Origin of the sequence: Veillonella parvula, assembly GCF_032577575.1 — a bacterium.
Lineage (GTDB): Bacteria > Bacillota > Negativicutes > Veillonellales > Veillonellaceae > Veillonella.
On sequence record NZ_JAWFVO010000001.1, the window covers coordinates 288,358 to 346,028 of the forward strand.

Below are 57,671 nucleotides of genomic sequence, written 5' to 3' on the forward strand. Positions count from 1 at the left end.
AAGGAACAGCTAATTTCTGAATTGCCTGATGGCGTGACAACTGTTATTCATAGAGGTGTTAATTCCTTAATTGCCTGTGTAGGTAAAGGCCATTGTAAAAATGGACAAATGGAAACTAAAGAATTGGCTGATTATGTAGAGAGAAAACACTACGGCCGAAAAACATCTCATAAGTGCAAGATTGGCATCAGTGGATGTGGACGTAACTGCCCTGATGCGATGGTGAAAGATATTGCTTTTATTGGTACATCTCAAGGTTTTATGTTGGCTGTTGGCGGTAATACAGGCATGAGACCAGAAGCAGGAAAAATTTTAGCAAGAAAACTAACTATTGAGCAATCTAAAAAAGCTGTAGACATTTTGATTGATTGGTATGCGGAACATGGGGAACCTCGTGAACGTATGGGACAATTGTTAGAACGACTTGGTAATCCATTAGAAGGTGTAGAACTATAAATTATTATATTTCTAGTACTTATTGATTTATGGTTTTAGTCTGTAAATAGTCAGGGCCCAAAAAGTATTCTAACTAAGAGTCCATTAACAATAGAATTATAATAAAATTATTACAAATATAAACACTTATACTATTTCAGGTTTTAATAATAGAAATTTTATTAGACCAACATATTCTAATCTTTAAATTTTGGGATATGTCATAAATGTAGATAGTATAAGTGTTTTCTTATTTTTGTACTTTGATTTTTTGACCAATTAATTAAAAATATTGAATTGTCTTTTTGACTAAATAGATATTATTTGACTTTTTAAGGATTTTTCTGCTTGACATTTTTTTTGAATATGATAATATTATACATGCGATTAGCACTCAAAGTTTATGAGTGCTAACAAGAGGTGTCATTATGGATGAAAGAAAACAGCGCATCTTGCGAGCCATAATTGAAGACTATGTTAAGTCCGCAGAACCTGTAGGATCTCGAACGATTGCTAAAAATTATGATCTTGGCATCAGTCCTGCTACGGTGCGGAACGAAATGTCCGATTTAGAGGAATTAGGCTATTTAGAGCAACCTCATACATCGGCTGGACGTATTCCTTCAGCTAAGGGCTATCGCTTATATGTTGATTCTATGCTGAGTCGACAACCTGTTCCATTACAGGATGCTGAAAAAATTGAAATGTTATGGAAACGTTCCAATGGATCAACGAGTGAACTCTTTCTCAATATGGCTAAACTACTTTCACAGGTAAGTCATAGCATGAGTTTATTCTTAGCACCAGCCCATGATAGAGCATTAATCAAATACATTCATGTATTACCGCTAGATAGTCATCAAGCCATTATGGTAGTTATTACTGAAACAGGAGCACTCGATAATGAATTGATGTACTTTGGTGAAAGCGTTTCACCAGAGCTTTTACAGAGTTTAGCCATACAATTTAGCAATGCACTACAGAATGTAAGTATTGGTCATGTAACGGCTGAGGCTTTAGGATCTATATTGGTCCATATGGAAGGACCACAGGGAATTTTATTAATCCTTTCGGAGACATTATTACGAGCTATTAATAAACGTAAGTTGTTCTATTCGGTAGGTACCACAGAGTTGTTAAATCAACCAGAGTTTAAGTCTGTTGAGAAGGTACAACCCTTGCTTTCCTTAGTGGAAGAACAAAATCAATTAGGACAGCTATTAAAAGATGATTCTCCAACACCTGTTAAGGTCAAGATTGGTATTGAGAATGAAACTGAAGCGCTACATTCAGTGAGTGTGGTACAAGCTGATTTTACGAATCAAGATCAGCCTATTGGAACTCTTGCTATTCTTGGTCCAACGCGGATGGAATACGGACGTATCATCGGCATGTTGTCCCATATGAAACATATAATGGAAACTATGGTAAAAGAACAAAACAGAAAGGGCATATAATGGCTGAAGAACAAGACATTAAACAAGAAACAGTGGAGGAAACAGAGGATACTACGAATGTAGAGGAACCAACTGTTGAAAAAACTGAAGAAGCTGTGGCTGATGCTGCTCAAGTGTTAGAAGAACTTAAAGCCGACTTTGATAATCGCTATAAACGGTTACAAGCGGACTTTGAAAACTTCAAACGACGTACTAATCAGGAAAAAGAGCAACTTGCAGGATATGTAAAAGGGGATGTATTAACAGACCTTCTTCCTGTCTTGGATAACTTTGAACGGGCTGTTCAAAGTCCTGCAGAGGGGGAAGCAAAAGTATTCCTCGATGGATTCATTATGATTCATCAAAATTTGATGGCTATGTTATCTAAACATGGTTTAGCGGTTATTGAGGCTGTGGGGCAACCATTTGATCCAAATTTCCATCAAGCGATTATGCGTGTACCGTCAGATGAATATGAATCCGATACGGTGTGTGAAGTATTGCAAACTGGCTATACTGTTGATGGTCGTTGTATACGTCCAGCAATGGTAAAAGTTGTTGAATAGATTATAAAGTTTTAGGAGGTATATATTATGGCAAAGGTAATTGGTATTGATTTAGGGACAACAAACTCTTGTGTTGCTGTTATGGAAGGCGGCGAACCTACGGTTATTACAAATCAAGAAGGTGCACGTACAACTCCTTCCGTTGTTGGATTCGCAAAAAATGGAGAACGTTTAGTTGGTCAATTGGCTAAACGTCAAGCTGTATCCAACCCAGAAAATACAATCATTTCTATTAAACGTCACATGGGTACAGACTACAAAGTAACTGTAGAAGGTAAATCTTATACTCCTCAAGAAATTTCTGCAATGATTCTTCAAAAAATCAAAGCTGACGCAGAAGCTTACTTGGGCGAACCTGTAAAACAAGCTGTTATTACAGTTCCTGCATACTTTACAGATGCTCAACGTCAAGCTACAAAAGACGCTGGCGCTATTGCAGGTCTTGAAGTACTTCGTATCATCAACGAACCTACAGCAGCTGCTCTTGCATATGGTGTAGATAAAGATGAAGACGGTAAAGTTCTTGTATTTGACCTTGGTGGTGGTACATTCGACGTATCTATCCTTGAACTTGGCGATGGCGTATTTGAAGTATTGGCTACATCTGGTAATAACCACCTTGGTGGGGATGACTTCGACCAACGTATTATGAACTACCTTATCGAAGAATTCAAAAAAGAAACTGGTATCGATTTGTCCAATGATAAATTAGCTGATCAACGTTTAAAAGAAGCTGCTGAAAAAGCAAAAATTGAGTTGTCTGGTGTAGCTAGCACAAATATCAACTTGCCATTTATCACAGCTGATGCTACTGGTCCTAAACATTTGGATGTAACATTAACTCGTGCTAAATTTGAAGAATTAACTGCTGACTTAGTACAAGCAACTATTGAACCTACTCGTAAAGCTATGAGCGATGCTGGTTTATCTGCATCCGATATTGATAAAGTATTGTTAGTTGGTGGTTCTAGCCGTATTCCAGCTGTACAAGAAGCAATCAAAAAAGTATTGGGTAAAGAACCAACTAAAAATGTTAACCCTGATGAATGTGTAGCTATTGGTGCTGCTATTCAAGGTGGCGTATTAGTAGGTGAAGTTAAAGACGTATTGTTACTTGACGTAACGCCATTGTCCCTTGGTATCGAAACAATGGGTGGCGTATTCACACGTATTATCGATCGTAACACTACAATCCCTACATCTAAATCTCAAGTATTCTCTACTGCCGCAGATAACCAACCATCTGTAGATATCCATGTATTACAAGGTGAACGTGAATTCGCAGCAGATAATAAAACATTGGGTCGTTTCAACTTGGATGGTATCCCAGCTGCTCCTCGTGGGGTTCCTCAAATCGAAGTAACATTCGACATCGATGCTAATGGTATCGTACATGTAAAAGCTAAAGATTTGGGTACTCAAAAAGAACAAAAAATTACCATTACTTCTTCTAGCGGCTTGAAAGAAGAAGAAATCGACCGCATGGTTAAAGAAGCTGAAGCTCATGCAGCGGAAGATAAAGCTAGAAAAGAAGAATTAGACATTAAAAATAATGCGGACTCCTTAGTATATCAAGCTGAGAAAGCATTGAAAGACCTTGAAGGCAAAGGCGATGCTGCTTTGATGAAAGAAGTAGAAGAAGCGAAAGATAAATTGAAAAAATCTATCGAAGCTAGCAATATCGAAGACATCAAAAAAGATAGTGAAGCTTTGGAACAACCATTACATAAATTAGCAGAACAAATGTATGCAGCAGCTCAACAAGCTCAACAAGCAGCTGGTGCTACAGATCAAGGTCAACAACAAACAAAATCTGATGACAATGTAGTTGATGCTGATTACACAGTAGTGGATGACGACAAGAAATAAGAAGGGTTGGTAACGAATGGCACGAGATTATTATGACATCCTAGGGGTTAGTAAAAATGCCTCTCAAGATGAAATCAAAAAAGCCTTCCGTAAAAAGGCACGCCAATACCACCCAGATGTAAATAAAGACAATCCAAAGGAAGCTGAAGCAAAGTTTAAAGAAGCTAACGAAGCTTACGAAGTCTTGTCTGATGAAACTAAAAAAGCTCAATATGACCAATTCGGCCACGACGCCTTCAAACAAGGAGGCGGCGCTGGTGCCGGTGGTTTCCAAGGTGGCTTCGGCGGTTTCGGTGGTCAAGCTGGAGGCTTTAGTGATATCTTTGGCGACATTTTTGGTGGCATGTTTGGTGGTGGACGCCAACAAGGCCCTCAAAAAGGTAATGACTTGCGTGAAGATATCGATATTTCCTTTGAAGATGCAGCCTTTGGTAAATCTATGGAAATTGAAGTGCATCGTCATGAAGAATGTGATCACTGTCATGGTACTGGTGGTGAACCAGGCTCTCGTGTCGATACTTGTCCAAACTGTCATGGTTCTGGTCAAGAAGCGGTTATTCAAAATACTCCATTTGGACGTATGCAGTCCGTTCGCACTTGTTCTCGCTGTCATGGTACGGGTAAAAGCATTGAAAAACCTTGCTCAAAGTGTCGTGGTACTGGCGAAATGTTGGCGAAACGGAAGATTTCCATTAAGATTCCAGCTGGTGTAGATAGCGGATCTCGCTTACGTGTAGCTAATGAAGGGGAACCTGGTATTTTAGGCGGCCCTAAAGGGGACCTTTATGTATATATCTTTGTTCGTCCGCATAAGGAATTTGAACGAAATGGTAATGACGTTATTAGCCGTGTAAATATTAGCTTTGCTCAAGCTGCTCTTGGTGCGACTATACAAGTTAACACCTTAGATGGTAAAGTAGAGTTAAAGATTCCGGAAGGTACTCAAACGGGAACGGCATTCCGCGTAAAGGGCAAAGGTATTCCATATTTGCGTAACCCTAATCAACGAGGGGACCAACATATTGTGGTAACTGTCCAAACGCCTAAGAAGTTGACAGATACTCAACGTGAGCTATTGCTACGCTTTGCAAATGAAAGTAATGAAGACGTTAATAACTTACAAGTGAGTAAAAGTCTCTTTGAAAAAATCAAGGACTGTTTAACAAAATGAACAGCTCATGTGAAGGAATGGTTTGTTCCATCACATTCCCTATAAAGGAGCATATATGCAATGGATAGAAATATCCGTTGTCTGTGAAAGAGTAGCCACCGATGAGGTGACTACTCTTTTTGACGATTATACAGACAATGGAATTATAGAAGAAGATGTTGAAAATCAGCCTAATTTAATAAAATTAACTATGTACGCTGATTCATCATTCGATATGGATATGATTAAGGCGGATTTAGAAAAACGCCTTACAGAGGATAATATTAAGATTATATCAATAGATACAGATATTCTTGATGGGTCAACTTGGTTAAACTCTTGGCAACAGTATATTGAACCTACAGAAATTTTACCTAACTTAGTCATTAAACCAGCATGGCAGGAATACAATAATGTAGATAATAAAACTATTATTGAAATCGATTCAGATATTTCCTTTGGTACCGGGTCTCATGAGACAACACGGACTTGTGCAGAGTTATTAAAATCCTATAGTAAATCTATGGATCTTGATACAGTTACTTGTTTGGATATTGGTACTGGCACAGGTATTCTTTTATTAGTAGCAGCCCATTTAGGTATTAAAAATTTAGTTGGTATAGATATAGAAGAGTATGCTGCAAATCAAGCTAGAATTAACTGTGATAATAATCATGTATCTGCTGAAATCATTTGTGGTAATTTGGATAGTGATTTCAATGGTACTGCCCAATTAATTTTAGCTAATTTAACAGTGGATCCCCTTAAAATACTATTACCTCAAATTGGTAAGAAACTGGATGATAAGGGCATTTTGATTATTAGTGGCATTATTGATGATCGTTATGATGAAATCATGCCATATATTGAGGCTCATTGGCATATTATTGAGGAGCGCGTCGCAGGGCCTTGGCATACGTTTGCGCTAGAAAAACGATGAAAAAGATTTTTATTCCTACACCATTAGATGAAATAATAGAATTACCAAAAGATGTGACCCATCATGTACTACATGTATTTCGCCATAATATGGAGAAGCCCATAACTGTAACCGGCAGCGATAACCGTTGTGGTATATATCAAATTACAGCAGAAGTAGATGGTAAAGCGCAAGCAAAACTGATTGAATATGTAGAAGAAAATGTAGCATCTTATCGTACTATCCTGGTTCAATCCTTATTAAAAGGTGAAAAACTAGAGTGGGTTCTACAAAAGGCGACGGAGTTAAATGTGGATACAATTTATCTTGTGCCCACAGTTAACTGCGTAGCTAAATATGATGAAAAAAAGCTTCAATCAAAAGTAAATCGTTGGGAAAAAATAATGCTAGAAGCAGCTCAACAATGTGGACGAAAACACTTGCCTACACTCGTAGTAGGAGAGACGCTTTTACAAGCATTAGACATTGAATCTGAGGCGTTGAAGTTGGTAGCCTATGAAAATGAAGCAGGGCAGACTATCAAAGATGTACTTAAAACTTTGCATTCCGATAAGTCTGTAACTGATGTTTTAATTTGTATAGGTCCTGAAGGGGGCTATCAAGAGAAGGAAATCAATGCTATTATAAAATATGGTGGAAAATCAGTATCGCTAGGAAATACAATTTTGCGGGCTGAAACTGCTGCTATTGGATCGTTAGCGATGATTCAATATGAATTAGAATTATAAATTAAATAAGAATAGAGAGGTGCAATGAAAACCGTTGCTTTTACAACCTTAGGGTGTCGCGTAAACCAATATGATACAGATGCCATGAAAGGTTTATTTTTACAAAATAATTACGAAGCGGTAGACTTCGATGAAAAAGCTGATATATATGTAATTAATACGTGTTCTGTAACGAATATGGGGGAAAAGAAATCCCGTCAATTAATCCGCAAGGCGAAACGTCAAAATGAAGATGCCTATGTTATTGTAACTGGTTGTTATGCTCAGCTTGATCCAGATGCGATTGCCGCTATAGATGGTGTTAATCTAGTTATTGGTACCAATAATCGCTCTAAAATTGTTGAATTAGTAGAGCAATTAGAATCTACAGAACGACAAATTAATGCTGTTCGGGATATCATGAAGGAATCTAACTTCGAGGAAATGCCGTTATATGGTAATGAATCTGACAAAGCTCGTGCTTTCATGAAAATTCAGGAAGGTTGTAATAACTATTGTGCCTTTTGTATCATTCCTTATACTCGAGGAAAATTAAAATCTCGTAAAGTTGATGATATTGTACAAGAGGCAAAACGTTTAGTAGATCATGGATTCCATGAAATCGTATTAACTGGCATACATTTGGGTAATTACGGTGTCGAATTACCAGGTCGTCCAACATTAGCTGATGTGGTAAAAGCTTTATTAGAGATTCCTAATTTATACCGCATTCGTTTTGGCTCCATTGAATCCGTAGAGGTTTCTGATGAGTTAGTAGAATTAATGGCTACGAATAAACGTGTTTGTCCACACTTACATTTACCTCTACAAGCTGGTTCTGACCACGTATTAAAGTTAATGAAACGCCATTATACATTACAAGAATATAAAGATTTAATTACAAGTTTACGTTCTCGTATTAAAGATTTATCAATTACAACTGATATTATTGCTGGTTTCCCTCAAGAAACTGATGAAGACTTCGAAGAAACATTGAATACAGTACGTGAAATTGGATTTACGCACATTCATGCCTTCCCATACTCCATTCGTGAGGGTACACCTGCAGCCACTATGGCGGATCAAGTACCAGAAGCTGTTAAGAAGACTCGTGTAGCACTTTTAAATGGTCTTAGCCAATCTGGTTATGAAAGATACGCAAAATCTCGCATTGGTAAGCCTGGTGAGATTATTATCGAAAAGGAAGAGAATGGATACTACATGGGCTTAACAAATGAATATATAAATGGTAAAGTTAAGTCTGATGGGACACGTAAAATTGGTGATCTCGTTGGTGGAACTGTTGTAGGTTTAGAAGATAATTATTTAATTATTGAGTAAGGAGTTAGATTATGAGTGACTGCATTTTTTGCAAAATTATCAATGGTGAAATTCCGTCTAAAAAAGTGTTAGAAAATGATAAATTCTATGCTTTTCATGATATTCAACCTGTAAAAAAAGTTCATGTATTAATCGTACCTAAAAATCACGTGTCTAATATTGCACATCTTAATGAAAAGAATGCAGATTATGTTGAAGGGTTATTGCCATTTGTTCGTGATGTAGCAAAAGAGCTTGGTATTTCTAAAGATGGTTATCGCTTGATCTTTAATACTGGCGGAAAAGCCGGTCAAACTGTATTCCATATGCATGCACACCTTTTAGGTGGAGAAGAAATGGGCTGGCCAGAAGCCTAATTTTGAGTATTATGTATTCTTTTTATAATACTCATTAAAAAACCTATAAAATATACTTGAAAATATTGACAACATCTATACCTATACATATAATATTATATGTGCGTATGTAAATTATCAGCACTTCCCGAGATTATTTTTGGAGGGAGGGATATAGATGTCTGAAATCAAAGTCGGTAAAAACGAAACGCTTGAAAGTGCTCTTCGTCGATTCAAACGCTCCTGCCAAAAAGCGGGTGTTTTGTCTGAAGTAAGAAAACGCGAACACTATGAAAAACCAAGCGTAAAAAGAAAGAAAAAATCTGAAGCAGCAAGAAAACGCAAATTCAGAGCATAAGATGATTACCCTAATTCTGCCTTTTCATGGCTTTATGAAATCCAGAATTAGGGTTTCTTTATTATATACATAAGGAGGAAATATGAGTTTAAAAGATCAATTAAAGGAAGATATGAAAGCAGCTATGAAAGCTCGTGAAGAAGGTAAAACAGCGTTATCTGTAATTCGTATGGTCAATAGTGCCATAAAAAATACAGAAATCAATGACAAAATTGAGCTAGATGATGCTGGCATTCTTGGCATTTTAGCTAAGGAAATGAAAACTCGTCAAGATTCCTTAACAGAATTTGAAAAAGCAGGCCGTGAGGACTTAATTAGTCATGTAAAAGAAGAAATGGCTGTATTGCAAAAATACTTACCAGAGCAATTGAAAGATGATGAAATTCGTATAATTGTACAAGAAGCCATTGCTGCATGTGGTGATAACGTAAATATGGGTAATGTTATGAAACATGTAATGCCAAAAACAAAAGGGCGTGCAGATGGTAAGATTGTTAATAACATTGTTAAAGAATTACTTGGATAATATAAATAGATATCAACGACTATTTTATATATACTAATTGATTTATAGTTTATAGTAATAGGTGTGTTAGATGTAACTTTAAGAGCATAATGAAATTCTATAGAAAGTTATTGACATATATTTTCAACATATGATAATATGAACTCAATAAAATAATTGGTCAACGAAGACTCCACTTTAGATATATAGATTTATATATTTATTTGTTGGAGTCTTTTTCTTTTAGGAGGAACAAATATGTCGACAACTAACGAATTATTATATTACATTCCAGCGGGTCAATATGGGAAAGAAGGGGTTCTTGCATTATTAGAACAACATCCTGAAATCAAGTTCGTATCTCTTGTAGGTATTGACTTAGCAGGTAATGATACTGATGAAAAGATTCCTATGTCAGCATTCTTCGATGACTACGAATCTTTCTTTGAAGGTCGTGCTGTTCAAACAGATGGTTCCTCTGTAGTACTTACAAATATTGCTACATTAAATAATGCTCGTGTAGATATGTGGGGCGATCCAAGTGTAAACTGGTTTGTTGATTACAACTACGAAAATATTGATCCTGTTACAGGCTTACCAACTGGTACACTTCGTATTCCTGCATTCTTGATGCATAACTATCGCTATGTAGATTCTCGTTCTATTTTAAAACGCAGCTGCGACTATGTTCGTGCTGAATTATTGGCTTTGATTAAAGAACATGGCTTACCTGGTATGCCGCATGTGAAAGCTGATGAAGTTGTAGATATCATTTTCACATCTGCAACAGAACTAGAATTCTGGGTAAAAACTCCATCTAGAACAGTTACAAAAAAAGAATTATCCGTATCCCAAAAATTACAAGAACAATACTGGCAACGTACTCATGGTACAGTTCGCACTGCTTTAGAACAAGCTGTTGAACGTCTTGATAGATATGGTATGGTTGCTGAAATGGGTCATAAAGAAGTAGGTGGCGTTAAAGCTAAACTTGATGAAGATGGTCATGAAGCAGTTGTATTAGAACAATTAGAAATCGACTGGAAATTCTCAAATAATCCATTACAAACAGCAGATAATGAATTACAAGCTCGTATTATTGTTCGTGAAGTATTCCGTGAAAATGGTCTTGATGTAACATTTAATGCAAAACCAATAATTGGTGTAGCTGGTTCTGGTGAACATACTCATTTTGGTGTTATGGCTAAATTAAAATCTGGTAAAGTTGTTAACTTATTTAGCCCAGAAGATATGCGAAAAGAATCTGCTAGCTCTTTAGGCATTGGTGCAATTATGGGACTTTTAAAACACTATGAAGCTATTAATCCATTCATCAGCTCTACAACAGATTCTTTAAATCGTTTAAAACCTGGGTTTGAAGCGCCAGTATGTATTGTTACATCTTTAGGTACTGATCCATCTGAACCTAGCCGTAACCGTACAATCCTTTGCGGTTTAATTCGAGATATCGATAATCCTATGGCGACACGTTATGAATTGCGTTCTCCAAATCCTTACACCAATACATATACTGCTTTAGCATTGATCTTTATTTCTGCATTTGATGGTATGAAATATGCCATTACATCTGGTAAAACACAAGCTCAATTGGAAGCAGAGCTTTCCAAAGAAGTAGGTGAAACATCTGATTATCTTGCTACAAATCGTGCATACCGTACTGAAAAAGATGTGTTTGATGATTTCACACAAGAAGAACGTAATCAAATGTTTGGTGTTGCTCCAGCTACTGTATGGGAAAACATAAAGGGTTACCAAAATAATCCTGAATTAGTAGAAACATTGGCTCAAGGCAATGCATTTGCTAAAGATTTAATGGACTCCTTTATTGCCTCCATTCTTAAACGTTGGAAACTAGTATTGGCTAATCGCTTAATTCCAAATAATTTGGATACAGTTCGTAGCATGGTTGCAATTCATACTGATAGCCGAAATAGTGTAGATGATAAACGCTTTGCAGAAGTTAATGACTTACGTTTTTACCTTGCTAAAGATAGTGACGATCGTAAATCCTTATTCACTCGTTTAATCGATGCACTTAATGATGGTGAATATGATTTAGCATCCCAATTACAAATCGAAATGAATGATAAAATGGAAGAATTAGAAACTAAGTACGCTAATTACGCTAAAAATATTTTCTAAGATGCTAGTCGATAGTGTTAAAACGTAAAAGTGTTAAAATAAAAGAGACTCTACTGATGTGTAGAGTCTCTTTTATGCTATTACGATTTGTTATTAAGAAATTTTTCTACCAGTACTAGGCAACAAACTAGGACTAGAATAGAAATAGACCATAATAACATGTCCAAAGCTGATTCATGATCGATAATTAGTAAACGAACAATGGCGGTAATGCCAATATATAAGAAGAAATCGAGAGGAAAATGGAAGTTATTCTTAAAGTACTTAATTATGAGTGCAATAAATTCAAAGTAGAGAAAGAAGGTAATTATCTCTTCAATCAATAATGAATAAGTACTATAGCCTTGAATATTGGCCCATGCAATAAAACCAAAGTTTACTAAACTATTGATTAAAGCAATGCATAAACCAATGCCTACACCAATAAGTGCAATATTTTTAATGGTTAAAATAAGCTGAGAAATACGAATCCACATACATACTCCAAATAAAATAATAATTTACAATAGGACATATAAAAAGACCGTACACCGTACGGTCTTTTTATCTCTATATTAAGCTATTAGCAAAATCTTAAGATTAGATATCAGCCTTAATAGCTTCTAATGCAGCATCGAAGTTAACTGCTTGAGTTACTTCTGGTACATATTCAACATAAGTTACTTTGTTATCTTTGTTGATTACTACAACGCCACGAGTTAAAAGACGAAGCTCTTCAATCAAGAAACCATAGTTTTCACCGAAGGAAGCATCTTTGTGGTCAGACAAAGTAACAACTTTATCTACGCCTGCAGCACCACACCAACGTTTTTGAGCGAATGGTAAGTCCATAGAAATTGTCAATACGACTACATCTTCGGAAAGTGCTGTTGCATCTTGGTTGAACCAACGAGTTTGAGCATCACAAACACCTGTATCAAGGGAAGGAACAACGGAGATAACTTTTACTTTACCTTCGAAGTCTTTTAAAGTTTTAGCTTGCAAGTCATTGCTCAATACAGTGAAGTCTGGAGCTTGTTGACCTACTTTAATTTCTGGGCCAACTAATGTGATAGGGCCACCTGCAAATGTTACTACGCCAGTACGTTTTTCCATGTTTTATTCCTCCTAAGAGTTTTAATTCTAATTATGTAAGATAAAATTTCTTTATATGCATAGTATAACATTTACATTACTATAAGTAAACTAAAAAATTCGATATAGTATTAATTTAGAAAAAACTTTAAGATTGATTACCATTAAAATTTAAAGAGGTCATTTAACTTATATTGTTGAAATACAACTGCTGCTGTGATAAAAATATTTAATCTAACTATTATACATATAGGTGTATTAATGTATTATAAAAAATGTGTATACTATAAAGAGTAAAGTTAACATAATAAAGTTTGTTGATTTAGCTTTTACAGTATTGATTCAAATTCAATTACAATATAATAATACTAATGATTATATAGGTAATGATTTTAATTAGACTTAATAAAATATATTAGAGAGGACCTATGAAACCAATAGATTTATTTATGCAGTTTTTCCGGCGTGAAGGCTGGATCTATGCCATTGGCTTAACTATGTTGATGGCAATTGACGTGGCTTTTTTATTTGTTCCTCAATTTATTGGTAATGCTATAGATACGTTGAGCAATAATAAGGAAGGGTTAGTCACTTATATTTTTTATTTCATTTTATTATTTATTATTATCACTATTTTAAAAGTTATCTCACGCAGAACCCTATTAGGCTCTATTCGTCGCATGGAGTATCTTTTTCGTGAGATTTTGTGTAGTAAAGCATTACAAGTAAAAACAACGTACTATGAGGCTAATGGACCTGGTAAGGTTATGGCGCTCATGACTAACGATGTAACATCGCTACGTGTTGCCCTTGGTCTAGGTGTAATGATTATAGTGGATATTATTTTCTATTCCATTGTGGGCTCCATAATTTTAATTCAAAAGATTAATACTGTATTAGCTTTTAAAATTATGACACCTGTATTCTTAATTATTGTGGCTATATTTGTACTAGGCAGAAAGCTACGTATTAAACAACGTAGTGCACAAGCTACTTATAGCGATTTAACAGAGTTTGGACAAGAGTTATTTCAAGGGATGGATGTTATTCGCGCTTTTAATCGTGAAAGCATTATCTCTAATTCTTTTGAAAAAATAAATAAACTTAATTATAAGAAGAATATGGATGTTGCACTACTAGATGCAATATTAACACCGTTGACAAGAATTGCACCCTTTATTTGTATCAGTATTAGTATTTTTATTTGTGGACATTTAGCTGTAGAAGGCAAAATGACTATAGGCGAATTTGTTACTATTAATTCATTCATAATGTTAATTGTGGGACCTTTAATAGGGTTTGGTGGCCTTATTTCTATTGTACAAAAAGGTCTTGCTTCTTTAGATCGTATTATGGATTTCTTACATTTGCCTACAGAAACAATAGATGATACCGATGAAGTACTGCCGCTTGAGGATATTCATATTCGATACTTAGATTTTACTTATGAAAACTCTAAAGGGCATGCATTATCTCAGTTGACAACGACAATACCAAAAGGTTCTTTTATTGGTTTAGTTGGTAAACCCGGTTCTGGCAAAAGTACATTGTTTAAATTGCTTATTGGATTACAAGAGTGTCCGGAAAAATCTATTTATTTTGGCAGTCAAGATTTAGCTACTGTTTCTTTATCAAAGCTTAGAAACTCAATTGCTTATGTGCCGACACAATCTTACCTATTAAGTACGACCATTGCTGATAATATTAAATTTGGTAAAGATTTATCCATGCATGAAACTGTAGAGTTGGCAGCACAAAAGGCAGACTTATATAGAGATTTAGGCGATTTGTTAAACGATGATTTACATGAGCTTGCTGAAGAAGGTCATGATTTATCAGGTGGACAGAAGCAGCGAATCAATATGGCTCGCGGCTTTTATAAAAATGCGCCATATGTATTACTAGATGATTGTTTTTCCGCTTTAGATGCAGTAACAGTTACAACCATATTAAATTCATTACATAATGTAAAAGATCAGACGATTCTATGTATTTCACAACGATTAGAGGTTGTAGAGAAAGCAGATAAAATACTAGTATTTGATGAGGGGCGTATCGTAGAAGAAGGTACTCATGAAGAATTATTAGGTAACAATGGTTTATACCGTACCTTATATGAAGCGCAGAATGGAGGGGGCCATCATGAAGAAGCGTGATCTAAGAAATGACTGGGCTCTATTCTCCTATATAACTGGCTACATTAAGCCTTATTTAGGTATTCTATTTTTAGCAACGGTTGCGCTCGCAGGAAATTTAGTACTATTACTTTTACGCCCATATTTAACTAAGCAAGTTATCGATCTTGGATTTGCCACTAATGATATCGCTGTTATTGAATACTATGCTTTAATGTATGGCTTTACTATAATTGGTAGTGTATTGTTTATCTTTGTAGAGAATTACTTTTTAAAAAGTTTTGGTCAAAAAATTATCTATAATATTCGTAGTATTATATTCCAAAAGATTCTTAATAAACCACATGATGAGTTCTATAAGTTGCCAATTGGGAATTGGGTAACTCGCATTACTAATGATGTAGAGTCATTACGTACATTATATACAGATGTAATTCTGAATTTGGCAAGTAGCGGTTTAATGATTATTGGTATATTAGGATTTATGTATGCCATTAATGTACCTTTAGCAATAATCATGACAATTTTACTACCTATAATGGGTGGAATTATTTGGGTGTTTCAAAAGTTTTCTCGCAAAGCATTCCGTCAGGTAAGACGTTCTGTAGCTGCTTCTAATGCAAGCATCAAGGAACTGTTAAATTATATTGTAATCGTAAAATCCTATGGTGGCGAAAGAGCAATTGAGGAACGTTATAATACTGTTAATAAAGGTTTCTTAGAAGCAGGTCTTTTTGAGGTTACCACATTTTCTATTTTTAGACCGCTCGTAGATGGTCTATTCTTTGTTGCGTTAATTGTTATTTTTACAACTACGAATTTAATAGACTCCGTAGCTGATGCTGGTACAGTATTTGCCTTTATACAATATATGGACCGATTCTTCCAACCATTAAAGGAAATTGCAGATAAATATAACTCTCTACAAAGCGCATTAGCTGGTGCTGAAAGATTAGTTCCCTTATTAGAGGAAGAAGAGCGTCAGATGGCTAATGAAGTTCCTGATGAATTTAAATATATAGAGACGATTGAATTCGAGCATGTATGGTTTTCCTATGAAAATAACGACGTTTATGCGCTAGAGGACTTTACATTCACTATTAAAGCTGGAGAATTCATAGGTATTGTAGGGCCTTCTGGTAGTGGTAAATCAACACTTTTGTCATTGTTGATGGGAATCTACAAACCAACAAGAGGGGCTATCTATATTAACGGTATAAATATTGCCCAATATGATAGTTCTGTACTTCGTCATTTAATGGGATATGTTTTTCAGCAAGCTTATCTATTTAAGGGTTCCATTAGAGATAATTTAACACTTTTTGATACATCAATTTCTAATGAGGATATGGTCAATGCAGCAAAACAAGTTAACTTGCATTCTATGATTGAACACCTTCCGAAAGGGTATGACACACCGGTTGGTTATTTAGGCTCCTTATTATCTGATGGACAAAAACAATTATTGGCTTTTGGCCGTACCTTGATTAAAAAAACACCTATTCTATTGCTAGATGAAGCAACGGCTAATATCGATAGTCATACGGAGAAACAAATTCAAGCAAGTATTGAAAGTATTCGAGGTAGTAAAACAATCGTAAGTATTGCTCATCGCCTTTCAACAGTTAAAGATGCCAATAAAATAGTGTATATGGAATATGGTAAAATAATAGAAATAGGATCTTTTGATGAACTTATCAACTTAAAAGGGGCCTTTTATAATCTCTGGAATAATCAACACAGTGGGAGTTAGTATGGAATATATCCAATCTAAAGATAATAAGACCATTAAGCGAATTATCTCTTTAGGGCAGCGTAAAAATCGCCAAAAATATGGAGAGTACATTGTTGAAGGTATTCGATCTATTCGAGATATTGCAGCTATGGGGGCAGTAAAAACAATTGTTATACGTGAATCTAAAGCGCAAGATAAACATGTATTAGATTTATTAGACTTAGATACTGTTCAATTTGTACCTAAATTTATTGCACAAGATCCAATATTTGATAAGGTGGATAATACCGTAAATGGACAAGGTGTAGTTGCTATTGTATCAAAACCAAAATACGATATGGAAAGCATTCACATTGATGATGGTTTATATATTACATTAGATGGAGTTCAAGATCCTGGCAATCTAGGTACCATAATTCGTACAGCAGTTGCAGCAGGTGTAAAAGGTATATTTTTGATGAAAGGAACTGTGGACCCTTTTAATGACAAGACAGTCCGCAGTACCATTAGCGCCTTACATAAAATACCTTTATATGAAGACATTACGTTATCTCTGTTACATGATATGGTAACCGAGTCTAATATGACTAGCTATGTAACAGCTTTAGAACATTCCAATCCTTATCATACTGTAAGTTATGCTAAGCGAACTATGCTAGTATTAGGAAACGAAGGAAATGGTGTAACACCAGGGGTTATGAATCTATGTACAAATCGTATTATGATTCCTATGTATGGTGATATGGAATCCTTAAATGTAAGCGTAGCTGCTGCATTATGTATGTATAAAGTACAAGAACAATTAATGCCTTAGTATATATATGATAAAATTTTATGACCTTATAAAAAGTCCTCTACTAGTAAACAAGTAGAGGGCTTTTGTATTGATTTTTTAGTTGTGTATTTGGTAAAATAACATATATCCTTTGTGGGAGAACAAAGTTCTCCCTTTTTTTCATGAAAAGGAAGATAACTATGTCCAAATTAATTGTAAATGCAGACGATTTTGGCCTTCATAGTGCAGTTAATGCTGGTATTATTGATGGTCACCGTAGAGGTATTATTACCAGTACCTCTTTAATGGCAGGAGGAGAAGCTTTTACAGAAGCCGTAAGTATGGCAAAACAAAACCCTAAGTTGGGCATTGGTATTCATATTACCTTGGTGGGTGGGGTCAAACCAGTATGTGATCCATCAGAAGTTTCATCACTTCTCACACCAGAAGGTGTATTTCCAGAGAACTATGTAGAATTTATTAAACGTATTTACTCTGGCAAAATCAATTATAGTGAATTACGTAAAGAGATTCATGCACAAATAGCTCAAATAATGGATACCGGCTTAAGGGTAACTCATATTGATGGACATCAACATTTGCATGTGTTACCAACGGTATTGCCAATTGTGATTGAACAGGCAAAATCCTTTGGTATACATGCTATACGTATACCCGATGAGTCTACTGGTTTTATGAATTATATGTATTCCCCAATTCGATTTCTTGGTAAAGTTGGTTTATCAACGGTTGCGGCTAATGCGCGACCAATCATACGAAATAATTGTATGACTACAACCCAATATTTTTGGGGCATGGTAAATGGAGGTCATATAAATCAGAAATCTCTAATGGGTATCCTAAAAGCGGTAAATAAACATTCTGGTACACATGAATTGATGGTTCACCCAGGTAGTAATAGTAGTATTCTTAGTAAGCTTTATAATTGGGGTTATCATTGGGAAGATGAGTTGCATGCACTCTGTTCCAGTCATACGCGATTATATATAAGTCAACATGATATAGAGCTCATTAATTATGGAGACTTGGTATGAGTAAAATGATGAAGAGAGGCATCTTTATGTTTCTCTTGTTATTGGCTGTATCAATTGGTATTATTTACTATACTATTGATTTAGATGCATTGAAAGCCATATCATCTTTTAATAGTATTTCCTTATTATTAGCTTTAGTTGCTTTAGTAGCAGGTATGTATTTTGATGGATTACGACTTCAAAGGCTCGTAAAAATTGGTGGTTACAAGTTATCGATACGAGCAGTGCTACGAGTTATTTTTAGTAATTATTTTATGGCTATGTTGACACCTGGAGCTAGCGGTGGTGCTGTCGCGCAAGTACTGGTGTTGAGAAGTTATGGCGTACCTATATCTAAAGGTACACCGATTGTATTAATACGTACCGTATTTTCCATTATGTTTTTGGTCATTATGCTGCCATTAGTATTCTTACGAGATGCTATTGAAATTCCATATATCTCTCGTGATATGCTTTTGATTTTTGCCGTGCTTGCTGTTATAGCGACCTTAGTGGGAACTTATATATTACAGACTAAGTATATGCGTCAATTTGTCTATAATCTAGCACAACGATTTAAAGCACATAACACTAAAGATTGGCTTTCTAAATTAGAAACACTAAATCAAGGTCTTGGTTTACTTTATAAACAACCTGTCCAATCTTTAATAGTTTTTATTGAATCTGGTTTGAGTTTATTATGCTTATATTGTATTGCACCCGCCTTAATGTATGCTTTCACACCAGATATTCCTATTATCGATATTTTAGATCGCATGATTTTATTAAATTTTATTTTGTATTTTGCACCAACCCCAGGGGGAACAGGCATTGCAGAAGGTCTATTTGTAGTATTATTTAGTGCCTTTGTACCTAATGGAACAGTGGGAATCATCGCTGTAGGATGGCGTGTTGTGGCTGAGTATATGCCATTCTTCATCGGTATGTATGCAGTATTAACATTATATGGACGACAATTCGTTGCCCAAGAAACTTCAAGAAAACAATAAGGGAGTGTGCTCTATGTCTAAACCAAAAAAAGATAAATTTTATCTGGTTCAAGAAGATATTTTACCAGAGGCTATAAAAAAGACGATAAAAGTAAAAGAAATTCTAAAACTAGGTGAGGTTAAAACAATTAACGAAGCAGTTGAAAAAATGGATTTAAGTCGATCTGCGTATTATAAATACAAGGATTATGTTTTTCCATTTTTTGAAATTGCTCAAGGAAAAATTGTTAGTATTTATGTTTCTATGTCAAATGAATCTGGTATGTTATCAAGCGTTTTGAAAGCCATTGCTGAACGTAACGGTAGTATTTTAACGATTAATCAAGATATTCCATTACAAGGCATTGCGAATAGTAGCATTTCTTTTGAAACCAAGGATTTACAAGGTTCATTAGAAGATTTATTGCTAGATATTCGCTCTATGAAGGGTATTATCAAGGTAGAAATTTTAGGCCAAGCATAGGCTAATTAAGAGAGTAGGACGATTATGACCACTATAAAAATTGCTTTATTAGGTTTTGGTACTGTTGCACAAGGTACTTTTAACTTATTGCAAGACAATGCTGAATTAATTAAAAATCGTACAGGTGTCAATGTTGAAATTTCAAAAATTTATGTACGAAATCCAGAAAAATATAGTCATATTACATTACCAGAAACAGCTAAATATGTAACTGATATTGATGAAGTGTTAAAAGACGATTCCATCCAAATGGTAGTGGAATTGATGGGTGGTACAAACTTTGCTAAGGATTGCGTAGAAGGTGCTTTAAAAGCTAAGAAGAATGTGGTAACTGCAAATAAAGATTTATTAGCAGAAGCTGGTCCATACTTATTAGACTTAGCGAGTAAAAATGGGGTAGACTTACGTTTTGAAGCATCTGTTTTAGGTGGTATTCCTATAATCCGTACATTATATGAATCGTTAGCCGGTAATCATATTACTGAAATCATTGGCATTATGAACGGTACTACAAACTTTATTTTGACTAAAATGTCTGAAGAAGGTTTAAGCTATCAAGATGTATTGAAAGAAGCACAAGAGTTAGGATATGCAGAGGCGGATCCTACAGCTGATGTTGAAGGCCTTGATGCAGCTCGTAAATTGGCAATACTTGCATCCATTAGTTTTAACCGTCGTATTTTCTTTGAAGATGTAACTGTAGAAGGTATTACTTGTATTGATACTGAAGATATAAAATTTGGAAAAGAGTTTGGTTACAATATTAAATTATTAGGTATTGCTAAAGAAACTGCTCAAGGATTATCTCTAAATGTATATCCTGCATTTATTCCTACGACACACCCATTAGCATCTGTTCGCGGATCCTACAATGCAATTTATGTTAAGGGCAATGGTATCGACGATGTCATGTTATATGGTCGTGGTGCAGGTAGCTTACCGACAGGTAGTTCTGTAGTATCTGACATTATGGAAGTGGCAAAGAATGTCTCTTATAATGAAACAGGACGTTTGAAACCGTTCTATTACGATCAAAAAGATATTTATTCTCCAGGTAAAATTCAATCTAGTTACTACTTGCGTTTAGCAGTGGATAATAAAACAGGTGTACTAGCAAAAATCTCTGCAAAATTAGCAGAACAAAAGATTTCTGTTTTATCCATCGTTCAACGAAATATGGATCCAGAAACTGCAGTTCTTGCCATTGTTACATCTAAATGCCCAAGATCTTATATTTTAAATCTTATAGACTCCTTTAATAGCTTGCGTTCCGTTAAGGCTGTTAATAGTGTTATTCGTATTATGGAAGCTTAATTATGAATACTGTTCGTGTACAAGTACCTGCTACTAGTGCAAACTGTGGCCCAGGTTTTGATTGCTTAGGATTAGCACTTAATCTTTATAATATATTCAGCTTTACACCAGATGAAAATGCTACAGAATATACATATACTTTTGAAGGCTTTGGCGCAGATATTTTACGCGCTGAAGATCCTAAAAAGAATCTAATTGGCTTCGCTATGGATCAAGTTTTTGCTACTGCGCAAGAACCAATTCGATATGGTCATATAACATCTGAAACTTTAATTCCTCCATCTCGTGGACTAGGTAGTAGTAGTACGGCTATCGTAGGGGGGCTTTTACTGGCGAATGCATTGGTAAAGCATCCACTTTCAAAAGAAGAGTTACTTGTTATAGCAAATCGTATGGAAGGTCATCCAGATAATGTAGCGCCAGCTATTTACGGAAATTTATGTTGTGCTACAGGTTTAAAAAATAAGGTACTAAACACGGTCATTTCTATTCCTCCGGAGCTACATTTTGCTGTTGTAGTACCAGAAGTCATGGTATCTACTGAATATGCTCGTTCTGTGCTACCAAATCATATTCCATTTAAAGAAGCTGTACAAAATGTAAGTCATGCTACATTATTTGTAACAAGCTTAATTACGCATCAATTAAGTAATTTATCTGTTGCCTTAGATGACAACTTGCATGTACCTTATCGTAAGATATTGATCCCTCATTGTGATGAAGTTTTTGAAGCTGCAAAAGTTGCCGGTGCTTACGGTGCTACTATTAGCGGATCCGGTTCTACCTTGATTGCCTATGTAGATAAAGCTCATGTGCAAGAAGTAGCAAAGGCTATGGGGACCGTATTCACAGCAAATGAGATTGAAAATAAAATATATTGCTTAGAAGCTGATACAACTGGAGCGTTAATTATATAGTTTATGGTATAATTATAGTGTTAGGCATAGTCCATAACAATAATTGGAGGAAACTATGAACAATATAAAAACAACACTTTTATTAGCGACGCTAACAGCCATTTTAGTGGTTATTGGTGATATGATTGGCGGCAGAAGCGGTATGATTATGATGTTTGTCATATCCATGGGTATGAATTTTATGTCCTATTGGTACAGCGATAAAATCGTTTTAGCCCAATACAATGCTCAACCTGTTACTGCACAGTCTAATCCAAAACTATATGCAATGGTAGAACAATTGGCTAAAAATGGTAATTTACCAATGCCAAAGGTTTATATCATTCCCAGTGAAGTACCGAATGCATTTGCAACAGGTAGAAATCCTAGTCATGCAGCAGTTGCTGTTACAGAAGGTATCCAACGTCTATTAACTGATGAAGAATTAGAAGGTGTGCTTGCACACGAATTAACACATGTTAAGAATCGAGATACATTGATTAGTACAATTGCAGCTATGATGGCTGGTGCTATTTCTATGATAGCCAATATACTTCAATTTACTGCCATATTTGGGCGTTCCGATGATCGAGAAGGTACTAACCCTTTGGCGCTTCTTGGTACAATCATTATTGCACCTATCGCAGCTGGTCTTATTCAGATGAGTATTTCCCGTACTCGTGAGTTTTTAGCTGATGAGGGGGGCGGAGATATGTGTCGCAATCCATTAGCACTGGCTTCTGCACTTGCAAAAATTGACTACTACTCTAAACATGGTGCATTGCCTAATGCAAGTAATGCTACAGCCCATATGTTTATTATTAACCCTATGATGGGAATTGGTGAAAGCCTGAGCAATCTTTTTAGTACACATCCTCGCACGGAAGAACGTATTCAAAAGTTAAAGAAACAAGCTATGAATCCAAAGTATAAAGAAAAGGCAATATTATAATTAGTATCTACTGGAGGGTATCATGCAAGAAACATTAGTTTTAATTAAACCAGATGCAGTTAAACGTCAATTAAGTGGTGAAATCCTTAGCCGTTATGAACGTAAAGGCCTTGTTGTTAAAGCATTAAAACTCTTACAAGTACCTCGTGAATTAGCGAAAGAACACTATGCAGAACATAAGGAAAAGCCATTCTTTGGTGAATTAGTTGATTTTATTACATCAGGCCCAGTTCTTGCTTTTGTGTTAGCTGGTGAGAACGCAATTGTATCCGTACGTGCTTTAAACGGAGCAACAAATCCTGTAGATGCTGCCCCTGGTAGTATTCGTGGTGACTATGCCCTAACAATGGATGCTAACGTAGTACATGCTTCTGATTCTCCAGAAGCCGCTGCTCGTGAAATTCATCTTTGGTTCCCTGAATACAAATAATCTCAAGGTTGGGATTCTTTAGCTTTTATTTCTACATCCATGTTATCTATAGGAGGTAATCATATGGCAAGTAGCGTTTATACAAAAACAGGTGATGCTGGTACAACTGGTTTATACACGGGCGAACGTGTACAGAAATCATCTTTACGCGTAGAAGCTTATGGTACAATCGATGAATTACAAGCTTTTTTAGGATTGGCTCGCGCTTATGCTGAAAATCCACGTGTTTCTGCTGAATTATACGATATTGAGCGCAACTTATGGACATTAATGGCTGATATTGCAAGTTTAAATGCCGCTCCGGTAATTACTGAGCAATATGTAAAGCATTTAGAAAAAGTTATAGATCGCTTTGATGCAAAATTAGAACCTTTATCTAGTTTTGTTATTCCCGGTGAAAAACAATCTTCTGCTTACTTACATGTAGCTAGAACGATTACTCGACGTGCGGAACGCGCTTTATGGCGGGTATTAGACGCTGGTGAAAGTGTTCACGAATCTAATTTAAAATACTTAAATCGTCTATCCGACCTTTGCTTTATCTTGTGTCGTGTAGAGGAAGAACTTGGAGCAGAATAAACAAAAAAGCTATGTATTTTACATAGCTTTTTGCTCGTTATAGACCTTATTGTGAAATTGTTTGGTTTAAAACATCTTGAGGACTAGGATAGTAGAAAAAGATATGAGGAATTTCATAACGGAATTTTTCTCTTAATAGATTGGCTAATGTTGTTTCAAAGTTTATAATTTTATCAGCGCCGAAATCAAAGTCTTCAACTAATACTAAGAGTTGTGCTTCAACTTGAGGTGCATTTTCTGGTAAGGCTTCTGGTGGTAGCGGAACATTTACTACTACTCGTGCAGTACCAATATATTTACCTTGCCCGTCATCGATGGCAACACGATATGTGTTATCCCATAAAGTAGCCATCATTTTTAGTTTCATATTCATAATTTCCATAGTATCGCTCCTTTGTTATACTTATAATGATACTGAAATTATAAATTCTTGTATAGGTGCATTATGAAATCACAAATTATATTGTGTTCCGGTGGGGCACGCAGTGGAAAAAGTGAATTTGCTGAACGTTTAGCATTGGCTACAAAGGGTCAAAAAGCTTATGTAGCTACGGGCCAAGCTTTTGATGAGGAAATGGTGGATCGCATCAAAAAACATCAAGAGCGACGAGGAAAAATATGGAATAATTTTGAAGTACCTTTACATTTAGCTGATGAATGGGAAAATATCAGTCAATCAGCAGATGTAATTCTTATAGATTGTTTAACCATGTTCACTACTAATCACATGATGGCTTATGGATCCATTCGTGGTCAAGAAGATGCTAATCGGTTAGAACAGACAATACTTTCAGAATTAGACATTTTATTAGACTCGATACAATCATGTGAAGGTAAAACTGTTATATTTGTGACCAATGAAATTGGGTTAGGTATTGTGCCGGATAATAAACTGGCTAGATATTTTAGAGATATTGCTGGTCGTGTGAATCGAGCAGTAGCTTCTGTTGCAGATAAACTCTATTTAACAATTAGTGGTGTTACCATTGAATTGAAATCACAGGAGGTTCATATAAATGGCTAAGAAAATCATGTTTCAAGGAACGAGCTCTAATGTAGGTAAAAGTATTCTTTGTACTGCATTATGCCGTATTTTTTATAGAAAAGGTTTTAAGACCGTTCCTTTTAAAGCACAAAATATGGCCCTCAATTCTTATGTGACAAAATGGGGCGATGAAATTGGTCGTGCTCAAGTCGCTCAAGCCGAAGCCGCTGGTATTGATCCAATTGTTCAAATGAATCCTGTGTTATTAAAACCTACAGGGAATCAATCGTCTCAAGTTGTATTGATGGGGAAACCTGTTGGCGTATATAGTGCTAAAGAATATCATACAAAATATTCACTAACCGCTTTAGATAAGGTTAAAGAATCTATTGATTTCTTAGACTCAAATTTTGATATGATGGTTATCGAAGGTGCCGGTAGTCCTGCAGAAGTTAACTTAAAAGCAAATGATATTGTAAATATGCGTATTGCCAAGATGACTCAAGCTCCAGTTTTTCTCATTGCAGATATTGACCGAGGTGGTGCTATTGCGTCCATTGTTGGTACCTTAGAATTATTAGAACCAGAAGAACGCAATCTTATTAAAGGTATCGTTATCAATAAATTTCGTGGTGATATCAAACTATTAGAACCAGCTCTTACATTTATTGAAGAAAAAACAGGTAAAAAAGTGGTAGGTGTTATTCCTGCCATTGAGAACCTCGATATTGATGAAGAAGATTCTGTTGCATTAGAGAACAAACGCAATAGTGGTACTAAAGATATTCAGGTCGTAGTTATGCAAACACCTAAAATCTCTAATTTTACAGACTTTGATGCACTTAATTATGAGCCAGATGTATCTGTCCGTTTTGTAGGCCCTGGAGATGTTATCGGTACGCCAGATTTAATTATATTACCTGGTTCTAAAAATACATTGGCTGACTTAACATATTTACGTGATACAGGCTTTGCTGATGAAATCAAAAAATTGGCTGCTCAAGGTACACCTGTTATCGGTGTTTGTGGCGGTAACCAAATGTTAGGTAAAACTATTTATGATCCGCATCATATGGAAGGTGATATCGAGGAAATTGAAGGACTTGGCCTTGTTGAATCATCCACGACTATGAAGGCTCAAAAAACTACCCATCAAGTACAATTCAATGTATCTAATTTACAGTTTTTAAATGGTACTTTTAGGGGGGAAAATTTAGTAGGCTATGAAATTCATATGGGGGATACTACGCCACTAGCAGATTCGGTGTCTCGTTGCTTTACAATTACAAGTCGCAGTGAAGAGGCTGTCAATGTTATTGATGGTTTTATTGATGGTAATCATCAAGTAATGGGTACATATATTCACGGTGTATTTGATAATGACGAGTTTAGACGTTTTATTATCAATCAATTACGTGAACGCAAGGGATTACAACCATTAGATGTAGTATTCCATTATTTTGACCATAAAAATGCGGCATATAATCGCTTAGCTGATATTGTGGAGGAACATCTAGATATGGATTATATTATGTCTACCTTGGGATAGTAGAGGAGATATATGGAACATTTAGCAATTTTTCACTGGTTTTCAAAGTATAACTTTGTGTGCATACCAGTTTTAGCATTTTTATTGGATTTAATTATTGGGGATCCCAATAGTAAATATCATCCAGTGGCCATTATAGGACGTATAATATCTTTTTTTGAAGCCGTTCTTTATAAAGACACTGATAATGATACGAAGAAATTGTGGTACGGTGGTATTGCAGTAGGTTTAATTCTTATATCGGTATATATCATAGTATCTTTATTGTTATGGCTAGGTGGAGTAGTAGACGAATGGGTATACTATGCTTTCGAAGTAGTGATCCTCTACATCGCCATTTCTCCACGTTCATTGGCTGGCGCAGGTTTTACCATTAGTCAGTTAATAAAACAAGGTAATATCGTAGATGCTCGCAAACGTTTATCATGGATTGTGGGACGAGATACGGAAGACTTAGATGAAAGCGAAATCACTCGGGCTACAGTAGAAACAATCGCGGAAAATACGGTAGATGGTATTATTGCACCTTTTTTCTTTTTTATTATCGGTGGCCCTATGGGGGCTATTCTTTATAGAACTGCTAATACTATGGATTCTATGTTAGGCTATAAAAATCAAAAGTACTTGTACTTTGGTCGCGTAGCTGCACGCTTTGATGACATATTAAATTGGATTCCTGCCCGAATTACCTTTGTATTATTTGTAATTTCTGCATTCTTTTTACGCTTTGATGCTAAAAAGGCAATAGAAATCGGTTTACGTGATGCAAAAAAACATCCTAGTCCTAATGGGGGGTATGCAGAAGCACCTGTGGCAGGGGCCTTACATATCCGTTTAGGTGGTTACAATCAGTATTTTAAAAAAATGACCTTCCGTGAATATATGGGAGATCCTATTGAAAAGCTAAACCGTAACCATATTACTCGAACAATTTATATGATGTATGTTACGACTATACTAATGGTCATCATTAGTACAGTTATTACCTATGGGATGAATGTATAATGACACCTTTTTTTATAGCACTACAATTTTTAACGCGTTTAAAAATTGTAAATCAAACTGAATGGTCTGTAGAGGACTTTGGTAAATCTGTTGTAGCCTTTCCTTATGTGGGCCTTATTATTGGTCTCATATTAGCTATATTATATGGCGTATTATCGCCATTTATTCCGATCATGCCATTGATGTTAATTATCGTTGTGGCTGAGTTTTTAATAACTGGTGGCCTTCATGCTGATGGTTTGATGGATACAAGCGATGGTTTGTTTTCCGGCCGTGAAAGAGAACGTAAACTAGAAATCATGAAAGATAGTCGTATAGGCTCCTTTGGAGTTGTTGCTTTTGTATTTGTTACACTTTTGAAATGGCAATTATTAGCTTCGATTCCATCGGCTGAATTTATTCCTATGGCACTCATTATGATGCCTTTAATGAGCCGTTGGTCTATGGTTTTTAGTATTCGATCCTATCCATATGCTAGAGAACAGGGGATGGGGGCAGCATTTGCTAATTTAGCACCTAAACATGTTATTACTTATAACACCATATCTACGTTCTTTATGCCTATTCTATTACTATTAATCGGTTTAGTATTATATACACTTTTATATGGTGCTTATGCAATTTTATCAGCACCTGATGTAGGATATTTGGTAGGATTAGGTGTGTTAGTATATGCTACTATAGGTATTTTCCAAATCAATATTGTTAGCATGATTATTACGTATATTATTAACCGATTATTAAACCGCTATATTGTAAAAGCGTTAGGTGGCACTACTGGTGATACATATGGATTTGTTGTGGAAGTAACTGAAGTATTATTGATACTGGTATATAGCATAATTTTATCTATACTATCAGCTACAGTAGTTAATAATCCAACTATGTTCTAACTCTAAATTTTTGATTTTCAAAGTTTTAATATTTTTAGAACGTATACTTTATTTGATGTGAAAGGAGTTTAATGTGACCTATTATGTAAGAGCCCCAGGTACATGTGGGGAATTTCTACAAGGTTCTATTGATGGTCAGTCATTTTTAGTGACATGTCCAATTAATCGATACTCCTACGCATTGAGTAATGTAATACAACCTTTTTCTAAAGAATTTTGTGCACTTCAACCAAAATCGGCACAAGCTCGTAAATTAGTACAAGAGTTGGTCCAAGAAAAAAAGAAAAATCAAATTTGCCCGCCTGTGTATGTAAGATCCGATATTCTACAAGGAAAAGGCATGGCTTCAAGTTCGGCAGATATTTCTGTAACAGCTATGGCTACAGCTTTGGCCATGGACTATGATTTATCATTAAAAGAACTTGAGCAAATTTGTCTATCTGTAGAGCCTACAGATGCCTCTTTTTATCAAGGTGTAACTCAGTTTGATTATATTAAAGGGACTATCTCTAAGCCATTAGGTATGTGCCCACCTTTAAAAATCCTCGTTTTTGACGAAGGCGGTAGCATTGATACAGTTAGCTTTAATAAACAAGCAGATTTACAAAATAAAATTTTAGAAAAAGAATCTATTATACAAGAATCCTTTGATTTGTTTAAACAGGGTCTTACAACGCATGATATAAAGCTTATTGGCCAAGCTGCTACATTGAGTGCCTTTGGCAATCAGCGTATTTTATATAAACCTAATTTATATGACTTTCACGATGTAGGTAATTCTTATAATAGTGTGGGAACAATCATCGCTCATAGCGGAACCATTATGGGACTATTATTCCCCGTTGATTATGGTCGTATTGATGATTGTAAGAATGAGATTTTGCGTAAGTTGCCACAATTAACCTATGTAGATACGGTTGAAACTACGAATGAAGGATTAACTTATATTAAACGATAAAGTATTTCATAGAAAGAGAATAGTATGTCTAAAATACATGGGGGCAATATCTTTCAGTTTGCCCATGAACAACGAATTGAACCATATGAGGTTATTGACTTTAGTGCTAATATCAATCCACTAGGCCCTAGCCAACGTGGCTTATCTGCATTAGAATCTCAATTGCGATATATATCACATTATCCGGATGCTACAAATGATGATATATTAAATGCCATTGCTGATATCTATGGTATGAATAAAAATCAAATTGTAGTTGGCAATGGAGCGGCAGAGCTATTATATGCAATTTGTCGGTTACCTGGCTATACGGGCGCTTTTGTTCCCGCACCAGGTTTTTCTGAATATAAAGCGGCTTTAGAAGCAAGTAGAATTCCAGTACGCGATATTTATTATCGACCACGGGAAGATGAACATGGAAAACCTTATTTTGAGGTTCCTTATTTAGCATTAGAAACTTTTGCAGCTGAGTTAAAGGGGCAAGATGGTCGTATTATTGTATTTCTAGGTAATCCCAATAATCCAGATGGTATGTTACTTGATAAGAACCATATTCTTACTATTGCAAGCATGCTGAAAGATGCTAATAGTTTACTTGTTATAGATGAGTCCTTTATCGACTTTGTTGGTAACGATACATTACAAGATAATGAATACTCCATGCGCTCCCTAGTTAACGAGTTTGATAATATTATTGTGGTTCATTCTTTTACAAAATTCTATGCCGTGCCAGGGCTACGAATTGGTGCTGCTTTCAGCAATCCTCTTATCATTGAGCAACTAAATAGTTTTATTCCTACATGGTCTGTTAACACATTAGCTCAATCCTATACAGAGGCGGCTTTGAATGATGTAGAGTATGTGAAACGAACAAAACAAGTATTACATGAAGAGCAACTTTTTATGTATAATTCATTAGATACTATAGATGGTATTACTGTATATCCGCCTTCAGCTAATTTTATGTTGTTCCACATTGAACAAGAAGGAATAACAGCAGAGTCGATTAATGAAGCGCTTAAAAAATATAATATGATTGTTCGCAACTGTGATTCTTATATGGGATTAAATAATCAATGGGTTCGCGTTGCAATAAAAGATCATGATACTAATGTTAAGTTAGTAGAAAAATTAACAGATATTTTGAAAGTATAGGAAGACTATGAAGACATTGTATATTGTGCGCCATGGTGAAACTGATTGGAACAAAATGGGAAAATACCAAGGCATCACAGATGTTCCACTTAATGAAAATGGTTTAAATCAAGCAAAGGCATGTGGTCAGGCTCTTAAAGATGTTAAATTTGATCGCATATTATCTAGTGATTTGAGTCGTGCTTTAGTTACAGCTGAAGTCATTCGCGGTGAACGTACTACTCCTATTACAGTAGATAAACGCTTACGAGAACTTAATTTTGGCGATTGGGAAGCTATGTTATTTTCAGATATCGAAGATCGTTGGCCTGGTTTGATAGATGAAATGTATTTGCGACCACATCTAGTTAAGGTTCCTAATGGTGAAAGCTTTAAGAATTTACAAGACCGTGCATGGGCAGGTCTAGAGGAATTCATCAATGTTAATAATGAGGAGGAAACACTTCTCATTGCTTGTCATGGTGGAACTATACGAACATTATTGTGTAAATTATTAGATATTTCCATTAGTCATTGTTGGAATTTTAGTCAAGGTAATACAGCAATTAATCGTATATTCTATAATGGCATGGGAGAATTTGATCATAATATTTTAAACTTGCTCAATGATACAGCACACGTAGATGTATTACAAGGTCATGCATAATGCGACTAGATAAATTATTAGCCAATAAAGCCTATGGTAGTCGAAAAGAAGTCCATCAAATCATAAAAGATAGAAGGGTTACCATCAATGGCAGTATAACAACGAAAAAAGATACTCATATTGATATTGATGTTGATATAGTTGCTGTTGATGGTAAGATTGTTAGTACTACTCAACTATATTATGTAAAATTTCATAAGCCAAAGGGCTATGTTACAGCGGTAGAAGATTCTAGTCACCCTGTTGTTATGGATTTACTCCCTCCAGAATTCATAAAAATGGGAGTAGTTCCAGTAGGCAGATTAGATAAGGATACAGAAGGACTTTTACTATTAACTAATGATGGTGTGTGGGGACATTCTATCATCAATGGTAATAAACATGTGCCTAAGGTTTATTACGTAGAATTTGAAGGAACGCTATCTGATGAAGGTATACAACGTATTAAAGAGGGAATTCTTCTTGGAGATGGTACGCAATGTAAACCGGCAGAAATTGAATTTGTATCGTTACATTCAGTACATGTAACAATTGAAGAAGGCAAGTATCATCAAGTTAAGCGCATGATTGGTGCTGCAGGTGGTACTGTAACATATTTGAAACGTCTTACGATTGGTCATATTGATTTAAGTGGCATTGAAGAGGTTGGTTCTGCAATGGAATTGACCGTTGAACAGATAGAGGGCTTTAAAAAGTAGCATAAAATTCTATTCAATATAGGTATTTTATGGTAAGATTAATTGTACTTTATAGACTAGGAGCAAGATTATGAATGGATTAAATCTGCTACAACAGTATATTAAAGAGCAAGAATTAACAGGCGTCATTTTAATAAGCCCTATAAATTTACATTATTTTGCAGGCTTTACTGGTACTACAGGCTTTGCTATCATTACTCAAGATAAAGCCTTTATGATTACTGATTTCAGATATACTGAACAAGCAACAAAACAATGTGAAGGGTACACAGTTATTCAATATGAAACAATTGTTATGGATACTCTTATAGATATATTCAATGAACATCATATTCACGAAGGTTTATTCGGTATAGAAGGCAAACAAATGCCTGTGGATACGTATGAAACTTTATGTGATACATTAGATGAACGCTTTAATTTTACATCTATCAATTTTGCAAAACTACGTGCGGTTAAGCGTGAAGATGAATTAGACTTATTGCGTAAAGCTGCTAAAATTGGTGATGGTGCTTTTGCTGCCTTGCTACCACAACTAAAGGTAGGGATGACAGAAAACGAAGCGCGCATTATATTAGAATCAGAAATGTTAAAACGTGGATCAGAGGAACCTTCCTTTGCAACCATTGTTGCTTCTGGTAATCGTTCTAGTATGCCTCATGGTGTAGCCAGTGATAAGGTCATTGAAGCAGGTGATTTTGTTACCTTTGACTTTGGTGCAGTATATAAGGGTTATCATTCTGATATGACTAGAACTATTGTAATGGGGCCTGCCTCTGAATTACAAAAGAACCTGTATGGTATAGTTTTAGAAGCACAAAAACGTGGCGTAGCTGCAGTTCGGGCTGGTATTACTGGTAAAGAACTTGATGCAGTTTGTCGTGATTATATTAAAGAACATGGATATACCAAGGAATTTAATCATGGTACTGGGCATGGCGTAGGTCTTGAGATTCACGAAGAACCAGTAGCCAATACTAAATCCGATACGGTATTTACAGAAAATATGATCATTACGGTAGAACCTGGCATTTATATAACAGGTACTATCGGATTGAGAATAGAGGATAGTGTCATCGTCAAATCTGACGGCTATGAGGTGTTGACACATAGTCCAAAAGAGTTAATTGAAATAGGTATTTAGAAGGAGAAGAGTTAGATGATTTCCAGTAATGATTTTCGTCCAGGTGTAACCGTTGAAATTGACGGTAATGTATGGCAAGTAGTTGATTTTCAACACGTTAAACCAGGTAAAGGTGCTGCATTCGTACGTACTAAAATGAAAAACTTGCAAACTGGTTCTGTAGTTGAGCGTACATTTAATGCAGGTGAAAAAGTGCCTAAAGCACATGTTGATCGTCGTCGTATGCAATACTTATATGAATCTGATGGCTCTTATACATTCATGGATAACGAAACTTATGATCAAGTTGAACTTACCCTTGAACAATTAGGTGATGCTAAAAACTTCCTTCTTGAAAATATGGAAGTATCCATCATGTTTTTCCAAGGTATCGTAATCGGTATCGATTTACCTGTAGCTGTTGAACTTCGCGTAGTTGAAACAGATCCTGGTATCCGTGGCGATACTGCGACTGGTGGTAATAAACCAGCCGTATTAGAAACAGGCTACACTGTAAAAGTACCTCTCTTCATTGAAGTAGATGATGTACTTCGTATTGATACTCGTACAGGACAATACATCGAACGTGCCTAATACTCATTGATATGTATTGGGGCAAGATCTTTTCAAGGAATCTTATTCCCCATATATCGTAACATTTGCACTGTAAGCACTTGTCGTCTATGTAATTATATATAGGGACAGGTGCTTTTTTTGAAAGAGGCCAGTATGACCAAGAAAAATACTGAACTAGAGTCGGGTAAGATTAAGATTAACGATGATGTATATGCTACAATTGTAACAATGACAGCGCTTGACACAAAGGGAATTCATCATATGAGTTCCACCTTTAATGATGGCGTTAACACTTTTTTTAGACGTAAATCCGATCATGAAGGTGTTAAGATATCCTTTAACGATGAAGGAGCAATATCAGTTACACTATATGTGTGCATTCAGTATGGATATCGTATTCCTGATGTTGTTTTACGTCTACAAGAGCGCATTAAAACTGCTTTAGTCTCTTATACAGAAATTGAGGTTCAAACTATTGATGTAGTTGTACAAGACATTATTTTTGATGATTTAGTAACACCTCAACAGCCATAGGAGGTATCTCTATGAGTTCAGATAATCAATTAAATTATGGTTTAGACACGGATACCATTGATATTGCAGATTCTGTCATCATTGATGTAGCAACAAAAACTTTAGGAACCATTCCTGGTATTCATTCTTTAAGCCCACGCTTTTACGATGAGTTGGTAGAGGGTATTACACATGCTTTTGGTCAGCGTAGCTTACCTGGTATCAATGTAAAGCATCGTAAAGGTTTTATTGAAATTAACATTTATATTAAAGCATTGTATGGATATAATCTCATTGAATTATCAAAACAATTGCAATTAGAAATCAAACAAACCTTAAAAAATATGCTAGATCTTGATCATATTAAGGTTGATGTGCATATTGAAGGTATTGTAAAAGAAAAGGAGCCAGTTTTACATGGTAACTAAGCGAAATCGGCGAGAGGCTCGTCAATACGCATTCCAAATGTTATATGCCAATGAATTTCATACTGATCAAAATGATGTTCAATTTCCTGAAGGAAACATTCATAAAGCAATGGATAAGGCATATGCAAATAGTATTATAGAGGGTGTACTATCAAACACTGAAGCAATTGATGCTACATTACAGCCATTCTGTAAATCTCGTAAAGTAGCAAATTTAGATAAGGTGGATCGTTCTATCTTACGTATTGCCGTTTGGGAAATGAACAATAAAGTGGAACCTTTAGAGCCATCTATTGCTATTAATGAAGCCATTCAATTAGCTAAAGAGTTTGGCTCTGATGCATCTTATAAATTAATTAATGCAATCTTAGACGCATATAATAAGAGTAAATAATGAAACGATATTACTTAGGCATTGATACGAGTTGTTACACTACAAGTTGTGCCATTGTAGATAGCGACTTTCACATAGTAGGGGAAGCACGTAAAATCTTAGAGGTAAAACTGGGTGAGCGAGGACTACAACAATCAAATATGGTCTTTCAGCATACAAAGGCATTGCCTAAGTTAATGTCAGAGTTGCCTCAGGTATCGATTAGCGGTATAGGTGTTAGTGGTTTTCCACGGCGCGAAGAAAATTCGTATATGCCAGCCTTTATGGTTGGGTTAGGCCAAGGAGAAACCTTGAGTCATCTTATGAATGTGCCTTTACATATTTTTGCACATCAAGAGAATCATATATTAGCTGCTTTGAGGGATTTAAAAAATATTCCTAATGAGCCTTTTTTGGCATTACATCTATCAGGTGGCACGACAGAACTAGTATATTGCCATTATCAAGGAAACGGTATTTTTGAATCTCACATCGTTGGTGGTTCTAAAGATTTACAAGGGGGGCAATATGTTGATCGTATAGGTGTCGCATTGGGCTTACCATTTCCTGCAGGTAAACATTTAGAGGCATTAGCATTACAAACTACAGAATATGAACCATTGCCATCATCTGTAAAAGACGGATGGATTAGCTTTGCCGGTCCTTGTAGTGCTGCTATGCGACGTATAAATAACGCTATGAGTGAGATGGATAAATCTAAGTTAGCTAGAGCTGTTTTTACTTCCATTGGAAATGCTCTAGAAAAAATGATTACTTATCATACTAAAGAGAAATCTGTACGTGCACTCATTGCTGTAGGTGGTGTGATGAGTAATAGTTTACTTCGTAAGCGGATGGAAACCTATTGTAAACGAAATCATCTCCAATTACATGTGGCGCAACCACAATTCTCTGTTGATAATGCCACAGGTAATGCTTTTGGTGCTGCTTATTTACAAGAATCTAGAGGATAATCGTGAATGTATTAACCATTACACAATTAAACAATCTCATAAAACGTACCTTAGATCGTGAATATCTATTAAAGAATGTATATGTAAGTGGTACCATTATTAATGCAAAACGTCATAGTAGTGGTCATATGTATTTTTCTTTAAAAGATGAGGAATCTGCTATTGATGTAACAATGTGGTCTAGTACAGTCATGCAAAAGGGACTAGCTAATGCCATTCAAAATGGTTTATTAGTAACTGTAAAAGCATCTGTTAACTTTTACAATAAAATGGGCCGTTTAAATCTCATTGCATCAGATATGCAGATAGGTGCTAAAAGTCCGTTACAGCTTGAATTTGATGCTCTAAAACGAGAGTTAACTGCTTTGGAGTACTTTAATGATAGCCATAAAGTAGGTTTACCCTATATGGCGAGTTGCATTGGTATTGTTACATCCCAATCTGGTGCTGTATTACATGATATTCTACATGTTAGTAAAAAACGCAATCCACTAGTTAAATTTAAATTGTTTTCCGTTCCTGTACAAGGTAGTACCGCAGGCCCAATTATAGCAAAAGGAATTGCTACGGCAGATGCTGATCCAGATATTGATATCATCATCGTTGGTCGTGGTGGTGGATCTATGGAGGACTTGTGGTGTTTCAATGATAGAGCTGTTGTAGAGGCAATTTATAATGCTCATACACCGATTATTTCGGCGGTAGGTCATGAAACAGATTACACCTTATGTGATTATGTAGCTGATGTACGTGGTGCTACGCCTAGCCATGCTACAGAAATGGCAGTACTTCCAATTACTACATTACAAGATCAGCTGACAGAAAAAGAAGAGTATTTACACGAATATATACGCTATACACTACAACAAAAACGTACAGATTTAACATTGCTCTTTAATCGAAAACTTGGCATTCCAGCTCTGCAATTTTTACATAAGCAAAAATCACACTTACAAGAGCTTTCACAAACTCTAACTAATGCAACTAAAGAACGATGTAATGCAGAGAGACATAACTTAGCATTATTGGCACAACAGTTAGAGTCACTAAATCCATTACAAATGATGATTAAAGGTTTTGCAAAGGTTGAGCATGATAACAAACCTATTACTTCGGTTGCCCAATTACAACCAAATGACGATATACGAGTTACACTAGCTGATGGTTATATTACTGCTACGGTAAAGGAGGCGCACAAGGATGGCCGCATCACTAAAAAGTTATGAGAAAAAATATAAGGCCTTAGAAGATATTGTTAAGCAATTAGACGATGGGGATATGACCATTTCTGAGCTTTTATCACAATATAAAAAGGGCTTAACTTTGGTAAAAGAATGTGCTGAAATGCTTGACTCTGTTGAAGATGAAGTACAACAAATTATCGAAGAAGTCCGCATCAGCGAATAAGGAGATTCTATGTTCAAAGATTATTTAGCATCTAGCAAACAAAATATTGAACAATGGTTAGGCGAAGTACTTAATAGCCCAAATCAAGAATTTGAACAACTTTATGAATCTATGAATTATAGTTTAATGCAAGGTGGCAAACGAATACGACCTATTTTAACTAAGGCTGTGCTAGAAATGCTTCATAAAGAGCCAGCGGATTATAAGGAATTTCTATGTGCTATGGAGTGTATCCATACGTATTCATTAGTTCATGATGATTTACCAGCTATGGATAATGATGATTATCGCAGAGGTAATTTGACCAATCACAAAGTATACGGTGAGGGACTTGCTATTTTAGCCGGTGATGGGTTATTAACATATGCCTTTCAATTGATGACTTCAAATACAGTTGCTAGTGCACAGCAAAAACTAGATGCTATACAATGTGTTGCTACTGCGGCTGGTCCAGAAGGTATGGTTGGGGGACAAGCCTTTGATTTGCTCAGTGAAGATAAACATATTCCTTTAGAAGAATTAAAGGTTTTACATACTGGTAAAACAGGTGCACTATTTAACGCTTCTGTAGAATTAGGTCTTATTCTTGGAAGTGCTAATAATACTACGCGAACATTCCTTATGGAATATTCTAATTGCCTGGGATTATTATTCCAAATTACTGATGATATTTTAGATGTAACCGGTACTATTGAAGAATTAGGGAAAACACCCGGTAGTGATATTCGCCAACATAAATCTACCTATGTATCTTTACTAGGTTTAGATCAAGCAAAACATCAAGCCTACTTAGTAGGTAGCCAAGCTCATGATGCGTTAAACTTGGTTTCTTATGATACAACTATACTATCAGCATTAATTGATTATCTTTTAGAACGTACGAATTAATGGGTATTACCTGTAGAAGGTATAAACAATGATTGATATATTACCACAAATAGCACATAATTATATCGCACAAGCTGCATTTTGGGGCTGGTTTACGGCTCAAGCTATCAAATTTGTATGGCAACTCTTAAGACATGGTAAATTCCGACCAGAGCGCCTTGTTGGATCTGGTGGTTTTCCAAGTTCACATACATCATTTGTAATTGCTACAACAACAGCGATTTACCTTAAAAATGGTGTAACGGATCTATTTATATTATCCTTAGTATTTTCAATTGTTGTTATGTATGATGCGTCTGGTGTACGATTAGAGGCAGGACGACAAGCTCAAATACTTAATCAAATTGTAGATTATTTTACCAAAAAGAATATACCTGTTGTCATTACACGTAAAGAAGCATTAAAAGAGTTGTTGGGACATACACCTATCGAAGTATTTGGTGGTTTAATTCTTGGTATTCTTGTGGCCTTTATTCAGTTTTATTGTATTTATCATGGTGTAATATGAACAATAAAGAACGATTAGATATACTCCTCGTTAATCGAGGCCTTTTTGAAAGTAGAGAAAAAGCAAAAGCAGCTATTATGGCGGGCCTTATATTTATGGATACTACGCGCATAGATAAAGCAGGCACCAAGATTCCTGCGGATGCTAATATTATTGTTAAAGGCAATACTTTACCTTATGTAAGCCGTGGAGGACTTAAATTAGAAAAGGCTATTCAAACTTACCCTATCGATTTACATGGGACTGTGATGATTGATATAGGAGCTAGTACAGGTGGTTTTACAGATTGCGCATTACAAAACGGTGCGTCTAAGGTTTTTGCCATCGATGTAGGATATAATCAATTAGCTTGGAAATTACGCCAAGATTCACGTGTAATCAATATGGAGAAACAAAATATCCGTACTGTTACTGCTGAACAAATAGGTGAACTTGTTGATTTTATTTCTATTGATGTAGCATTTATTTCTTTAGACAAAGTTTTACCAGTAGCTACTAATTTATTAAAAGATACGGGCTCACTGGTGGCCTTAATAAAACCACAATTTGAGGCTGGTAAAGAAAATGTTGGTAAGGGCGGTATAGTGCGAGATAGTGAAATCCATAAAGAGGTTTTACATCGTATTCTACACGTTGCGTATGATTGTGGATTGTATACACATGGCTTAACTTTCTCACCAATTAAAGGTATGGAAGGTAATATAGAGTTTTTAGGTTATTTTAAAAAGTACGAAGAAGGGGCCTTAACCATTGATGATATTTTGATTGATACAGTGGTTGCAGAAGCTCATTCATTATAGGAGATTACTATGCGTATCGGATTCTTCCCCAATATGGGGAAAAGCAATATTATGGCAGTTCTAAAAATGGCTGCACATATTTGTAAAGATGAAGGTATCGAAGTATTTTTGCCAGATGATCTCGAATCAGATGCACCTGCACGAGTACTTAAGATTCCTGAAACTCATATTTTAAGTCGTCCAGAAATCTTCAAACAAATAGATATTGCCTTTAGTTTTGGTGGTGATGGTACCATCATCCATCTTGCAAGACAAATTTATCCATATAATGTACCTGTTTGTGGTATTAATCTTGGCGAACTAGGTTTTTTAAATCAAATTGAAATTCATCAAATGCAAAGTCATATTAAACGTATTGCTAATGGTGATTATAATATTGAAAAGCGTGGACATTTATATGCTTATATAGAACGTCATAAGGGTAAAGAGGAAGAACTAGTTCCTATCATTAACGAAATTGTTATCACTCGTGCTGAGCCTGCTAAAATGGCGCGAATTAATATGTCTATTAATAATCAACACACGCAAATGTATCCATCGGATGGTTTAATTATTTCCTCTGCTACAGGTTCTACCGGCTATAATCTATCGGCTGGTGGTCCAATCATGAAACCAGATAATCGGTCCATCATTGTCACCCCAGTAGCGCCACACTTAATTCAAGGTGTAAGCCTTGTTTTAGAGGAACATGATACGATTCAAATTACAATGCCGGAAAGAGAACCACAATTACATATTTGTATTGATGGTACATTTGACTATACTTTTACAAATAAAGAAACCTTACATATAAGCTCTAACCCTGTATATTGTTTATTTGTACGATTCAAGGATCAATGTTTCTTTGGTACACTATTTAAAAAGTTAGCATCTCGTCGAGATGAATTGTTATAACCAAATCTCAAGTGGGGTGGTTTTGTGATTAACATTAACAATGCTGTTCAATTCCAACATTTAATCTGGGATCGATGTATGGAAAATGCCAAAGTGGTAGTAGATGCTACTTGTGGTAATGGCCATGATCTTTTATACCTTTCTAAACGGGCACAAAAAGCATGCCATCTATATGGAATTGATATTCAAATGAAAGCTATTAAAACTAGCAAAGAGCTTTTACAATCAAATGATATTGCACCAGAAGTAAGTTTAACGTTTATTCATGACTCTCATGATTTGGCAGTAGCTCATCAATTAAAAGATGAAGTTATTGATTTAATGATTTTTAACCTTGGATATTTACCTGGAGGAGATCACCAAGTTGTAACAAAACCTCACCAAACCATTGATGCCATAAATGAAGGTTTACACAAACTTTCCAAGTCTGGAGTTATTACAATAGTTGCTTACCCTGGAACAACAGAGGGATTTGAAGAAATGCAGTCTCTTAAATCGTATTTATCAGATTTAGATCAGAAAATATATAATGTATGCCATTGGCATCCGATGAACCAAATACATAATCCACCTGAGTTATTTATATTGCAAAAACGATAAAACGAAATATATCTTTATTCATTATGAATAAAACTCATACTCAGTTAGTAAAACCCCCTTTATAGGGGATTTTAATTATACATGTATATTTTTCTATTTTTAAATTATTAATTCCCTATAAATAGATGAACCTTATGAGCTATGAATTTGCACGTTATCAATATATAGAATATTAACAATATTTTAAATATTAATATAATATGCATAAGACGTATAATATATGCGATTTATACCATATATTAATTATGAATATATGGTATAATATTATCAGAAAGATACTATTCTCTTTTATGTGCAAGGTTTAAAAAAGGGAGTTCAAAATGAAACGCTATCGCTATAACAAAATTAAAGAGATCGTGCAGTCCAAGGCGATTGAAACACAAGAGGAATTAGCTGCGGCTTTACTAGAAGAAGGTATTGAAGTTACACAAGCTACAGTTTCTCGTGATATTAAGGAATTAATGTTAATCAAAATTCCTACAGGCGATGGACATTATCGTTATGCATTATCTCCAGAGGAAAATGTAGTTTTATCTCGTAGTCGTATTAACCGACTATTCCAAGATTCTTTGATTAAGGTTGATCACAGTTTAAACCAAGTTGTATTACATACAATCCCTGGTTCTGCTCAATCTGTAGCATTTTCTATCGACCATGCAAAATGGACTGAAATTATTGGTACATTAGCAGGGGACGATACTATTTTGTTAATTGCAAAATCCGAAGCTGAAGTTCCAGCAATTTTAGCGAAAATTCAAGATTTAATGAAGGACTAATAATATGTTAACGCAAATGAGCATTCGCAACTTTGCGTTGATTGAGCAAATGAATATTTCATTTAATGATGGCATTACTATCTTTACCGGCGAAACTGGGGCAGGGAAATCCATTCTTATGGATGCCTTTAGTATCCTATTAGGAGAACGCGCAAGTAGCGAGTTTATTCGTCACGGTAAAGATAGTTTTGTTATTGATGGAATATTTGATATTGCTAATCACCAAAGTATTCAAGACCTATTAGAGTCTAAAAATATCATGATAGAAGAAGGCCAGTTAATTCTATCTAGATCCTTTAACCGTAATGGCAAATCTAGTATATTGGCTAATGATCAACCAATACCTTTAAAAGCTTTAAAGGAGATTGGTCAATACTTAGCAGATATTCACGGACAATATAGCAACCAACGTTTACTAGACGCTGATACACACCATGAATATTTAGATACTTTTAATAAAGAAGGAAAGGAAGCCTATAAAGCTTATACTGATGCGTATAAAATTTATAAGCAAGCAAAACAAGATGTAGATCATTTACAAGAAAATATGTCTGAGCGCGCTCGAGAGCTCGATATGTTAAGATATCAAATCGACGAAATCGAAGATGCTGGGTTAAGCATTGGTGAGGATATTTCTATTGCGGAAGAACTTAAGCGTCTAGATAGTTTTGAACATATTGATAAGGTATTAGGTTCTTGTTATGATGCCTTTTATAATGGACGTCAACCATTACTTGATACGATTAACTCGATTAAGGTAGAGGTTAATGATCTAGTAAAATATGACAGCGAGTTAAAAGAAGTCTCAGAAATGGTGGACTCTGCTTATTTCCAACTAGAAGAAGCTGCACAATCTTTAGATCGTTACAGGGATACTATCAGCTACGATGAAGAGCGTTATAAATATTGCCAAGACAGAGATACCACAATTTATAGCTTAAAGAAAAAATATGGTGAAACCGTAGAAGATATTCTAGCATACGAAGAAAAGGCGCAATCTCGTTTAGAAGAACTAGAAGACCTTGTATTTGCTCAAGATGAATTAGAAACTCGTCTTGAAGAAGCAAAAAAGGTAGCAGAAGAAGCGTTAACAGTTTTACACGAGGTACGTCAAAAAAATGCAAAAGATATTGCTACGGCCTTACATCAAGAATTAGTGGATCTAGGGATGCCCAAAGGGGATATTCAATTTCATATTGAAGAGGGGACTGAGTTATCCTCATTAGGTGCAAAGTCTATTGAAATGCTATTCTCTGCGAATAAAGGGGAACAGTTATTACCTCTACATAAAGTAGCATCTGGCGGTGAGTTAGCTCGCATTGCATTAGCCTTTAAATCAGTATTCCGTAGTGACGCTTTTAAAACGATGGTATTTGACGAAATTGACGTTGGTATCAGTGGTGATATAGCACTTAAGGTGGCAGAAAAAATACTTAATTTATCTAGAACAAATCAAGTATTTTGTATTACTCATTTGCCTCAAACTGCAAGTATTGCGAAACAACACTATCATCTATCTAAAATCGAGCAAGATGATCGTACAATCTCTACATTAGTAGTCTTAAATGAGGACGAACGAGTAACACAAATCGCGTCTATGATGTCTGGTAAGGGAATGTCTGCTACAGCACTTGCGGCGGCGAAAGAACTTATTGACCATTTTAATTGACTAAAATCGCATAATTACTTATACTAATAGTATTAAATGAATATGTTGATAGAGGTGCGAGTATTAAGAGTAATCATGAGGAGTAGGCATGCATTGATCCATGATAAAAGGGATGCTTGCCGAAGTTCGATGATTGCGACTCATCGTTCTGGTTGTCTATTTAATAGATAGACAACTGTCATCAATCTTGTATTGGTGGAGTGCTATCATTGAGCTTTTCATAAGAGTATATATAGCTATATAATCTATAAGGCCAGTGGATGCATCCACTGGCTTTTTTGGAGGTATATATGATTCGAGTAATGGTAAATGGCGCTGGCGGCAAAATGGGTCGTGAAGTGGTCAAAGCAGTACATAACGATCCTGATTTAACATTAGTTGGTGGTATTGATCCGACTAAGGCAGGGGAAGATGTAGGCTCTGTAGCAGGAATCGAACAATTAGGTATCAAGATGAATGCCTCCATTGATGAGGTATTAGATATAAATAAACCTGATGTGATTGTAGATTTCACTAATCCTGCAGTTATTTATGAAAACGCGAAGAAAATGTTATCCGCTGGTATTCATGTAGTCATCGGTACTACAGGATTGACCGCAGAACAACGTGATGAACTTGATACAATAGGTCGTTCCAATCAAGCAAATTGCTTAGTGGCGCCAAACTTTTCTCTTGGGGCGGTAATGATGATGAAAGTGTCTGCAGAGCTCGCTCCATATTTCCCTAATGTAGAAATTATAGAATTACATCATAATCACAAATACGATGCGCCTTCTGGCACAGCTATTTTAACAGCTAAATTGATTAACGATGCTAAACAAGCTGCTAAGGTAACTGCTGATGAGGATTTAACTCGTGAAAGCTTACCAGGTGCTCGTGGTGCTAAGGTTGACGATGTAACAATTCATAGTGTACGCCTTCCAGGTTATGTGGCTCATCAAGAAGTTTTATTTGGTGGTTATGATGAAACATTAACCATACGTCATGATAGCTTAAGCCGTTTATCTTTTATGCCAGGCGTAGTATTAGCATGTAAAAAAATTAGTTCTAAAACTGGCTTAACATACGGTTTAGAACATTATTTATAATATTTGTGCAAGGAGATGTATCAATGAAAAAACCTAATATTGCAATTCTAGGTGCTACTGGTGCAGTAGGTGCTGAATTTATTACACTTATTGAAGAACGTAACTTTCCTTATGAAAACTTAAAACTATTAGCTTCCGCTCGTTCTGCAGGTACAGAACTTACTGTGAATGGTAAAACATATATTGTAGAAGAAGCAAAACCTGAATCTTTTGATAATATTGATATTGCGCTATTTGCAGGTGGCTCTATATCTAAAACATTAGCGCCAGAAGCCGCTAAACGCGGTGCTATTGTAATCGATAACTCTAGTGCATTCCGTATGGATCCTGAAGTTCCACTCGTAGTACCAGAAGTTAACCCAGAAGATATCTTGAAACATAAAGGTATCATTGCAAATCCTAACTGCTCTACAATTATCATGAGTTTAGGATTAAAACCTCTTCATGATCTCTCTCCAATTAAACGTGTAGTTGTAAGTACATACCAAGCTGTATCTGGGGCAGGTAAAGAAGGTATTGAAGAACTTGAAAATCAAGTAAAACAATATACTGCAGGCGAAGAAATGACAGCAAATCTGTTGCCAACCGGCTCTGCTCCTAAACACTATCCTGTAGCATTCAACTTATTGCCACAAATTGATGTGTTCTTAGAAAATAATTATACTAAAGAAGAAATGAAGATGGTTTACGAAACGCAAAAAATTCTTCATGACGAAACTATTCAAGTAGTCCCAACTACAGTTCGTGTTCCTGTATATCGCTCCCATTCTGAATCTGTCTTGGTAGAAACAGCAGAACCTGTATCTGTAGAGGCTTTCAAGGTGGCATGTGAAAAATTCCCTGGGTTACAAGTTAAAGATAATCCTGCTGAACAAATTTACCCTATGCCATTGTATACATCTAATCAAAACAACTGTGAAATTGGTCGTATTCGTAAAGACTTATATAATGACAAAGGTATGAACTTCTGGATTGTAGGGGATCAAATTCGTAAAGGTGCAGCTCTTAACGCGTTGCAAATTGCTGAGTACTTGGTGGAAAAACAAGCATTTTAATCTATCAAGGGGGGGACATATATGAAAACCTTTGGTCGAGTGTTAACAGCTATGGTGACATCCTTTAATAGTGATGGATCCGTAAATATTGAAAATTGTGTTGCTATCGCCAATCATCTGTTAGATAATGGCTCTGATGGTCTTGTGGTTTGTGGCACAACGGGTGAAAACCCAACTATGTCTAGAGACGAAAAATTAGCTCTATTTAATGCGATTGCAAAAGAATGTGGACATAAAGGTTCGATTATTGCCAATGTAGGTAGTAACGATACAATGGCTTCTGCAGAATTTGTAAAGGAAGTCTCTAAAATCGATGGTATCGATGGTTTGCTAGTTGTAGTACCTTATTACAATAAACCGAACCAACAAGGTCAATATTTGCATTTTAAAACTATTGCAGAAGCTACTACATTGCCAATTATGGTGTATAATGTACCAAGTCGTGTAGGGACAGGTATTTTCCCAACTACCTTAGTTCAACTACATAACGAATATCCACATATTTGTGCTATCAAAGAGGCAAGTGGTAATTTAATGATTGCTTCTGAAATTAAGCGTTTAATGCCTGGAGATGATTTCATGGTATATAGTGGGGACGATGGTCTTACATTACCGATGTTATCTATTGGAGGATGTGGAGTCGTATCTGTAGTATCTCATGTAGCAGGCAAAGATATGAATGCTATGATTCAAGCTTATGAATCTGGCCATAACTACGAAGCGATTCGTATTCATCAAGCTTTATCAGAAATTATAAAAGCGATGTTCATCACCACAAATCCGATTCCTGTTAAATATGCAGCCCGTAAAATTGGCTTACCTGTGGGAAAATTTAATTTACCAATGTGTGAACCAACGGCCGATGAAGCAGCATATATTGATAAAGCATTAGCAGAATATCTAAAATAAAATATCAGTATAAAATAAAAACCAGTGACTACATTGTAGCTACTGGTTTTTATTTTATACTGCAATCTTACTGTTATTTTTGATTAGAGTGACATTATTTGTATTAAATTAATTGTATTTTAATGTAAAAATTTATAATTATGGTATAATTTCTCTGGAGATAGTATTTTTAACTATACTCTAGTCTACTGTTAATTCATGATAAACAGACAAATTGTGAAAGTTCGAACCGACCAATATGGCGGGTACATTTAAAACACAAGGAGTTTAGCATGATACTAACAATGTTAAAAGGTAAAATTCACAGAGCTACTGTGACACAAGCAGAGCTTGATTATGTAGGGAGCATTACAATTGATACAGATTTATTGAATGCATCCGGAATACGAGAATATGAACAAGTTCAAATTGTAAATATTAATAATGGAGCACGTTTTAGTACATATACTATTGCCGGAGAAGCAGGTAGTGGTGTTATATGTTTAAATGGTGCTGCTGCACGACATGTGCAAGTACATGATAAGATAATTATCATGTGTTATGCACAGCTTGATGAAAGCGAAGTTGAGAGCCATAATCCTCTCGTTGTATTTGTAGATAACAATAACAAGATAAGTCATATAAAAAACTATGAGAAACATGGTTTATTAGTTGATCAAAAATAATTGTCATTGATCGAATTACAGTAGACTGTATAGGACTATCTTCGTATTTACAATATAACGGAGGAATATAATGGAATTTATAACAACTATCGAAAATGTACGGAATACAGTAAATAGCTGGAGAAAAGAAGGTTACACAATTGGTTTTGTACCAACCATGGGATTCTTACATGAAGGACATGCTGCATTAATAGATCAAGCTAGAAAAAATAACGATAAGGTCATTGTCTCTATATTTGTAAATCCTATTCAATTTGGAGAAAATGAAGACTTGAGTACTTACCCTCGTGATATTAATAGCGATAAAAAGTTATGTGAATCACATGGTGTTGATCTTATTTTTGCTCCAAATCCGGAGGAAATGTACCAAGATAAAAAGGCATTTGTAAACATTGCGGATTTATCTGATACATTGTGTGGTATTCGCAGACCAATTCACTTTAAAGGCGTTTGCACTGTGGTGGCAAAATTCTTTAATATTATTCAACCAACAAATGCGTATTTTGGTGAAAAAGATGCACAGCAATTAGCCATTATACGTAAAATGGTCTTTGATTTAAATTTTCCTGTCAATATTATTGGTGTTCCCATTGTTCGTGAAGAAGATGGTTTAGCAAAATCTTCTCGTAATACATATTTGTCTAGTGAAGAACGGAAAGCTGCTACAATCTTGTATAAAGCTATTCAATTAGGAAAACAAACTATACAATATGGTTGTCCTGCTAAATGTATCATTGATACTATGACAGACACTATACAAACCGAACCGCTTGCTAAGATAGATTATATTTCAGTTGTTGATGCTAAGACTATGCAACCTGTACAAGAGGTTACTGCTCCAGTATTAGTGGCTATGGCTATATATATTGGTTCTACACGACTTATCGATAACTTCTCATACGATCCAAAATAAGGAGAGAAGTTATGAATCATTTACTTACACTCAACAACGTTCTTTCCAAATACTTGATTTTTATAATCCTAGGCTTTTCATGTATCGCCTATATAGTACCAGAATACTTTACTTGGGCAATCGCTTATACACCATTTTTACTTGGTATAGCAATGTTTGGAATGGGGCTTACTATTAAGTTTGAAAGCTTATGTAGTATCCTTAGGCATCCAAAAGATATTTGTATTGGTGTACTTGCACAATATACGATAATGCCTCTATTAGCCTGGGGAATCTGCCATATATTCACATTATCACCAGATATTGTTATTGGTGTAATATTAGTAGGTTGTTGTCCCGGCGGAACAGCCAGTAATGTTATAACCTATATTGCCAATGGTGATGTCCCTTTATCTGTAGGAATGACTATTACTTCAACATTGATAGCTCCCATAGTTACACCATTATTAATCTTATATATTGGTGGCGCATGGGTAGATGTTCAAGTACTACCTATGATGATTACTATGGTAAAAGTTATTATTGTGCCAATTTTATTAGGCGCAGCAATCCAATATGTATGTAAATCACATATTAATACTTTAACCAGCATTAGTCCGATCTTCTCAATGATTGCTATTATACTATTAATAGCAGCCATTATTGCTATCAACAAGGATAAACTATTCGTTTCTGGGCTTGAAACACTTATTGTTGTTGGTATACATAATATACTAGGTCTACTACTAGGCTTAGGTGTAGGAGCACTGCTTAAATTAAGATATGATAAAACTACAGCGCTAGCAATAGAGGTAGGAATGCAAAATAGTGGTTTAGCCGTAACATTGGCAGCAACAAATTTTGCATTAAATCCATTAGCGACGCTAGTAGGGGCTATTTTTAGTGTATGGCATAATATATCAGGTGCTATTTTTGCTACTCTACGGAGAGAAAATAGTTTACATTAAAAATAAACTTTATATATGTAACAAAAAAACGGCAACAATATGTTGCCGTTTTTTTGTTTATATTCTATCTCGCACAAGACCGATTACGAGACCCTCAATATGACAATCATCTACAATAATTGGATCAAAATCATCATTTTCAGGCTGCAAACGAATGTGACCATTTTCTTTGTAAAAACGTTTTACTGTAGCTTCATCATCGATACGTGCTACAACTACATCGCCATTATTTGCTGTATTTTGATGGCGTACGATGAGCATATCACCTTCATACATACCGATATTCATCATAGATTCGCCTTGAACACGAAGTAAGAAACAATCGGAATCACCAGTTAATTGAACTGGCAATGTAAGCGTGGACTCTAAGTTTTCCACCGCAGTAATAGGCATACCTGCTTGTACAGTACCGATAAGAGGTACTTGTTTAAGACCTGCACCTAAAAACTCAAAGTTATCAGAGCTAGACGTTTCATTACCAGTTACTGAAATAGAAGGTTTAGTATCTTCTAAAACAGTAATAGCACGATTTTTATTTGGATCACGCTTAATATAGCCAAATTTTTCTAGCGCATTCAAATGAGATTGAACAGTAGAAGTGGAACTTAGCCCTACATGTGTACAGATTTCACGAACTGTAGGACAACGATATTCATTATGTAATGAATCTTTTATAAAGTCTAATATACGGCGCTGTTTTGTATTAATATCTGTAGCAGGGCGTCTCACGATAAACCTCCAAAGTCAATCTAATGTCAAAATAATGTCAATATATCTATGCGTAAAAATTACCACATAACGTACTATATAATAAAAATATAAGATATTTACTTAACTTATATACCTATTATAGGCAATTTTAAAAGTTTTTGCAAACATTTGTTCTAAAACGCTTGACCGAACATTCGTTCGTGTGGTATTATAAGCATGTAAACAAACAAATGTTCTCAGATATTATGTTCGATGTAAATGTGAGGTATGAGATGAAAAATATATTGATGATGGTAGGAATGTGCTTAACAGTATTATTTGGTTATAATATGTCAAATCCTACAACAGAGGTAAATACACATAATGTACGTGAAGTAAAGGTTCAAGCAGGTGATACAATGTGGGATATTGCAGCACGTACAGCTCATAAAGATATGGATGTTCGTGAAATGGTATATGCTATGAAGGAACTCAACAATATTAGCGATTCTGGTGCGCTTGTACCTGGTACCGTTTTGAAAGTACCAGCAAATAAATCTGATAGTCCAGTTAGAGCTTTGGACTATATGGCTCAAAACTAAATATATATGGGTTAATCCCACGCAAAAAAGCAGCTACTCTAACAGAGATAGCTGCTTTTTGTTATCTAATGTATGTTATTAAACGATTTATAGTTATTGTCTAAATCAACTGATTTATGATTGTTATCTAAATCGCTTTTCAAAAATTGTAGAGATAGGATTATCTACAAACTTATTCGCTTCATTAATATAACGACGAACCATATTTACACTATGATGACGTGTTTGTCGCATAATATTACGTTCTTCAACACCATAAGCTGCTGCAGTCGTTGCAAAGCCATGACGTAAACTATGGGCGCCATACATAGTCGGATCTAGACCAATAAGAGAAATATATTTTTTTACGATTTCTGAAATCATCTTATCGGATATAGCTGTTTTACGTAAAGACATATTTTTTGTAAACCCTCTAAATACAGGTCCCTCAGTAATACCAGAAGCACGTAACCATTGTTGTAAGGCTCGTACTGCATCTAACGGAGAAGCAGATAAATGTGGGATAGCTACCACGGCACCTTGACCTTCTTGGTCGGCCTTAGAGGATGCTACAAAGATTTCAACACCTTGTGGTAAAAATTGAAGATTTTCTACTGTAATAGCCGCAATCTCACTGCGACGGAAGGCACCCATAAAGCCAATCAAAAGAATAGCTTTATCACGCAATAATTGAAGTTCCGGAACATTTAGCTTAGCCATACAGTCTATAATATCTTCAATATCTTCTAATAAAACTGGTGTTTTCCCTTGTTGAAACGTTCCTTTTAACCGTCTAATGCCACGTAAGGCCTGTTTTACAATAGGTGCCATACATGGATTATTTCTTTGACCAGAAGCATTAAAATTTTCAGATATAGCACTTATACGACGTGAAATTGTATTTGCCTTTGCATAATCTGCTAGATCGTTAATATAATTTACTATTGTTTCTGGTGTAGCTGGAAAATAAGATACCTTTTGATAGGTACACCAATCTACAAAATCGTCCCAATCCGATTCGTAAGCATCAAGAGTATTCTCGGCCTTAGATAACAATATGCTTTGTTTTGCTTTCATAGACAACTTTGTACTATTCATAAGCGCATCGTTATTGCGCAAATAGAAATGTTTTTGTTGTTTCTTAGACTTTGACATAATTCACCCTTACCCCTAAAATATCAATATAATTGTACCATAGATTAGATCTATATATGCTATAATTAGAGAATATAATAACTTATTCGGGAGAATTTACCAATACATGACGAAGAAATATATATTAGTAGGAACAGTCCTTGTTCTTTTAGGTACAACTGGCTGCTCATACATTCCAACAGAAAACATTTCTTATGGTGTATATTATAATGATACAGATCTATCAAATACACCAAAGAACAAATTACAAGCGCGTTTGCAAGAGTTGAACGATAAGATACCTCAGACTATATCTATCGATATGGGAAATAATAAAAAACAACAAGCTACATATCATGATTTAGGCATTCAATTCGATACAGAGGGTTTGGTAAAAGCTATTTCCACATACGGCTATGAGGATGATATGTGGACAGTACTGTCACATAGATTTAATGGATTATTTTATGGTCATCATTTTAAACCACAATATAAGTTAGACGAAGTAAAGGGGAAAACATATCTCACTGAGTTAGCAAAAACAATAGATACACCTGGTCATGATGCATATCTTACTGTTGAAAATGGACAAGTAGTAATACATCCCGCCAAAGAAGGTAAACGTATTGATATCGATGCCACCCTCAAAAAGCTGAAAGATGATTTACAATCTGGCGATAGTATAAATTCACTTTCTATGGTATTTACTACGCAGAATACAGTAAAAGTTACCGATACTGATCTAAAACCTTTAAATACTGTATTAGCATCTTTCACAACGGAGTATAATCCAGGTAATGAAAGCAGAACACATAATATCCAATTAGCTTCTGATAAGATAAATGGTACACTCATTAAGCCAGGCGCACAATTCTCCTTTAACGATGTTGTAGGCGAACGTACTGCAGAAGCTGGCTATGATGATGCACCTGTTATGATTGATGGCAAATTAGTTCCTGGCATTGGTGGCGGTATTTGCCAAGTAAGTTCTACTATTTTTAATACAGCTTTATTATCCGGAATGAATATTGTTGAACGAACTCCTCACTTTGAACCAGTTGGATATATTCAAGCTGGCAGAGATGCTACTGTAGCTTGGGGCTATTTAGATTTTAAGTTTAGAAATCCATATCAGCATTCTATTTATATCTTAAGCGTTATGAATAATGGAACCTTAACTATTTATATTATTGGTACAGCTCAAGATAAACCAAAAAATGTATCTATCTCTGTAGGCGATTACAGTGAGATTCCTAATAAAACAATAACTAAGGTAGATCCATCTTTAAAAGAAAAAGAGGTACAAGAAGGACATGTAGGCTTGAAAATGAATACATATAGAACCATTACATATGGCAACTGGGTTACTCAAACCGATTCCTTTGAGTCTGTATATGACCCAGTAGATACAATTATTACAATGCCTACTACATCTGAAGCAGCAGTAAAAAAAGGTGACAAAAAGAAAACATAATTATAGTTTTTATGAAATATAGCCTAAACTATTGACCATTAGATATAAATAGTTTAGGCTATAATTTGGGCTGTAAATGAGAAATCATTATAGACGTAAATAAATTAGTATAGATTAATTATTAAAATAAAAAGCATAAGATATTCTCAATAATTATCATTTAGATGAGAGTAGAATAGAAGAGGAATTTATGGACACAATTTTACAATTTGATCACTCTTTAATCTTCTATGTACATGAACATTTTGTATATAGTTTTTTAACACCAATTATGGCATTTATTTCAAAAATCACAAGTAATGGCGCATTATGGATTATAATAGCCTTATTATTAATGCTACAAAAAAAATATCGCGTTTTAGGCGTGGCAATTATTATTGCTTTAGGATTTGTATTTATAATTGGCGACCAAGGTTTAAAACCAAATGTAGCGAGATTAAGACCATTTGTTGATTTTCCAAATGTAACGGTGCCGTTAGAATCTGCACTACCAAAAGCTACAAGCTATTCATTCCCATCAGGTCATAGTTTTGGTTCATTTGCATCATCTATGACCATTTACCTAGGCTTAACTCAAATAGCGCCTCAGAAGCGATATTTAGGGATTTTAGCATTGTTAGGTTCAATAGTAGTAGCGTTCTCTAGAGTTTACTTATTTGCGCATTATCCAACAGATGTATTAACAGGTTTAGTATTAGGGATCATCGTAGGATTTATTGCCTGGAAGTTAGCAAGAATTGGTTGGAACTGGTGGACTAACCGTCATAATGATGTAGAATACGAACCATACACATTTAAACGTAAATAAGCAAAAAACTTGATGAAATAAAGGATTGGGCCATTTAGGCCCAATTTTCTTATATAAATTACTTCCGATAATATATCGTTATCGGAAGTTATTTGTGTTCAAAACAAAAACTAGCCTATAAGTCTATAAGCTAGTTTATTTTAGTTAATCAAAATAATCAGTAAAAAATTAATTATTTATCATATGAATCTATTTCTTTTATATATTCCGCTAACTCAGGTTCATCAATAGTAACTTTATCAAACTTAGGTTCAATAATTATATTACCGTTATAATCCATTAGGCCATATTTCCCTTTAGATTTATAAACAAATAAAGCTTTATAAAATGATGTTATATCGTCATCATAATGTGGTAATTTAAATAATTTATAACCTGAGTTTGTATCAATTACATATTTTATTTTATCATAAGTTGCTGTAGTAACTTTATTTAATACATAATTAGGCTTTGATGTATCTATACTATCAAAAACATCAGCATAAAATACACCTGAACTAGCATTAAAAATACTATTACCATATGAATCTTTCAAAATAAAGCTACGATCACTTAATCTTTCATAAGAATAGTTATTCGTAGCAACTATAGTTTGATCTAATGAGTCTACTATACCATACCTATTATTTTTATCAGTCACAACAAAGTACTTAAACTCTTTACCTAAATGTTTTATAGATTTATATTTAGGAGGAATAACGATTATATTATCCTTTGTCTTCATACCATATAAAGTATTACCTTTATCATCTACTTCTGAAAATAAATCATAAACATCTGATGGAGCTCTACTATAAAAATTCTCATCAGAATATGAATCACCTCCCGCACCATCATTATTACGTATTTCTATATAATCATTTCTGTTAATAAGGTCTATAGCTTCATCAACACTAAGTAAAACACCATTTTCTGTAAGATATTTTGTATAATCATCTATAGTATATAATTTATAAAGATATTTTTTATCTTTTCTAGACCAATATTTGGTAATACTCTCTTTGATACTTCTAATAGGACTATCAATAATTGGATTGCCGCTTACTCTATTATATACATACCAATATTCTCCTTTTTTACCTAATATTATAGTATCACTTAAATCATCATAATCAGTAATCACATCATTAATAGCATATGTATCATCTAAGTTTAATAATTTAAAGCCCCCATTAGTGAAAGCTTTAGCAAATTTATAATAGAACTCATATTCATACCCTACTGGTAAATAGGCTAGTTCAACTAAATTTACATATCGTTTTTGACCATTTTCATAAAATGATCCATATACATAGTTATTATTATATCCTTTTATATACTCCACATGTAAGTTATCATATGGGCCCAATATCCATTGTCCTTTTTCATCAACAATGGTATTGCCAGTTTGGGGATTCTAATGTAATATATTCTTTTGCAGCTATTATATTACATGAAACCAATGCTATTGCAAAGCTTAATATAAACTTTCTCATAAAGCACTCCATTACACAACACATCAATAGTTGATTTCATATTAACATATTTATATTCTTTAAATAAACTATACTTTTCATATTCTTAATTATTCTATATGCCAATAAAGTATTATTATTACATAAAATTTATATTGAATTTTTTAGAATTAGATTGTAAAATAGTAATATAAATTATCTAATTTACTCATACTCTTATGGAGGAATTTTATGTGCTGGTGTGATATTGTAAGTAAAGCCAAAATTGGCGGTTTAAAACATTTAGGAAATGGCATGGAGAGTTCTTTAAGATTTCTTGCTGAAATGGTTGTTGGTTTAAGTATTATTCGCGTGTTAGTTAACTGGGTTTTTGGTATCTAATTTCTCAGATGAATATGAACATATTAATAGGCGCTTAGTTATCTAAGCGTCTTATTTTTATATTTTTTGATTTATAAAATTAGTTCCTTAACTACACCCAGTATATTATTCATATGCTTCACTGCAATCAATGTATTCCATAATAATTTGGCAGATCTGACCATCTTTATCAAATGCCCAGTATACTGGATATAAACCATCGCCAAATCCAGATTGAATCATCGGTACAGTCAATTCTGTATCAGGAATTGTGAAGTTAATCCAATCTCCTTTGGAACGTTGGTATTGTGGATATGCCATAGCATTTAATTGGAATAAATCACTATAATAGTCATCGTAGATATTTTTTTCAGGGTAGTTTATATGCCATTGTTCATAAAACTTATTATATGTTTCAATTGTTTGTGCATCTATAATTGTAGCTAAACCTGAATCTACAGGAAATCCAATATAGGTATCTCCATCATCTAAATCGGTTAAGTCTTCAGTTCCTTTTAATGCTAATTCATAGTATACAGGTTCATTGCCACTAAAAACAACTCGACTAGCTACATAACGATATTCATTTGGTTCCATTTCGATTATCTTAGTCTCTAACAAATACGTACCTGGTGTTACCTGTCTAAGATATGTATCTGGTTTGCTTGGTAATGTTACTAGAGGATCACAACACGTAATATAACCTGTTGGAAAATTTACCGTCCACATAGGTAATGTGTGTAACGGAAATCCTTTTAACTCTTTTCGGTTAAATAAATCGTGATATGGTACAGTAGGTTTTAATTTACCTTCAGAACCTAATCGGTTAAAGGTTTGAATCCATTCGCTAGTTAATTTAGATTGTTCCATATTACTCCTCGGCTTCGTATTTACAATGAATATATTCGCCTTCTAATACTTCGTAGGCTGCGGTTTTACGTATAATTTGCTTTACTAATGTATCTAGTTTAGAACCATTTGTATAGTCTGCAGGTGCATAATAACGGATACGATGATGACGCATCATCTTATATACCTTTTCTTTATCTTTCTTAAATGGATCATATACACCTATAGAATGACCCCCATTAGCGTTCACAAGACTCATACAAGGAATATCTGTATCGCTATCCCCAATATAAATCATGTTACGGAACGGCACTCGTTGATTTTCAGGCTTGATGTAATCATTAACACCAGTATCATTAATATCGAGAATTCCTTTTTGAATGCGGAACAAAAATTGTGTCTTATTCGTATAGTTAATGGCTTGTGCAGGCCAAACAGCGACACCTTTATCGTCGAACATAAATGCACTGGCATAGATTTTGGTGAAAGCCCCCTCTTTTGCCATTTCAGTGCCTTCGATCATTTCTTTTAAGCCAGACGAAATAATATAATGTTCAATCTTAACGCCTTGTTCTAAGCCATATTGACGAATGCGTTCAAACCAAGTCCGTACCCCTTCGTATAATTCTACTTGATTGCCGTATTCCATGAGCTTATCTTTTGTTACATAGAAATGGCCTACTGCTTCTTGAATCATTTTGTACATATAGGCTAAGTTATTATCCATATCATGTTTTTTAGCCAATTGATTTGATTCATGCCAAAATTGTTTGATTTGCTCTTCGTTATAACCTACCGATTGAATGAAACCTTGTGCCTGCATATCGTCAGGGGTTAATGTCTTATCAAAGTCGTAACACATTGCTAACACGGGCATAGATGAGTCAGATGATTGTAAATTATCTTTACTATCTTTCTTATACGTTATCATAAATGCACCTCCTTTTAAACTAAACAAAAATACATTTACACTCTCTTATATTCCTGAGATTCCTTCTTGACAACCCCTTTGGTATCTATTTTACACGGTAAGTCAATTCATTTAATTTAGTAATTTCTAGTAATTTTGCTTAAAATAAGCTATCTTGTGTTATAGTTTCCTCTACAATCCAGCTCTTCTCCGT

65 protein-coding genes and 1 riboswitch (2 of these 66 only partly in view) are annotated in these 57,671 nt (G+C 35.0%); of the genes, 56 read left to right on the forward strand and 9 right to left on the reverse strand.

The window, feature by feature from the left end; translation table 11 throughout:
- The 12 genes from E7K77_RS01360 to E7K77_RS01415 all read left to right on the forward strand — a co-directional run.
- A protein-coding gene (locus E7K77_RS01360; protein ID WP_004697060.1) for a nitrite and sulphite reductase 4Fe-4S domain protein crosses the window boundary here: on the forward strand, positions 1–456 show its 3' portion. Its footprint begins 147 nt before the window's first position; the window shows 456 of its 603 coding nt (coding positions 148–603); its start codon lies beyond the left edge, outside the window; it ends in the stop codon at positions 454–456.
- Between the two features lie 407 nt (positions 457–863).
- Positions 864–1,892 carry a heat-inducible transcriptional repressor HrcA gene (hrcA, locus tag E7K77_RS01365; RefSeq protein ID WP_004697456.1) on the forward strand — a complete coding sequence of 343 codons (1,029 nt, stop codon included), beginning with the start codon at positions 864–866 and terminating at the stop codon, positions 1,890–1,892.
- Positions 1,892–2,437: a nucleotide exchange factor GrpE gene (grpE, locus tag E7K77_RS01370; RefSeq protein WP_004696996.1), complete on the forward strand. Its 546-nt coding sequence runs from the start codon at positions 1,892–1,894 to the stop codon at positions 2,435–2,437. The genes hrcA and grpE overlap by 1 nt, the downstream gene beginning before the upstream one ends.
- 27 nt (positions 2,438–2,464) lie before the next feature.
- Complete coding sequence (dnaK, locus tag E7K77_RS01375) at positions 2,465–4,306, forward strand: molecular chaperone DnaK (protein WP_008600875.1); 1,842 nt, start codon at positions 2,465–2,467, stop codon at positions 4,304–4,306.
- 16 nt (positions 4,307–4,322) lie between these two features.
- Positions 4,323–5,477: a molecular chaperone DnaJ gene (gene dnaJ, locus E7K77_RS01380; RefSeq protein ID WP_325305951.1), complete on the forward strand. Its 1,155-nt coding sequence runs from the start codon at positions 4,323–4,325 to the stop codon at positions 5,475–5,477.
- 55 nt (positions 5,478–5,532) lie between these two features.
- Positions 5,533–6,396: a 50S ribosomal protein L11 methyltransferase gene (locus E7K77_RS01385; RefSeq protein ID WP_012864331.1), complete on the forward strand. Its 864-nt coding sequence runs from the start codon at positions 5,533–5,535 to the stop codon at positions 6,394–6,396.
- On the forward strand, positions 6,393–7,124 hold the full coding sequence (locus tag E7K77_RS01390; RefSeq protein WP_012864332.1) for an RsmE family RNA methyltransferase: 732 nt from the start codon (positions 6,393–6,395) through the stop codon (positions 7,122–7,124). Before E7K77_RS01385 ends, E7K77_RS01390 begins: the two co-directional genes overlap by 4 nt.
- A gap of 24 nt (positions 7,125–7,148) precedes the next feature.
- Positions 7,149–8,444: a tRNA (N(6)-L-threonylcarbamoyladenosine(37)-C(2))-methylthiotransferase MtaB gene (gene mtaB, locus E7K77_RS01395; protein ID WP_315306828.1), complete on the forward strand. Its 1,296-nt coding sequence runs from the start codon at positions 7,149–7,151 to the stop codon at positions 8,442–8,444.
- 11 nt (positions 8,445–8,455) lie between these two features.
- Entirely contained in the window at positions 8,456–8,800 is a 345-nt protein-coding gene (locus E7K77_RS01400; protein WP_012864334.1) for a histidine triad nucleotide-binding protein, read from the forward strand.
- Between the two features lie 157 nt (positions 8,801–8,957).
- Positions 8,958–9,137 carry a 30S ribosomal protein S21 gene (rpsU, locus tag E7K77_RS01405; RefSeq protein ID WP_004695751.1) on the forward strand — a complete coding sequence of 60 codons (180 nt, stop codon included), beginning with the start codon at positions 8,958–8,960 and terminating at the stop codon, positions 9,135–9,137.
- Between the two features lie 82 nt (positions 9,138–9,219).
- A complete protein-coding gene (locus E7K77_RS01410; protein ID WP_325305956.1) occupies positions 9,220–9,663 on the forward strand; it encodes a GatB/YqeY domain-containing protein in 444 nt (147 codons plus the stop codon).
- A 237-nt stretch (positions 9,664–9,900) separates the two neighbouring features.
- Positions 9,901–11,805, forward strand: a complete 1,905-nt coding sequence (locus E7K77_RS01415; RefSeq protein ID WP_012864336.1) for a glutamine synthetase — start codon at positions 9,901–9,903, stop codon at positions 11,803–11,805.
- A gap of 80 nt (positions 11,806–11,885) precedes the next feature.
- Here the strand turns inward: E7K77_RS01415 and E7K77_RS01420 are convergent, their stop codons facing one another.
- Positions 11,886–12,281: a phosphate-starvation-inducible protein PsiE gene (locus tag E7K77_RS01420; RefSeq protein ID WP_008600892.1), complete on the reverse strand. Its 396-nt coding sequence runs from the start codon at positions 12,279–12,281 to the stop codon at positions 11,886–11,888.
- A gap of 103 nt (positions 12,282–12,384) precedes the next feature.
- Positions 12,385–12,900, reverse strand: coding sequence for a thiol peroxidase (tpx, locus tag E7K77_RS01425; protein ID WP_004695758.1), 516 nt, complete (start codon positions 12,898–12,900; stop codon positions 12,385–12,387).
- A gap of 407 nt (positions 12,901–13,307) precedes the next feature.
- Here tpx and E7K77_RS01430 point away from each other — a divergent pair, with 407 nt between their 5' ends.
- The 11 genes from E7K77_RS01430 to E7K77_RS01480 all read left to right on the forward strand — a co-directional run bounded on the left by E7K77_RS01430 (position 13,308) and on the right by E7K77_RS01480 (position 24,202).
- The gene (locus E7K77_RS01430) at positions 13,308–15,035 is read left to right on the forward strand and encodes an ABC transporter ATP-binding protein (protein WP_004695760.1); all 1,728 of its coding nucleotides are present in this window, start codon (positions 13,308–13,310) and stop codon (positions 15,033–15,035) included.
- Positions 15,022–16,767, forward strand: a complete 1,746-nt coding sequence (locus tag E7K77_RS01435; RefSeq protein WP_325305960.1) for an ABC transporter ATP-binding protein — start codon at positions 15,022–15,024, stop codon at positions 16,765–16,767. The genes E7K77_RS01430 and E7K77_RS01435 overlap by 14 nt, the downstream gene beginning before the upstream one ends.
- A 1-nt stretch (position 16,768) precedes the next feature.
- Positions 16,769–17,563, forward strand: a complete 795-nt coding sequence (locus tag E7K77_RS01440; protein ID WP_325305962.1) for a TrmH family RNA methyltransferase — start codon at positions 16,769–16,771, stop codon at positions 17,561–17,563.
- Positions 17,564–17,724: 161 nt separating this feature from the next.
- Positions 17,725–18,579 carry a ChbG/HpnK family deacetylase gene (locus E7K77_RS01445; protein WP_120054764.1) on the forward strand — a complete coding sequence of 285 codons (855 nt, stop codon included), beginning with the start codon at positions 17,725–17,727 and terminating at the stop codon, positions 18,577–18,579.
- Positions 18,576–19,568 carry a lysylphosphatidylglycerol synthase transmembrane domain-containing protein gene (locus tag E7K77_RS01450; RefSeq protein ID WP_325305966.1) on the forward strand — a complete coding sequence of 331 codons (993 nt, stop codon included), beginning with the start codon at positions 18,576–18,578 and terminating at the stop codon, positions 19,566–19,568. The genes E7K77_RS01445 and E7K77_RS01450 overlap by 4 nt, the downstream gene beginning before the upstream one ends.
- Before the next feature lie 13 nt (positions 19,569–19,581).
- A complete protein-coding gene (locus tag E7K77_RS01455) occupies positions 19,582–20,031 on the forward strand; it encodes an ACT domain-containing protein (RefSeq protein ID WP_004695770.1) in 450 nt (149 codons plus the stop codon).
- A gap of 24 nt (positions 20,032–20,055) precedes the next feature.
- Entirely contained in the window at positions 20,056–21,345 is a 1,290-nt protein-coding gene (locus E7K77_RS01460; RefSeq protein ID WP_316704329.1) for a homoserine dehydrogenase, read from the forward strand.
- A gap of 2 nt (positions 21,346–21,347) precedes the next feature.
- Positions 21,348–22,262 carry a homoserine kinase gene (gene thrB, locus E7K77_RS01465; RefSeq protein ID WP_325305972.1) on the forward strand — a complete coding sequence of 305 codons (915 nt, stop codon included), beginning with the start codon at positions 21,348–21,350 and terminating at the stop codon, positions 22,260–22,262.
- Between the two features lie 55 nt (positions 22,263–22,317).
- Positions 22,318–23,193: a zinc metalloprotease HtpX gene (gene htpX, locus E7K77_RS01470; protein ID WP_012864344.1), complete on the forward strand. Its 876-nt coding sequence runs from the start codon at positions 22,318–22,320 to the stop codon at positions 23,191–23,193.
- A gap of 22 nt (positions 23,194–23,215) precedes the next feature.
- The gene (gene ndk / locus E7K77_RS01475; protein ID WP_012864345.1) at positions 23,216–23,623 is read left to right on the forward strand and encodes a nucleoside-diphosphate kinase; all 408 of its coding nucleotides are present in this window, start codon (positions 23,216–23,218) and stop codon (positions 23,621–23,623) included.
- A 63-nt stretch (positions 23,624–23,686) separates the two neighbouring features.
- Positions 23,687–24,202 carry a cob(I)yrinic acid a,c-diamide adenosyltransferase gene (locus E7K77_RS01480; protein ID WP_012864346.1) on the forward strand — a complete coding sequence of 172 codons (516 nt, stop codon included), beginning with the start codon at positions 23,687–23,689 and terminating at the stop codon, positions 24,200–24,202.
- 46 nt (positions 24,203–24,248) lie between these two features.
- On the opposite strand, the gene E7K77_RS01485 is transcribed toward E7K77_RS01480, so the two are convergent.
- Positions 24,249–24,584, reverse strand: a complete 336-nt coding sequence (locus E7K77_RS01485; protein ID WP_004695781.1) for a hypothetical protein — start codon at positions 24,582–24,584, stop codon at positions 24,249–24,251.
- Positions 24,585–24,647: 63 nt separating this feature from the next.
- Here E7K77_RS01485 and cobU point away from each other — a divergent pair, with 63 nt between their 5' ends.
- The 29 genes from cobU to E7K77_RS01630 all read left to right on the forward strand — a co-directional run bounded on the left by cobU (position 24,648) and on the right by E7K77_RS01630 (position 49,197).
- The gene (gene cobU / locus E7K77_RS01490) at positions 24,648–25,226 is read left to right on the forward strand and encodes a bifunctional adenosylcobinamide kinase/adenosylcobinamide-phosphate guanylyltransferase (RefSeq protein ID WP_302942754.1); all 579 of its coding nucleotides are present in this window, start codon (positions 24,648–24,650) and stop codon (positions 25,224–25,226) included.
- A complete protein-coding gene (locus E7K77_RS01495; protein WP_302942753.1) occupies positions 25,219–26,736 on the forward strand; it encodes a cobyric acid synthase in 1,518 nt (505 codons plus the stop codon). Before cobU ends, E7K77_RS01495 begins: the two co-directional genes overlap by 8 nt.
- 12 nt (positions 26,737–26,748) lie before the next feature.
- A complete protein-coding gene (gene cbiB / locus E7K77_RS01500) occupies positions 26,749–27,741 on the forward strand; it encodes an adenosylcobinamide-phosphate synthase CbiB (protein WP_004695785.1) in 993 nt (330 codons plus the stop codon).
- Positions 27,741–28,634, forward strand: coding sequence for an adenosylcobinamide-GDP ribazoletransferase (gene cobS, locus E7K77_RS01505; protein ID WP_004695787.1), 894 nt, complete (start codon positions 27,741–27,743; stop codon positions 28,632–28,634). Before cbiB ends, cobS begins: the two co-directional genes overlap by 1 nt.
- 73 nt (positions 28,635–28,707) lie before the next feature.
- Entirely contained in the window at positions 28,708–29,592 is an 885-nt protein-coding gene (locus tag E7K77_RS01510; protein WP_004695788.1) for a GHMP family kinase ATP-binding protein, read from the forward strand.
- Between the two features lie 24 nt (positions 29,593–29,616).
- A complete protein-coding gene (locus E7K77_RS01515; RefSeq protein WP_325305980.1) occupies positions 29,617–30,747 on the forward strand; it encodes a pyridoxal phosphate-dependent aminotransferase in 1,131 nt (376 codons plus the stop codon).
- Between the two features lie 7 nt (positions 30,748–30,754).
- Positions 30,755–31,393 (forward strand): alpha-ribazole phosphatase, encoded by a 639-nt coding sequence (gene cobC / locus E7K77_RS01520; RefSeq protein ID WP_004697091.1) that lies wholly within the window; start codon positions 30,755–30,757, stop codon positions 31,391–31,393.
- Positions 31,393–32,091: a pseudouridine synthase gene (locus E7K77_RS01525; RefSeq protein ID WP_008713895.1), complete on the forward strand. Its 699-nt coding sequence runs from the start codon at positions 31,393–31,395 to the stop codon at positions 32,089–32,091. The genes cobC and E7K77_RS01525 overlap by 1 nt, the downstream gene beginning before the upstream one ends.
- 70 nt (positions 32,092–32,161) lie before the next feature.
- Positions 32,162–33,235, forward strand: a complete 1,074-nt coding sequence (locus E7K77_RS01530; RefSeq protein ID WP_287540549.1) for a M24 family metallopeptidase — start codon at positions 32,162–32,164, stop codon at positions 33,233–33,235.
- A 15-nt stretch (positions 33,236–33,250) separates the two neighbouring features.
- Positions 33,251–33,808 (forward strand): elongation factor P, encoded by a 558-nt coding sequence (efp, locus tag E7K77_RS01535; RefSeq protein ID WP_004695799.1) that lies wholly within the window; start codon positions 33,251–33,253, stop codon positions 33,806–33,808.
- 135 nt (positions 33,809–33,943) lie between these two features.
- Positions 33,944–34,324: an Asp23/Gls24 family envelope stress response protein gene (locus E7K77_RS01540; protein WP_004695801.1), complete on the forward strand. Its 381-nt coding sequence runs from the start codon at positions 33,944–33,946 to the stop codon at positions 34,322–34,324.
- An 11-nt stretch (positions 34,325–34,335) separates the two neighbouring features.
- Positions 34,336–34,731, forward strand: a complete 396-nt coding sequence (locus E7K77_RS01545) for an Asp23/Gls24 family envelope stress response protein (protein WP_004695803.1) — start codon at positions 34,336–34,338, stop codon at positions 34,729–34,731.
- Positions 34,721–35,125 (forward strand): transcription antitermination factor NusB, encoded by a 405-nt coding sequence (gene nusB / locus E7K77_RS01550; protein WP_215675661.1) that lies wholly within the window; start codon positions 34,721–34,723, stop codon positions 35,123–35,125. The genes E7K77_RS01545 and nusB overlap by 11 nt, the downstream gene beginning before the upstream one ends.
- Complete coding sequence (locus E7K77_RS01555; RefSeq protein WP_004697239.1) at positions 35,125–36,078, forward strand: Kae1-like domain-containing protein; 954 nt, start codon at positions 35,125–35,127, stop codon at positions 36,076–36,078. Before nusB ends, E7K77_RS01555 begins: the two co-directional genes overlap by 1 nt.
- 2 nt (positions 36,079–36,080) lie before the next feature.
- Positions 36,081–37,304 (forward strand): exodeoxyribonuclease VII large subunit, encoded by a 1,224-nt coding sequence (xseA, locus tag E7K77_RS01560; RefSeq protein ID WP_215675659.1) that lies wholly within the window; start codon positions 36,081–36,083, stop codon positions 37,302–37,304.
- Positions 37,279–37,485: an exodeoxyribonuclease VII small subunit gene (gene xseB / locus E7K77_RS01565; RefSeq protein ID WP_004697322.1), complete on the forward strand. Its 207-nt coding sequence runs from the start codon at positions 37,279–37,281 to the stop codon at positions 37,483–37,485. Before xseA ends, xseB begins: the two co-directional genes overlap by 26 nt.
- A gap of 9 nt (positions 37,486–37,494) precedes the next feature.
- Positions 37,495–38,373, forward strand: a complete 879-nt coding sequence (locus E7K77_RS01570) for a polyprenyl synthetase family protein (protein WP_004697474.1) — start codon at positions 37,495–37,497, stop codon at positions 38,371–38,373.
- Between the two features lie 28 nt (positions 38,374–38,401).
- Positions 38,402–38,881 carry a divergent PAP2 family protein gene (locus E7K77_RS01575; RefSeq protein ID WP_004695814.1) on the forward strand — a complete coding sequence of 160 codons (480 nt, stop codon included), beginning with the start codon at positions 38,402–38,404 and terminating at the stop codon, positions 38,879–38,881.
- Entirely contained in the window at positions 38,878–39,681 is an 804-nt protein-coding gene (locus tag E7K77_RS01580; protein WP_004697112.1) for a TlyA family RNA methyltransferase, read from the forward strand. The genes E7K77_RS01575 and E7K77_RS01580 overlap by 4 nt, the downstream gene beginning before the upstream one ends.
- Positions 39,682–39,690: 9 nt before the next feature.
- Positions 39,691–40,575, forward strand: coding sequence for an NAD(+)/NADH kinase (locus tag E7K77_RS01585; protein WP_004697273.1), 885 nt, complete (start codon positions 39,691–39,693; stop codon positions 40,573–40,575).
- 24 nt (positions 40,576–40,599) lie between these two features.
- A complete protein-coding gene (locus tag E7K77_RS01590) occupies positions 40,600–41,175 on the forward strand; it encodes a tRNA (mnm(5)s(2)U34)-methyltransferase (RefSeq protein WP_004695822.1) in 576 nt (191 codons plus the stop codon).
- 320 nt (positions 41,176–41,495) lie between these two features.
- Positions 41,496–41,951, forward strand: coding sequence for an arginine repressor (gene argR / locus E7K77_RS01595; protein ID WP_004695825.1), 456 nt, complete (start codon positions 41,496–41,498; stop codon positions 41,949–41,951).
- 4 nt (positions 41,952–41,955) lie between these two features.
- On the forward strand, positions 41,956–43,620 hold the full coding sequence (recN, locus tag E7K77_RS01600) for a DNA repair protein RecN (RefSeq protein ID WP_215675655.1): 1,665 nt from the start codon (positions 41,956–41,958) through the stop codon (positions 43,618–43,620).
- A 41-nt stretch (positions 43,621–43,661) separates the two neighbouring features.
- Positions 43,662–43,834, forward strand: a riboswitch (Lysine riboswitch).
- A gap of 76 nt (positions 43,835–43,910) precedes the next feature.
- Positions 43,911–44,708, forward strand: a complete 798-nt coding sequence (gene dapB / locus E7K77_RS01605; RefSeq protein ID WP_077708418.1) for a 4-hydroxy-tetrahydrodipicolinate reductase — start codon at positions 43,911–43,913, stop codon at positions 44,706–44,708.
- A 23-nt stretch (positions 44,709–44,731) separates the two neighbouring features.
- The gene (locus E7K77_RS01610) at positions 44,732–45,763 is read left to right on the forward strand and encodes an aspartate-semialdehyde dehydrogenase (protein ID WP_215675653.1); all 1,032 of its coding nucleotides are present in this window, start codon (positions 44,732–44,734) and stop codon (positions 45,761–45,763) included.
- Positions 45,764–45,784: 21 nt separating this feature from the next.
- On the forward strand, positions 45,785–46,672 hold the full coding sequence (gene dapA, locus E7K77_RS01615) for a 4-hydroxy-tetrahydrodipicolinate synthase (protein ID WP_215675651.1): 888 nt from the start codon (positions 45,785–45,787) through the stop codon (positions 46,670–46,672).
- A gap of 272 nt (positions 46,673–46,944) precedes the next feature.
- Positions 46,945–47,337 carry an aspartate 1-decarboxylase gene (gene panD / locus E7K77_RS01620; RefSeq protein WP_004695834.1) on the forward strand — a complete coding sequence of 131 codons (393 nt, stop codon included), beginning with the start codon at positions 46,945–46,947 and terminating at the stop codon, positions 47,335–47,337.
- 70 nt (positions 47,338–47,407) lie between these two features.
- Positions 47,408–48,250 carry a pantoate--beta-alanine ligase gene (gene panC, locus E7K77_RS01625; protein WP_215675648.1) on the forward strand — a complete coding sequence of 281 codons (843 nt, stop codon included), beginning with the start codon at positions 47,408–47,410 and terminating at the stop codon, positions 48,248–48,250.
- 11 nt (positions 48,251–48,261) lie between these two features.
- Positions 48,262–49,197, forward strand: coding sequence for a bile acid:sodium symporter family protein (locus tag E7K77_RS01630; protein ID WP_101928275.1), 936 nt, complete (start codon positions 48,262–48,264; stop codon positions 49,195–49,197).
- A 57-nt stretch (positions 49,198–49,254) separates the two neighbouring features.
- On the opposite strand, the gene lexA is transcribed toward E7K77_RS01630, so the two are convergent.
- Complete coding sequence (gene lexA / locus E7K77_RS01635) at positions 49,255–49,926, reverse strand: transcriptional repressor LexA (RefSeq protein ID WP_012864371.1); 672 nt, start codon at positions 49,924–49,926, stop codon at positions 49,255–49,257.
- A 254-nt stretch (positions 49,927–50,180) separates the two neighbouring features.
- Here lexA and E7K77_RS01640 point away from each other — a divergent pair, with 254 nt between their 5' ends.
- Complete coding sequence (locus tag E7K77_RS01640) at positions 50,181–50,489, forward strand: LysM peptidoglycan-binding domain-containing protein (RefSeq protein WP_215675645.1); 309 nt, start codon at positions 50,181–50,183, stop codon at positions 50,487–50,489.
- Positions 50,490–50,612: 123 nt separating this feature from the next.
- Here the strand turns inward: E7K77_RS01640 and E7K77_RS01645 are convergent, their stop codons facing one another.
- A complete protein-coding gene (locus E7K77_RS01645; protein ID WP_215675643.1) occupies positions 50,613–51,623 on the reverse strand; it encodes a site-specific integrase in 1,011 nt (336 codons plus the stop codon).
- 106 nt (positions 51,624–51,729) lie between these two features.
- Here E7K77_RS01645 and E7K77_RS01650 point away from each other — a divergent pair, with 106 nt between their 5' ends.
- Both E7K77_RS01650 and E7K77_RS01655 read left to right on the forward strand, forming a co-directional pair.
- On the forward strand, positions 51,730–53,076 hold the full coding sequence (locus E7K77_RS01650) for a VanW family protein (protein ID WP_004695846.1): 1,347 nt from the start codon (positions 51,730–51,732) through the stop codon (positions 53,074–53,076).
- 190 nt (positions 53,077–53,266) lie between these two features.
- Complete coding sequence (locus tag E7K77_RS01655) at positions 53,267–53,884, forward strand: phosphatase PAP2 family protein (protein ID WP_004695848.1); 618 nt, start codon at positions 53,267–53,269, stop codon at positions 53,882–53,884.
- Between the two features lie 172 nt (positions 53,885–54,056).
- Here E7K77_RS01655 and E7K77_RS01660 read toward each other — a convergent pair whose 3' ends face one another.
- The gene (locus E7K77_RS01660; RefSeq protein WP_325305999.1) at positions 54,057–55,232 is read right to left on the reverse strand and encodes a hypothetical protein; all 1,176 of its coding nucleotides are present in this window, start codon (positions 55,230–55,232) and stop codon (positions 54,057–54,059) included.
- Between the two features lie 337 nt (positions 55,233–55,569).
- Here E7K77_RS01660 and E7K77_RS01665 point away from each other — a divergent pair, with 337 nt between their 5' ends.
- Positions 55,570–55,719: a hypothetical protein gene (locus E7K77_RS01665; protein ID WP_004695850.1), complete on the forward strand. Its 150-nt coding sequence runs from the start codon at positions 55,570–55,572 to the stop codon at positions 55,717–55,719.
- 105 nt (positions 55,720–55,824) lie between these two features.
- On the opposite strand, the gene E7K77_RS01670 is transcribed toward E7K77_RS01665, so the two are convergent.
- The 3 genes from E7K77_RS01670 to E7K77_RS01680 all read right to left on the reverse strand — a co-directional run.
- Positions 55,825–56,568 carry a DUF4241 domain-containing protein gene (locus tag E7K77_RS01670; RefSeq protein ID WP_156697547.1) on the reverse strand — a complete coding sequence of 248 codons (744 nt, stop codon included), beginning with the start codon at positions 56,566–56,568 and terminating at the stop codon, positions 55,825–55,827.
- 1 nt (position 56,569) lies between these two features.
- On the reverse strand, positions 56,570–57,478 hold the full coding sequence (locus E7K77_RS01675) for an HAD family hydrolase (protein ID WP_278456879.1): 909 nt from the start codon (positions 57,476–57,478) through the stop codon (positions 56,570–56,572).
- Between the two features lie 139 nt (positions 57,479–57,617).
- Positions 57,618–57,671: the final stretch of a DUF1848 domain-containing protein gene (locus tag E7K77_RS01680; protein ID WP_325306004.1), read on the reverse strand. Its footprint extends 897 nt past the window's final position; only the last 54 of its 951 coding nucleotides appear in the window; its start codon lies beyond the right edge, outside the window — the gene reads right to left on this strand; it ends in the stop codon at positions 57,618–57,620.

Excerpts from the sequence above, each read along its gene's own strand:
- E7K77_RS01655 (WP_004695848.1), top strand. The coding sequence starts at position 53,267 with ATGGACACAATTTTACAATTTGATCACTCTTTAATCTTCTATGTACAT.
- E7K77_RS01670 (WP_156697547.1), bottom strand. The coding sequence starts at position 56,568 with ATGGAACAATCTAAATTAACTAGCGAATGGATTCAAACCTTTAACCGA.
- E7K77_RS01515 (WP_325305980.1), top strand. The coding sequence starts at position 29,617 with ATGTCTAAAATACATGGGGGCAATATCTTTCAGTTTGCCCATGAACAA.
- E7K77_RS01665 (WP_004695850.1), top strand. The coding sequence starts at position 55,570 with ATGTGCTGGTGTGATATTGTAAGTAAAGCCAAAATTGGCGGTTTAAAA.
- E7K77_RS01650 (WP_004695846.1), top strand. The coding sequence starts at position 51,730 with ATGACGAAGAAATATATATTAGTAGGAACAGTCCTTGTTCTTTTAGGT.
- recN (WP_215675655.1), top strand. The coding sequence starts at position 41,956 with ATGTTAACGCAAATGAGCATTCGCAACTTTGCGTTGATTGAGCAAATG.
- dapA (WP_215675651.1), top strand. The coding sequence starts at position 45,785 with ATGAAAACCTTTGGTCGAGTGTTAACAGCTATGGTGACATCCTTTAAT.
- E7K77_RS01580 (WP_004697112.1), top strand. The coding sequence starts at position 38,878 with ATGAACAATAAAGAACGATTAGATATACTCCTCGTTAATCGAGGCCTT.
- E7K77_RS01485 (WP_004695781.1), bottom strand. The coding sequence starts at position 24,584 with ATGGAAATTATGAATATGAAACTAAAAATGATGGCTACTTTATGGGAT.
- cobU (WP_302942754.1), top strand. The coding sequence starts at position 24,648 with ATGAAATCACAAATTATATTGTGTTCCGGTGGGGCACGCAGTGGAAAA.
- cbiB (WP_004695785.1), top strand. The coding sequence starts at position 26,749 with ATGGAACATTTAGCAATTTTTCACTGGTTTTCAAAGTATAACTTTGTG.
- panD (WP_004695834.1), top strand. The coding sequence starts at position 46,945 with ATGATACTAACAATGTTAAAAGGTAAAATTCACAGAGCTACTGTGACA.
- dnaJ (WP_325305951.1), top strand. The coding sequence starts at position 4,323 with ATGGCACGAGATTATTATGACATCCTAGGGGTTAGTAAAAATGCCTCT.
- E7K77_RS01645 (WP_215675643.1), bottom strand. The coding sequence starts at position 51,623 with ATGTCAAAGTCTAAGAAACAACAAAAACATTTCTATTTGCGCAATAAC.
- E7K77_RS01440 (WP_325305962.1), top strand. The coding sequence starts at position 16,769 with ATGGAATATATCCAATCTAAAGATAATAAGACCATTAAGCGAATTATC.
- E7K77_RS01585 (WP_004697273.1), top strand. The coding sequence starts at position 39,691 with ATGCGTATCGGATTCTTCCCCAATATGGGGAAAAGCAATATTATGGCA.
- htpX (WP_012864344.1), top strand. The coding sequence starts at position 22,318 with ATGAACAATATAAAAACAACACTTTTATTAGCGACGCTAACAGCCATT.
- E7K77_RS01460 (WP_316704329.1), top strand. The coding sequence starts at position 20,056 with ATGACCACTATAAAAATTGCTTTATTAGGTTTTGGTACTGTTGCACAA.
- xseB (WP_004697322.1), top strand. The coding sequence starts at position 37,279 with ATGGCCGCATCACTAAAAAGTTATGAGAAAAAATATAAGGCCTTAGAA.
- E7K77_RS01430 (WP_004695760.1), top strand. The coding sequence starts at position 13,308 with ATGAAACCAATAGATTTATTTATGCAGTTTTTCCGGCGTGAAGGCTGG.
- dapB (WP_077708418.1), top strand. The coding sequence starts at position 43,911 with ATGATTCGAGTAATGGTAAATGGCGCTGGCGGCAAAATGGGTCGTGAA.
- E7K77_RS01540 (WP_004695801.1), top strand. The coding sequence starts at position 33,944 with ATGACCAAGAAAAATACTGAACTAGAGTCGGGTAAGATTAAGATTAAC.
- E7K77_RS01435 (WP_325305960.1), top strand. The coding sequence starts at position 15,022 with ATGAAGAAGCGTGATCTAAGAAATGACTGGGCTCTATTCTCCTATATA.
- E7K77_RS01640 (WP_215675645.1), top strand. The coding sequence starts at position 50,181 with ATGAAAAATATATTGATGATGGTAGGAATGTGCTTAACAGTATTATTT.
- nusB (WP_215675661.1), top strand. The coding sequence starts at position 34,721 with ATGGTAACTAAGCGAAATCGGCGAGAGGCTCGTCAATACGCATTCCAA.
- cobS (WP_004695787.1), top strand. The coding sequence starts at position 27,741 with ATGACACCTTTTTTTATAGCACTACAATTTTTAACGCGTTTAAAAATT.
- E7K77_RS01675 (WP_278456879.1), bottom strand. The coding sequence starts at position 57,478 with ATGATAACGTATAAGAAAGATAGTAAAGATAATTTACAATCATCTGAC.
- E7K77_RS01385 (WP_012864331.1), top strand. The coding sequence starts at position 5,533 with ATGCAATGGATAGAAATATCCGTTGTCTGTGAAAGAGTAGCCACCGAT.
- E7K77_RS01420 (WP_008600892.1), bottom strand. The coding sequence starts at position 12,281 with ATGTGGATTCGTATTTCTCAGCTTATTTTAACCATTAAAAATATTGCA.
- E7K77_RS01410 (WP_325305956.1), top strand. The coding sequence starts at position 9,220 with ATGAGTTTAAAAGATCAATTAAAGGAAGATATGAAAGCAGCTATGAAA.
- E7K77_RS01630 (WP_101928275.1), top strand. The coding sequence starts at position 48,262 with ATGAATCATTTACTTACACTCAACAACGTTCTTTCCAAATACTTGATT.
- E7K77_RS01575 (WP_004695814.1), top strand. The coding sequence starts at position 38,402 with ATGATTGATATATTACCACAAATAGCACATAATTATATCGCACAAGCT.
- tpx (WP_004695758.1), bottom strand. The coding sequence starts at position 12,900 with ATGGAAAAACGTACTGGCGTAGTAACATTTGCAGGTGGCCCTATCACA.
- rpsU (WP_004695751.1), top strand. The coding sequence starts at position 8,958 with ATGTCTGAAATCAAAGTCGGTAAAAACGAAACGCTTGAAAGTGCTCTT.
- E7K77_RS01570 (WP_004697474.1), top strand. The coding sequence starts at position 37,495 with ATGTTCAAAGATTATTTAGCATCTAGCAAACAAAATATTGAACAATGG.
- E7K77_RS01390 (WP_012864332.1), top strand. The coding sequence starts at position 6,393 with ATGAAAAAGATTTTTATTCCTACACCATTAGATGAAATAATAGAATTA.
- cobC (WP_004697091.1), top strand. The coding sequence starts at position 30,755 with ATGAAGACATTGTATATTGTGCGCCATGGTGAAACTGATTGGAACAAA.
- thrB (WP_325305972.1), top strand. The coding sequence starts at position 21,348 with ATGAATACTGTTCGTGTACAAGTACCTGCTACTAGTGCAAACTGTGGC.
- hrcA (WP_004697456.1), top strand. The coding sequence starts at position 864 with ATGGATGAAAGAAAACAGCGCATCTTGCGAGCCATAATTGAAGACTAT.
- mtaB (WP_315306828.1), top strand. The coding sequence starts at position 7,149 with ATGAAAACCGTTGCTTTTACAACCTTAGGGTGTCGCGTAAACCAATAT.
- E7K77_RS01495 (WP_302942753.1), top strand. The coding sequence starts at position 25,219 with ATGGCTAAGAAAATCATGTTTCAAGGAACGAGCTCTAATGTAGGTAAA.
- E7K77_RS01610 (WP_215675653.1), top strand. The coding sequence starts at position 44,732 with ATGAAAAAACCTAATATTGCAATTCTAGGTGCTACTGGTGCAGTAGGT.
- E7K77_RS01450 (WP_325305966.1), top strand. The coding sequence starts at position 18,576 with ATGAGTAAAATGATGAAGAGAGGCATCTTTATGTTTCTCTTGTTATTG.
- E7K77_RS01525 (WP_008713895.1), top strand. The coding sequence starts at position 31,393 with ATGCGACTAGATAAATTATTAGCCAATAAAGCCTATGGTAGTCGAAAA.
- grpE (WP_004696996.1), top strand. The coding sequence starts at position 1,892 with ATGGCTGAAGAACAAGACATTAAACAAGAAACAGTGGAGGAAACAGAG.
- efp (WP_004695799.1), top strand. The coding sequence starts at position 33,251 with ATGATTTCCAGTAATGATTTTCGTCCAGGTGTAACCGTTGAAATTGAC.
- panC (WP_215675648.1), top strand. The coding sequence starts at position 47,408 with ATGGAATTTATAACAACTATCGAAAATGTACGGAATACAGTAAATAGC.
- ndk (WP_012864345.1), top strand. The coding sequence starts at position 23,216 with ATGCAAGAAACATTAGTTTTAATTAAACCAGATGCAGTTAAACGTCAA.
- E7K77_RS01415 (WP_012864336.1), top strand. The coding sequence starts at position 9,901 with ATGTCGACAACTAACGAATTATTATATTACATTCCAGCGGGTCAATAT.
- E7K77_RS01545 (WP_004695803.1), top strand. The coding sequence starts at position 34,336 with ATGAGTTCAGATAATCAATTAAATTATGGTTTAGACACGGATACCATT.
- dnaK (WP_008600875.1), top strand. The coding sequence starts at position 2,465 with ATGGCAAAGGTAATTGGTATTGATTTAGGGACAACAAACTCTTGTGTT.
- E7K77_RS01530 (WP_287540549.1), top strand. The coding sequence starts at position 32,162 with ATGAATGGATTAAATCTGCTACAACAGTATATTAAAGAGCAAGAATTA.
- E7K77_RS01555 (WP_004697239.1), top strand. The coding sequence starts at position 35,125 with ATGAAACGATATTACTTAGGCATTGATACGAGTTGTTACACTACAAGT.
- E7K77_RS01455 (WP_004695770.1), top strand. The coding sequence starts at position 19,582 with ATGTCTAAACCAAAAAAAGATAAATTTTATCTGGTTCAAGAAGATATT.
- E7K77_RS01480 (WP_012864346.1), top strand. The coding sequence starts at position 23,687 with ATGGCAAGTAGCGTTTATACAAAAACAGGTGATGCTGGTACAACTGGT.
- argR (WP_004695825.1), top strand. The coding sequence starts at position 41,496 with ATGAAACGCTATCGCTATAACAAAATTAAAGAGATCGTGCAGTCCAAG.
- E7K77_RS01400 (WP_012864334.1), top strand. The coding sequence starts at position 8,456 with ATGAGTGACTGCATTTTTTGCAAAATTATCAATGGTGAAATTCCGTCT.
- E7K77_RS01445 (WP_120054764.1), top strand. The coding sequence starts at position 17,725 with ATGTCCAAATTAATTGTAAATGCAGACGATTTTGGCCTTCATAGTGCA.